At 39.4% G+C, this 57,671-nt stretch carries 59 protein-coding genes and 4 pseudogenes (2 of these 63 cut by a window edge); 48 read left to right on the plus strand and 15 right to left on the minus strand.

The features are described from left to right. Together ACWPWY_RS01405 and ACWPWY_RS01410 are read right to left on the minus strand one after the other, a co-directional pair. A protein-coding gene (locus tag ACWPWY_RS01405) for a DEAD/DEAH box helicase (protein WP_454190053.1) crosses the window boundary here: on the minus strand, positions 1-2,284 show its 5' portion. 695 nt of this gene lie to the left of the window's left edge; the window shows 2,284 of its 2,979 coding nt (coding positions 1-2,284); it begins with the start codon at positions 2,282-2,284; the stop codon falls past the left edge of the window. Then, positions 2,281-4,023, minus strand: coding sequence for an SWIM zinc finger family protein (locus tag ACWPWY_RS01410; RefSeq protein WP_454190054.1), 1,743 nt, complete (start codon positions 4,021-4,023; stop codon positions 2,281-2,283). The genes ACWPWY_RS01405 and ACWPWY_RS01410 overlap by 4 nt, the downstream gene beginning before the upstream one ends. Before the next feature lie 381 nt (positions 4,024-4,404). Between ACWPWY_RS01410 and ACWPWY_RS01415 the strand changes: the two genes are divergently transcribed. Continuing rightward, on the plus strand, positions 4,405-4,974 hold the full coding sequence (locus ACWPWY_RS01415; protein ID WP_454190055.1) for an NUDIX domain-containing protein: 570 nt from the start codon (positions 4,405-4,407) through the stop codon (positions 4,972-4,974). Between the two features lie 157 nt (positions 4,975-5,131). Here the strand turns inward: ACWPWY_RS01415 and ACWPWY_RS01420 are convergent, their stop codons facing one another. Next, entirely contained in the window at positions 5,132-5,314 is a 183-nt protein-coding gene (locus ACWPWY_RS01420) for a hypothetical protein (protein WP_454190056.1), read from the minus strand. 450 nt (positions 5,315-5,764) lie between these two features. Beyond that, positions 5,765-6,283: a peptide-methionine (S)-S-oxide reductase MsrA gene (gene msrA / locus ACWPWY_RS01425; protein ID WP_454190057.1), complete on the minus strand. Its 519-nt coding sequence runs from the start codon at positions 6,281-6,283 to the stop codon at positions 5,765-5,767. A gap of 868 nt (positions 6,284-7,151) precedes the next feature. Here msrA and ACWPWY_RS01430 point away from each other — a divergent pair. The 11 genes and pseudogenes from ACWPWY_RS01430 (at position 7,152) to ACWPWY_RS01480 (ending at position 15,548) form a co-directional block, all read left to right on the plus strand. Further along, the gene (locus tag ACWPWY_RS01430) at positions 7,152-7,439 is read left to right on the plus strand and encodes a tyrosine-type recombinase/integrase (protein ID WP_454190058.1); all 288 of its coding nucleotides are present in this window, start codon (positions 7,152-7,154) and stop codon (positions 7,437-7,439) included. Between the two features lie 252 nt (positions 7,440-7,691). Continuing rightward, positions 7,692-8,136: pseudogene (locus ACWPWY_RS01435) on the plus strand (DUF6978 family protein). Positions 8,137-8,257: 121 nt separating this feature from the next. Continuing rightward, positions 8,258-8,460 (plus strand): annotated as a pseudogene (locus ACWPWY_RS01440) (DUF1828 domain-containing protein); the annotation flags it as partial. 33 nt (positions 8,461-8,493) lie between these two features. After that, positions 8,494-8,922 (plus strand): DUF1829 domain-containing protein, encoded by a 429-nt coding sequence (locus ACWPWY_RS01445; protein ID WP_454192763.1) that lies wholly within the window; start codon positions 8,494-8,496, stop codon positions 8,920-8,922. Positions 8,923-9,212: 290 nt separating this feature from the next. Beyond that, on the plus strand, positions 9,213-9,683 hold the full coding sequence (locus tag ACWPWY_RS01450; protein ID WP_454190059.1) for an AAA family ATPase: 471 nt from the start codon (positions 9,213-9,215) through the stop codon (positions 9,681-9,683). Next, positions 9,659-10,534 (plus strand): AAA family ATPase, encoded by an 876-nt coding sequence (locus ACWPWY_RS01455; RefSeq protein ID WP_454190060.1) that lies wholly within the window; start codon positions 9,659-9,661, stop codon positions 10,532-10,534. The genes ACWPWY_RS01450 and ACWPWY_RS01455 overlap by 25 nt, the downstream gene beginning before the upstream one ends. 2 nt (positions 10,535-10,536) lie before the next feature. Then, complete coding sequence (locus tag ACWPWY_RS01460) at positions 10,537-10,851, plus strand: hypothetical protein (protein WP_454190061.1); 315 nt, start codon at positions 10,537-10,539, stop codon at positions 10,849-10,851. 998 nt (positions 10,852-11,849) lie between these two features. Next, positions 11,850-12,215: a hypothetical protein gene (locus ACWPWY_RS01465; protein ID WP_454190062.1), complete on the plus strand. Its 366-nt coding sequence runs from the start codon at positions 11,850-11,852 to the stop codon at positions 12,213-12,215. A gap of 1,187 nt (positions 12,216-13,402) precedes the next feature. Continuing rightward, positions 13,403-13,942 carry a hypothetical protein gene (locus ACWPWY_RS01470; protein WP_454190063.1) on the plus strand — a complete coding sequence of 180 codons (540 nt, stop codon included), beginning with the start codon at positions 13,403-13,405 and terminating at the stop codon, positions 13,940-13,942. Further along, positions 13,942-14,094 (plus strand): hypothetical protein, encoded by a 153-nt coding sequence (locus ACWPWY_RS01475; protein WP_454190064.1) that lies wholly within the window; start codon positions 13,942-13,944, stop codon positions 14,092-14,094. Before ACWPWY_RS01470 ends, ACWPWY_RS01475 begins: the two co-directional genes overlap by 1 nt. Positions 14,095-14,220: 126 nt before the next feature. Continuing rightward, a pseudogene (locus ACWPWY_RS01480) lies at positions 14,221-15,548 on the plus strand (IS3 family transposase). Between the two features lie 74 nt (positions 15,549-15,622). Here ACWPWY_RS01480 and ACWPWY_RS01485 read toward each other — a convergent pair. From ACWPWY_RS01485 to ACWPWY_RS01495, 3 genes and pseudogenes are all read right to left on the minus strand, one after another. Then, the gene (locus ACWPWY_RS01485; RefSeq protein WP_454190065.1) at positions 15,623-15,895 is read right to left on the minus strand and encodes a hypothetical protein; all 273 of its coding nucleotides are present in this window, start codon (positions 15,893-15,895) and stop codon (positions 15,623-15,625) included. 75 nt (positions 15,896-15,970) lie between these two features. Then, positions 15,971-16,954, minus strand: a pseudogene (locus ACWPWY_RS01490) (IS3 family transposase). Positions 16,955-17,048: 94 nt separating this feature from the next. Continuing rightward, positions 17,049-17,375, minus strand: coding sequence for a hypothetical protein (locus ACWPWY_RS01495; RefSeq protein ID WP_454190066.1), 327 nt, complete (start codon positions 17,373-17,375; stop codon positions 17,049-17,051). Between the two features lie 302 nt (positions 17,376-17,677). Between ACWPWY_RS01495 and ACWPWY_RS01500 the strand changes: the two genes are divergently transcribed. From ACWPWY_RS01500 to ACWPWY_RS01550, 11 genes are all read left to right on the plus strand, one after another. After that, the gene (locus tag ACWPWY_RS01500) at positions 17,678-18,931 is read left to right on the plus strand and encodes a carbohydrate-binding domain-containing protein (protein WP_454190067.1); all 1,254 of its coding nucleotides are present in this window, start codon (positions 17,678-17,680) and stop codon (positions 18,929-18,931) included. A 24-nt stretch (positions 18,932-18,955) separates the two neighbouring features. Continuing rightward, positions 18,956-19,771: an S-layer homology domain-containing protein gene (locus tag ACWPWY_RS01505; RefSeq protein WP_454190068.1), complete on the plus strand. Its 816-nt coding sequence runs from the start codon at positions 18,956-18,958 to the stop codon at positions 19,769-19,771. A 238-nt stretch (positions 19,772-20,009) separates the two neighbouring features. Then, positions 20,010-20,339, plus strand: a complete 330-nt coding sequence (locus ACWPWY_RS01510; RefSeq protein ID WP_454190069.1) for a DUF3024 domain-containing protein — start codon at positions 20,010-20,012, stop codon at positions 20,337-20,339. 196 nt (positions 20,340-20,535) lie between these two features. Next, positions 20,536-21,267, plus strand: a complete 732-nt coding sequence (locus ACWPWY_RS01515; protein WP_454190070.1) for a DUF695 domain-containing protein — start codon at positions 20,536-20,538, stop codon at positions 21,265-21,267. Between the two features lie 155 nt (positions 21,268-21,422). Continuing rightward, positions 21,423-22,358: a hypothetical protein gene (locus ACWPWY_RS01520; RefSeq protein ID WP_454190071.1), complete on the plus strand. Its 936-nt coding sequence runs from the start codon at positions 21,423-21,425 to the stop codon at positions 22,356-22,358. A 132-nt stretch (positions 22,359-22,490) separates the two neighbouring features. Continuing rightward, a complete protein-coding gene (locus tag ACWPWY_RS01525; protein WP_454190072.1) occupies positions 22,491-23,036 on the plus strand; it encodes an ATP-binding protein in 546 nt (181 codons plus the stop codon). A 165-nt stretch (positions 23,037-23,201) separates the two neighbouring features. Beyond that, a complete protein-coding gene (locus ACWPWY_RS01530; protein WP_191797393.1) occupies positions 23,202-23,363 on the plus strand; it encodes a hypothetical protein in 162 nt (53 codons plus the stop codon). Positions 23,364-23,804: 441 nt separating this feature from the next. After that, on the plus strand, positions 23,805-24,179 hold the full coding sequence (locus ACWPWY_RS01535) for a DUF6508 domain-containing protein (RefSeq protein WP_454190073.1): 375 nt from the start codon (positions 23,805-23,807) through the stop codon (positions 24,177-24,179). A 47-nt stretch (positions 24,180-24,226) separates the two neighbouring features. Beyond that, the gene (locus ACWPWY_RS01540; RefSeq protein WP_454190074.1) at positions 24,227-24,829 is read left to right on the plus strand and encodes a hypothetical protein; all 603 of its coding nucleotides are present in this window, start codon (positions 24,227-24,229) and stop codon (positions 24,827-24,829) included. Between the two features lie 50 nt (positions 24,830-24,879). Further along, positions 24,880-26,253 carry a UDP-N-acetylmuramoyl-tripeptide--D-alanyl-D-alanine ligase gene (locus tag ACWPWY_RS01545; RefSeq protein WP_454190075.1) on the plus strand — a complete coding sequence of 458 codons (1,374 nt, stop codon included), beginning with the start codon at positions 24,880-24,882 and terminating at the stop codon, positions 26,251-26,253. A gap of 209 nt (positions 26,254-26,462) precedes the next feature. Next, positions 26,463-27,095, plus strand: a complete 633-nt coding sequence (locus tag ACWPWY_RS01550) for a hypothetical protein (RefSeq protein ID WP_454190076.1) — start codon at positions 26,463-26,465, stop codon at positions 27,093-27,095. A 221-nt stretch (positions 27,096-27,316) separates the two neighbouring features. Here the strand turns inward: ACWPWY_RS01550 and ACWPWY_RS01555 are convergent, their stop codons facing one another. The 4 genes from ACWPWY_RS01555 to ACWPWY_RS01570 form a co-directional block, all read right to left on the minus strand. Beyond that, positions 27,317-27,763: a GNAT family N-acetyltransferase gene (locus ACWPWY_RS01555; RefSeq protein ID WP_454190077.1), complete on the minus strand. Its 447-nt coding sequence runs from the start codon at positions 27,761-27,763 to the stop codon at positions 27,317-27,319. Positions 27,764-27,967: 204 nt separating this feature from the next. Next, positions 27,968-28,744 (minus strand): helix-turn-helix domain-containing protein, encoded by a 777-nt coding sequence (locus tag ACWPWY_RS01560; RefSeq protein WP_454190078.1) that lies wholly within the window; start codon positions 28,742-28,744, stop codon positions 27,968-27,970. Between the two features lie 18 nt (positions 28,745-28,762). Next, positions 28,763-29,338 carry a LysE family translocator gene (locus ACWPWY_RS01565; RefSeq protein ID WP_454190079.1) on the minus strand — a complete coding sequence of 192 codons (576 nt, stop codon included), beginning with the start codon at positions 29,336-29,338 and terminating at the stop codon, positions 28,763-28,765. A 178-nt stretch (positions 29,339-29,516) separates the two neighbouring features. Beyond that, positions 29,517-30,131 carry an acetate uptake transporter gene (locus ACWPWY_RS01570; RefSeq protein WP_191797411.1) on the minus strand — a complete coding sequence of 205 codons (615 nt, stop codon included), beginning with the start codon at positions 30,129-30,131 and terminating at the stop codon, positions 29,517-29,519. Between the two features lie 290 nt (positions 30,132-30,421). Between ACWPWY_RS01570 and ACWPWY_RS01575 the strand changes: the two genes are divergently transcribed. Then, positions 30,422-30,853, plus strand: coding sequence for an NUDIX domain-containing protein (locus tag ACWPWY_RS01575; RefSeq protein WP_454190080.1), 432 nt, complete (start codon positions 30,422-30,424; stop codon positions 30,851-30,853). Between the two features lie 35 nt (positions 30,854-30,888). Beyond that, positions 30,889-31,185: a hypothetical protein gene (locus ACWPWY_RS01580; protein ID WP_454190081.1), complete on the plus strand. Its 297-nt coding sequence runs from the start codon at positions 30,889-30,891 to the stop codon at positions 31,183-31,185. A gap of 128 nt (positions 31,186-31,313) precedes the next feature. Here the strand turns inward: ACWPWY_RS01580 and ACWPWY_RS01585 are convergent, their stop codons facing one another. Then, positions 31,314-31,928, minus strand: a complete 615-nt coding sequence (locus ACWPWY_RS01585) for a hypothetical protein (protein WP_454190082.1) — start codon at positions 31,926-31,928, stop codon at positions 31,314-31,316. Positions 31,929-32,511: 583 nt separating this feature from the next. Between ACWPWY_RS01585 and ACWPWY_RS01590 the strand changes: the two genes are divergently transcribed. The 23 genes from ACWPWY_RS01590 to ACWPWY_RS01700 all read left to right on the plus strand — a co-directional run bounded on the left by ACWPWY_RS01590 (position 32,512) and on the right by ACWPWY_RS01700 (position 55,528). Then, entirely contained in the window at positions 32,512-33,183 is a 672-nt protein-coding gene (locus ACWPWY_RS01590) for an HAD family hydrolase (protein ID WP_454192764.1), read from the plus strand. 82 nt (positions 33,184-33,265) lie between these two features. Further along, positions 33,266-34,150, plus strand: a complete 885-nt coding sequence (locus ACWPWY_RS01595) for a class I SAM-dependent methyltransferase (protein WP_454190083.1) — start codon at positions 33,266-33,268, stop codon at positions 34,148-34,150. 253 nt (positions 34,151-34,403) lie between these two features. After that, positions 34,404-34,946: a DUF6241 domain-containing protein gene (locus tag ACWPWY_RS01600; protein ID WP_454190084.1), complete on the plus strand. Its 543-nt coding sequence runs from the start codon at positions 34,404-34,406 to the stop codon at positions 34,944-34,946. Between the two features lie 324 nt (positions 34,947-35,270). Further along, positions 35,271-35,870, plus strand: a complete 600-nt coding sequence (locus ACWPWY_RS01605) for a histidine phosphatase family protein (protein WP_454190085.1) — start codon at positions 35,271-35,273, stop codon at positions 35,868-35,870. Between the two features lie 695 nt (positions 35,871-36,565). Continuing rightward, positions 36,566-37,006 carry a DUF4111 domain-containing protein gene (locus ACWPWY_RS01610; RefSeq protein ID WP_454190086.1) on the plus strand — a complete coding sequence of 147 codons (441 nt, stop codon included), beginning with the start codon at positions 36,566-36,568 and terminating at the stop codon, positions 37,004-37,006. A 35-nt stretch (positions 37,007-37,041) separates the two neighbouring features. Then, positions 37,042-37,593 carry a hypothetical protein gene (locus tag ACWPWY_RS01615; protein WP_454190087.1) on the plus strand — a complete coding sequence of 184 codons (552 nt, stop codon included), beginning with the start codon at positions 37,042-37,044 and terminating at the stop codon, positions 37,591-37,593. Between the two features lie 212 nt (positions 37,594-37,805). Beyond that, a complete protein-coding gene (locus ACWPWY_RS01620) occupies positions 37,806-39,056 on the plus strand; it encodes a histidine kinase (protein ID WP_454190088.1) in 1,251 nt (416 codons plus the stop codon). Between the two features lie 23 nt (positions 39,057-39,079). Continuing rightward, positions 39,080-39,733 (plus strand): response regulator, encoded by a 654-nt coding sequence (locus ACWPWY_RS01625; protein ID WP_454190089.1) that lies wholly within the window; start codon positions 39,080-39,082, stop codon positions 39,731-39,733. Continuing rightward, a complete protein-coding gene (locus tag ACWPWY_RS01630; RefSeq protein WP_454190090.1) occupies positions 39,726-40,625 on the plus strand; it encodes a hypothetical protein in 900 nt (299 codons plus the stop codon). The genes ACWPWY_RS01625 and ACWPWY_RS01630 overlap by 8 nt, the downstream gene beginning before the upstream one ends. 128 nt (positions 40,626-40,753) lie before the next feature. After that, complete coding sequence (locus ACWPWY_RS01635; RefSeq protein WP_332083373.1) at positions 40,754-42,295, plus strand: nitrate/nitrite transporter; 1,542 nt, start codon at positions 40,754-40,756, stop codon at positions 42,293-42,295. Between the two features lie 258 nt (positions 42,296-42,553). Beyond that, entirely contained in the window at positions 42,554-43,135 is a 582-nt protein-coding gene (gene mobB / locus ACWPWY_RS01640) for a molybdopterin-guanine dinucleotide biosynthesis protein B (RefSeq protein ID WP_332083374.1), read from the plus strand. A gap of 128 nt (positions 43,136-43,263) precedes the next feature. Continuing rightward, entirely contained in the window at positions 43,264-46,944 is a 3,681-nt protein-coding gene (locus ACWPWY_RS01645) for a nitrate reductase subunit alpha (RefSeq protein WP_454190091.1), read from the plus strand. Further along, on the plus strand, positions 46,934-48,406 hold the full coding sequence (gene narH / locus ACWPWY_RS01650; protein WP_332083376.1) for a nitrate reductase subunit beta: 1,473 nt from the start codon (positions 46,934-46,936) through the stop codon (positions 48,404-48,406). The genes ACWPWY_RS01645 and narH overlap by 11 nt, the downstream gene beginning before the upstream one ends. Positions 48,407-48,445: 39 nt before the next feature. Beyond that, positions 48,446-49,108: a nitrate reductase molybdenum cofactor assembly chaperone gene (narJ, locus tag ACWPWY_RS01655; protein ID WP_191797449.1), complete on the plus strand. Its 663-nt coding sequence runs from the start codon at positions 48,446-48,448 to the stop codon at positions 49,106-49,108. Beyond that, on the plus strand, positions 49,105-49,785 hold the full coding sequence (narI, locus tag ACWPWY_RS01660) for a respiratory nitrate reductase subunit gamma (RefSeq protein ID WP_332083377.1): 681 nt from the start codon (positions 49,105-49,107) through the stop codon (positions 49,783-49,785). The genes narJ and narI overlap by 4 nt, the downstream gene beginning before the upstream one ends. Before the next feature lie 124 nt (positions 49,786-49,909). Beyond that, a complete protein-coding gene (locus ACWPWY_RS01665) occupies positions 49,910-50,941 on the plus strand; it encodes a ThiF family adenylyltransferase (protein WP_332083378.1) in 1,032 nt (343 codons plus the stop codon). A 26-nt stretch (positions 50,942-50,967) separates the two neighbouring features. Beyond that, positions 50,968-51,198 carry a molybdopterin converting factor subunit 1 gene (gene moaD, locus ACWPWY_RS01670; RefSeq protein ID WP_191797455.1) on the plus strand — a complete coding sequence of 77 codons (231 nt, stop codon included), beginning with the start codon at positions 50,968-50,970 and terminating at the stop codon, positions 51,196-51,198. Between the two features lie 11 nt (positions 51,199-51,209). Beyond that, positions 51,210-51,695: a cyclic pyranopterin monophosphate synthase MoaC gene (moaC, locus tag ACWPWY_RS01675; RefSeq protein WP_332083379.1), complete on the plus strand. Its 486-nt coding sequence runs from the start codon at positions 51,210-51,212 to the stop codon at positions 51,693-51,695. Between the two features lie 27 nt (positions 51,696-51,722). Further along, complete coding sequence (locus tag ACWPWY_RS01680) at positions 51,723-52,214, plus strand: molybdenum cofactor biosynthesis protein MoaE (RefSeq protein ID WP_332083380.1); 492 nt, start codon at positions 51,723-51,725, stop codon at positions 52,212-52,214. Between the two features lie 51 nt (positions 52,215-52,265). Continuing rightward, positions 52,266-53,276 carry a GTP 3',8-cyclase MoaA gene (gene moaA, locus ACWPWY_RS01685; protein ID WP_332083381.1) on the plus strand — a complete coding sequence of 337 codons (1,011 nt, stop codon included), beginning with the start codon at positions 52,266-52,268 and terminating at the stop codon, positions 53,274-53,276. A gap of 11 nt (positions 53,277-53,287) precedes the next feature. After that, positions 53,288-54,097, plus strand: a complete 810-nt coding sequence (modA, locus tag ACWPWY_RS01690) for a molybdate ABC transporter substrate-binding protein (protein ID WP_332083382.1) — start codon at positions 53,288-53,290, stop codon at positions 54,095-54,097. A gap of 2 nt (positions 54,098-54,099) precedes the next feature. Then, complete coding sequence (gene modB, locus ACWPWY_RS01695) at positions 54,100-54,768, plus strand: molybdate ABC transporter permease subunit (protein WP_332083383.1); 669 nt, start codon at positions 54,100-54,102, stop codon at positions 54,766-54,768. Between the two features lie 28 nt (positions 54,769-54,796). After that, the gene (locus ACWPWY_RS01700; RefSeq protein WP_454190092.1) at positions 54,797-55,528 is read left to right on the plus strand and encodes a YwiC-like family protein; all 732 of its coding nucleotides are present in this window, start codon (positions 54,797-54,799) and stop codon (positions 55,526-55,528) included. A 74-nt stretch (positions 55,529-55,602) separates the two neighbouring features. On the opposite strand, the gene ACWPWY_RS01705 is transcribed toward ACWPWY_RS01700, so the two are convergent. The 3 genes from ACWPWY_RS01705 to nirB all read right to left on the minus strand — a co-directional run. Continuing rightward, positions 55,603-56,385 carry a formate/nitrite transporter family protein gene (locus tag ACWPWY_RS01705; protein ID WP_454190093.1) on the minus strand — a complete coding sequence of 261 codons (783 nt, stop codon included), beginning with the start codon at positions 56,383-56,385 and terminating at the stop codon, positions 55,603-55,605. A 66-nt stretch (positions 56,386-56,451) separates the two neighbouring features. Beyond that, positions 56,452-56,778, minus strand: coding sequence for a nitrite reductase small subunit NirD (gene nirD, locus ACWPWY_RS01710; protein ID WP_454190094.1), 327 nt, complete (start codon positions 56,776-56,778; stop codon positions 56,452-56,454). 29 nt (positions 56,779-56,807) lie between these two features. Beyond that, on the minus strand, positions 56,808-57,671 hold the 3' end of the coding sequence (gene nirB, locus ACWPWY_RS01715) for a nitrite reductase large subunit NirB (protein WP_454190095.1). Its footprint extends 1,566 nt past the window's final position; the window shows 864 of its 2,430 coding nt (coding positions 1,567-2,430); the start codon falls outside the window, past its right edge — the gene reads right to left on this strand; it ends in the stop codon at positions 56,808-56,810.

Here is a 57,671-nt window from a genome sequence, read left to right on the forward strand (position 1 = left end):
TCCCCTCCAGCTCTTTCATTTTGTTCATTAAGTCGTTAACAGCTTGGTCATAGAGAGCGCTCTGCTCGGCAGTCAGTTTAATATAGGTTTTCATCTCATTCTTATCCGGTAGATCAAGCTGAATCGCAGGATCCTTCTTCTTCCGGCGGAGCATAAACGGCTTGACGAGCTTTTGTAGTTGGATTGTCTTTTGTTCATCTTGGTCTTTCTCAATCGGCTGAATGAACCGAGCACTAAATGCTCGCGCTGTTCCCAGATAACCTGGGTTTATAAAATCATAGAGAGACCATAGCTCTGAGAGCCGATTTTCTATAGGCGTTCCCGTAAGCGCGATCCGATGTTTCGCTTGGAAGCTGCGGACAGCCGTGGATTGTTTCGTTTGTGCGTTTTTGATATTTTGAGCTTCGTCCAAACAGAGCGATTCCCACGTAACTGTACTCAGTAATTCTTGATCAAGCGTTGCTGTGGCAAAGGAGGTGATAATGACGTCCGCTTGCCTGAGAAGTGCTTGAAAATCATCCCCGCTCGCTCGATTACTTCCATAATGAAGCTTAACCCGAAGGGACGGGGCGAACCGACTTATTTCCTTCTGCCAGTTGCCGAGTACCGAAGTAGGACATATCAAAAGGGAAGGATTTACCGGATCTGCAGCTGCGTTTGTCTCTTTTAGATGCAATAAATAGGTGATAAACTGCAGCGTTTTACCCAGACCCATGTCATCTGCCAGACAAGCCCCTAGACCATAATTACGCAAGAAGACAAGCCACGAAAAACCATCATATTGATACGTTCGCAGTTCCGCCTGAAGATTATTTGGAACGCTGAGCTTCGGCCACTCGGATTGTCGCCCTAATTGGTTGATAAGCCTTGTCAGATGTTCATTGAGCTCGACACCAATCTGAATGCGCTCATTGTCCTCATCATCCTCTTGATCTGCTTTTTTCGGGGCACGTCCGCTATAGGAAACTTGACTATTCTCGAGTAGATGCAGATGTAATATATCTTGAAAAGATAACCCCTGGGAGCTGTCTACCCCTGCCATCGCTTGGGAAATCTGTGCTAAGAGAGCCGGGTCAAGTGGAATCCATTGTCCTCGAAACTGCACTAATCGCTCATTGCGAGCCACAAGTTCAGCAAACTCCGCTTCGGTGAACTGAGCATCCCCAATGGCAATACGCCAATCAAATTGAATGATGGAATTTAGCCCGAAAAATGACTTCCCTTTGCCTGCTTGTCCTTCGCTATCCCCTTCCTCTGCTCGAACCTTGGCCCGAAGTTTAGGACGTCTGCGACTAGCCGCTTCCCACCAAGCGGGAAGGAGTACCTGCCAGCCTGCTTCTAATAAACGACGGCTGTCTACCGTTAGGAATTTCCAAGCGGCCTCATCAGACAGCGGTTTACTAAGGACATCTCCGCTATGTTCGGCCCATTGCTCCTTAGGCAGACTTGCACGTAAATGTTCCAGCCATCCAGATGAGCGTTCGGTAATGTGACTTGACCAAGAATCCGGCCACCCGCCAGATACATGTCCATCTTCAGCAAGGCGCACAGGAATAAGAATCACGGGATCGATTTTATCTTGTAATACAAGCTTAAGTCGCCATGTAGGTTCATCATCGTCTGGTTCGAGTAACTGTAATAAGAGACGGAAGGGAGCAGCATCTGCTCTCCAGCCAATCGAAACGAGCCAGGCTTGTTCATTTATACCAGCTACCGCACGATCTTTGGTGAAGAGTAATGGATACTCCGTGCGTAGATCGGAAGCAGTAACTTCGGTTCCATAATAGCGATAAAACACGGCAGACGAGAAAGCGGCGTTTAATCCGGCATAATCGCTTGGATGATTGTCTTTTAATTGCTTTAATGCAGCGGTTGCTGCTGTAGTTAATGTTTTTGTGTCCCAGGTCCAGGCGAGTTTACCTTGCCGGAAGGCAGTAAAGCTAGGAATATATTGTCTTTCTTCAATACATACATTCAAAATGGAGGCAAACTCAATCCACTGGGAAGCTTCTTCATCCCACTGCCATTCGATATGCTGCAGCAGCTTGCGCTCGGCCAAGAAGGGGAGAACATACTCTGCGGGGAGAATAATAAGTTCTACCTCTTCAATCTGTTTGATTTCGAGCTCCGTACCATACATCGATGGCTCGTGCCAGGCAAATAGGCGATGCTTCAATTCCATTCCGGATACGTATCTGTTTGCTGCGGTCAAACCGTAAATCAGAGCATCTCCATAGGTGCTGAGACTGATATAGACGGTGATCGTTTCTGTGTATTGACTCATGGTATCAGTTTCCCCTTTCGAAGCTCCTCTTGCAGTGCACGCAGACGACTATGTCGGTTAGCAAAAGTAGTAATAAACTCTTCCCAGCGCGTTTCTTGTTTCATTTTTAGATACAGCTTGGATAATCGTTTTAATAGTTTCACGGCTGCTTTATAGCCATCTCTATTTTTAAGCAGAATATATCTTTCAACGGCCTGATGATAGAAGGGCAATAGCAGTTCGGGTGCATTTTTTTCTATCGGTTTTAAGACGGTAACACGGAAATCCAGAGGCTCTGTACCACTGCTTAGCTGAAAATCCATCCACTGCTGCCATTTGCTATGAGTGAGCAGGGTTTCTTCATATATCTTCCTTGAAAAAGGAAGCATGCGGACAAGGCTGTCCCACAAATGCTGTTCAGAATCGGAACTTGAGGAATGCTGAATAACCTGTTCCCACAGGTTCACATACGCCTCAATATGCTGCTCCCTAGGTCTGCTAAGCATCATCGGACCGATGGCGAGGAGCCAGTCTTGCAGCCGTGACCACTGCTCTTTTTCAGATAGAATCTGCAGAAAGAGAAAGAAGCGCTCAGGAGGAATAACTCCTTTGTCATTAGCTTGCCGAAGCAGGTCCAAAGCAGGTTCATCCTGATCTAAAAAGAAGTAGATTTGGCTTTGAGCTAACAACCAGGGCAGCTTGGCAAGCGAGGTTTTAAGCACATTTTCCGCCGATCTTAACTGATCTAGTTCCTCTTCGTACATTGACTTGTCCTTAAGGTTAGGATGAATCCAGTGCAACCAGAGCAGATCATAAGCTGCGGAAAAATAACGGAGATTGTTTGATTCCACCAGCATACGGCTCCGTAAGTAGTCAGAAGTTTCTGACACACGAGACCAAAGCTCCAGTTCATCCCCGATCATAAGCGGCTCAGTCAATATTCGTGATATTTCTTTCTGTACATCATCCGCAGCAACCTGTGTGTGAAAGCCGATGAACACATTTCGGTGCATTTTTGAGTTTTGCAGGGGCCTTACCAGTTTATCAAGCACAAACACTTGCGCATGAAGCTTATACAGCTGGTCCAAGACAGGTGAAAGCTCAGGTTGCTGTTTATGGATGGAAGCTAGAGCTTCCTGTGCATATTGAACGTTCGGGCTGTCAGTTCCTACGGAGGAGGTGCACAGCTTGAAAAAAGCATGCCAATCTTGGATGGGCATGGAAGGTAACTTATTTGCTAGCTCCTGCAATTGTAACTGTGCAGCGGTGTTTCTTTTGCGAAGACTATTCTTTGGTTCTACATCTAGTGCTACATTTAGTTCTGCATTTTGTTCTGTAGTTGGTCCTGCACCTGAAGGTTGTTGGTTAGTTGTTTTAGCAGGACTCGTAAGATGAGTAGATCTATCTTGCTGCGTAAGCGTCGCTGCTGAATGGCTATTTACAATCGCATGAACAGATCGTCCATATTGATTCACGTAAGCAAGAAGTACGGCAACCATATGTTTACAATAGGATGGAACGGAACAGGTACAATGACTCTCGGATAAAGTATCTAGATTGAGTGTAACTTGGTAGCGCTCCTCGTCCTTGCCTTCAACAAAGCCTTCTATATGTTCGGGATTGGATATTTTCATAAGATGGGCAAGCCCTTGTTTATACTGTTCAAATCCACGTTTTATCGTAATATCATTGAAGCTTTCCCGAATCCTTTGAACGAGCGTTTGCCACTCTGTTTCATCAAGCATATATTTTAAGTTCATTATTCTTCTCCTATGGGAGTGTAGTGTTTATCTATTATAATCAAATTCGTATATTTGAGAAATTTCCTCTAATGAAAAATGGGGCTGATATTTAGGATAACGGTATGTGTTCGTAAGGGCAACTTTGATAGAGGTCTGGAAGAACAACTCATGAGAGTGAATGAGCGCATCGTCTAGAATAATAGTCTTGGGATGAAATAGATAAATGAAGTTAGCGAGGTTAATGCCAAAGCCCATGCTAAAGCCTAAGTGAGCAGCGAGTGAGCAGCGGACTCAGTAAACAATTCCCTATGAGTGCGGATCACCATCTCTAAACCGTATAGAGCTAGATAATGACATATAATAGGGAAGAGATCATAGGAATTAGGGGGGGCATAAAGGATGCACACACATAACCATTTACAGTACCAAGATGAGTTACAGCAGCTTGCCACACTATCAGACGTAATATGTTGGGGAACGGTTACGGCGAGATTTTGCCTAGATGGAGTTCCGAATGAAGAGCTAATCAGTAACATTAGCATAATTCCTGTTGTGGGAGATCAGTATGTAGTCATGCAGCTGGAAGATGGCAGGTGGGAACTGATTGGCGGAACACTCGAGCCGAAAGAGGCGTACATGGATGGACTACGAAGAGAATTAATGGAGGAGATCGGCGCAGAACTCATCAGCTACCATCCATTTGGTCATTTTCAGTGTACATCAACGTTGGAGGCTCCTTATCGCGCACATATTCCGCACCCGCATTTTGTAAGACTGCTCGGATATGGAGAGGTGAAGTTAGTAAGCAAACCGCTCAATCCAGCGGATGGGGAACAAGTATCCTTGGTAGAACTTGTTGATATTGAAGAGGCCGTACGCAGGTTTGAGGAGATAGGGAGATATGATATTGCAGAGATGTACCAGCTGGCACATCGGGTTAGAATGAGCTATGAGAGTATGGGAGAATAAGAGAATAGAACAGATGCATAGAGATACATAGAGAGAGAGTAAGTCATCTGCCTGGCTTTTTAGAGGGAACGTGGGAGTTCACTGATTAGGCAGGGAGAGATTCGATCACCGATTAGAAGGAATCAATTTGAAAGCGACCAAAAGCAGGTAGCTGTCGTTAATGCATACGCCAGTAGTAGATCCCCACGATCACGGCGAGAACAATGGCAGCAACCATGAATGACATTAGCAGATTGCTTCCTACCGAGTAATGCTTGGAAATTTCTTGTTCTTTTTCTTCCCCTTTTCTCTTGGCAACCTCTTCGTCATTTGGAGTCAAATGGTGATTAGGAAAAGGCATAAGACTCACTCCTTATTTCGAATATATAGTATCGTCTCATCAAACTTCTTATCCTTGTAATGAACCAATGGTATCATACATCAGATGGATTATTAACCAATTACTCTCATTTATAAACAGGGGGAATTGTCGCTGATTCTAGTATGTAATATGAAAGGTAGCTGCTCCAAGTAAATCCCCAAATGCTGGTTGCAAGCCAGCCGGGTACCATTTCATATTTATTCGGGTGTGAGGATATATCTTACAAGATGGGAAAGCATCCATAATAGAGAGAATGTACTCACAACAAAAGAGAAAGTACTCATAACAAGAGAGCCTTATTTCTCGGGCTGCTCTCTGTCTCAAAAACAGGAAGCAGTCCCCTCCGAATGGAGTGTGAAAAAGGCTCTTTTCATTATATATTACAAGTGTATTAAAACATTTCTTTAATTGAGGATTTTACTATGAATATTAATTCTCCCAATGTTCTGAGATATATTCATCCCGACCTGATTTCTCGCGATCTTCTTTATAGTGCTTCTGATTCTTCTTATGATAGTCTTGATGATAATCCTCAGCAGGATAGAACGTTTCGGCAGGTAAAATCTCCGTTACAATCGGCTTATCAAATCGTCCGCTGTCTGCTACTTCCTTTTTCGATTGAAGGGCAAGTTCCTGCTGCCGCTCGTTATGATAAAAAATGGCGGTTCTGTACTGACTGCCCCGGTCGTGAAATTGACCGTCTGGATCGGTTGGATCGATCTGCGGCCAGTAGAGTTCGAGTAGTTTTTCATAAGGAAAAAGTTCTGGATCAAACGTGATTTGTACAACCTCGTAGTGTCCGGTGGTTCCTTTTTTCACTTCTTCATAGGTCGGATTCGTTACCGATCCTCCCATGTATCCTGATACAATGCCATGAATGCCCGGCAGCTCCTCAAAGGGAGTGACCATACACCAGAAGCATCCTCCTGCAAAAGTAGCTTTTTCCATAGGTTCTACCTCTTTCGATATGTCGTAGTTGGTTTAGCTTAAAGATGATAGAGTTCAGTATACCAAAAACGTGAGTTGGTACAAAGTGTAATGAATTATAGAGATTCAAATCTCCTATTTTGCATTATAAGTAATTTATTGACTTTAAAATGAGTATGAATAAGTTTCCTTGGAAAGTTAATTGAGGATTAATATACCTGTAGAACAGTAGTTGACCATTGTAATTTACCTGACTCTTGTATTTTCATAGGGAGTGATCAAATTGTATTCCAATAAACATAAAGTATTTTATGGCGTCTCTATAGGTGTGGGGGTCTTATTAGTTTTGATAGGGTTACTGTTATGGATTCCTCGATCAACAAGATCTGACACCCCAGATGCTTACTATTATAATATCTATTGTTTGCGTATCCTTTTACCTATGGTTGGTGTTCTCCTAATGTTTATTGGTTCATCGGTAAATGCTTCGTATAACACGCTTAAAAAGGAAATAGATATTCTTCAAGAAAAATATAGAGCATTGGAAAGAAAGTTATAAAATTAGCACTCATTCGATATATCTTACACTTTGTGATTGAGTACAGTTTCTGGCTTAGGACATTTGTAAACACCATTAAGAAGTCGCTATTTAGCGGCTTTTTTGTTTTGAATTTTTAAGCTAACTTGGAGGTTCTCATGATGTTTATCTGGTTTACGCTTCAGGACTTTTGGTTAGCGAGGTGGTGAGGTTAAGACTGACTGATATTGGTATAGACGGAGGAACGATCTTGATTAGGCAAGGCAAAGGACAGACAGATTTACACTTCTCTAATTTGCTGCATGTGAGCTTGTACAAAATTATGTAAAGAATGAGAGTCCAGGGAACTGGTTGTTTCCCGGACAGATCACAGGGAAGCACCTTACAGAAAGATCCCTACAGAAAGTGTTTGCACAGAATTTATTAGAATCTGGGATACGAAAGGAAGTTGGCATTCATGTACTGAGGCACTCCTTCGCTACACACTTACTAGAGGGAGGGACGGATCTCAGGTACATTCAAGAATTGCTTGGGCATACTCATTCCTCTACGACAGAAAGATATAAGCATGTAAGCAGGAAGAATCTAAAGAAGATTCAAAGTCCGCTTGATCGAATGAAGGAGAATTGTGGAGAATAATCAATTACAATATATTGAATATTAGTTATAATTTAATAGATATTGAGGTTCGTGAATACATGATGAATTTGATGATATACGTAGTACAGAAATATAGGTTAGAGGAAGATATTTACGACGTCAGAGATAAAGAAGTTAGCTGAAATATCTGAATTTATTAGTTGACATATATCTATGTTGCACTACAATTTACACATATACTGAATTTACTAGACAAAATACCTCAGCCGATGAGTTAATAGGAGATTAATCATGCTTTCTCAAGATGAGATTGATTATCTTTTAGGATTAATTAAAATTTTAACAGATTCTAAAGGAATAAAAATACCTAGCCCTGGGGAAAGTTTAGAACTTCAATTACAAGGAAAAGATGATAAAGAAAAGTTTATTATTGATGTGAATCGTAAGGGAACGATTAATGTCAAGAAGTGTACTTTTCAAACAAGACATCAAAAATCTATTGTATTGTTAGTTAGATATATCAGGAAGTCCACATAGAAACCCAAATGGTGAAGTGATCCATTGTCCACACTTACATATTTTTAAAGAAGGTTACGGTACAAGTTGGGCATATCCACTCGATGATAAGATTTTTTCCAACGTAGATAACTTAGCACAGGCATTAAAGGACTTTCTTTTGTATAATCATGTAGAAGAGCCACACCCTGCCATAATGCAAATACAAACACTTATTTAATAGAAAGGAGGGGACTTGTATGCAACTTAAGGATCAATTAAAGGATTCTTATCTTGGTTGGCTTAAGGAGAATATCTCTTTCAAGGATATTGACAATGCAATTGAAATTACAACCCCTCTTATGGATAGGCATAATGATTACCTTCAACTATATGTAGTACCTAATGGAGATAAATTATGTATAACTGATGATGGATACATTATTAATGATTTATTATTATCAGGTTGTGATCTCCACACATCAAAAAAGAGAAAAGAAATGTTACAACCATTTTAAATAGCTACGGAGTAAAGCGATCAGATAAAGACGAGTTATATGTTGAAACAACAATTGATACATTCCCACAAAGAAAGCATATGCTTGTTCAAGCGATGTTAACCGTAAACGATATGTTTATGACAACAAGAATGAATGTACAGAGTATATTTTTAGAAGATGTCGAGGATTTCTTTATTAAACATGATATTAGATATACAGATAATGTGATTTTTACAGGTAAGAGTGGATTTACTCAGAAGTTCGATTTTGTTATTCCAAGATCAAGAAGTAAAGGCGAAAGACTGATTCAAACAATCAACAGCCCAATAAAATCGAAAGCAGAGAGTGTCCTTTTTTCTTGGGAAGACATTAAGAACAATAGAAAAGCAGATTCACAGTTGTTAACATTTATAAATGATACTGAGAAGAAAATCCCTGCTGAAGTTCTTGGTGCTTTTAATCAATATGAAATTAAGGTCATTTTATGGTCTAAGAAAGAACAATATCTTGATGAATTGATTGCGTAAGAGCCCTTTAGAGGGCTTATTTTTTTGATTAATCAGGATGTCAGATACATCAGCTAACACTATATATCTACGCGCGGGCTTCACCCTTGGTTCACAAGAAATAATAAGCAAAGAAGCGAATTCAGTTCACAACCCTGCGAGGCTAAGTCCGTCGGACCCGGCGATTTCGCACCTTAAGCCTCTCGGGTTCGTAGATACAAAAACGTTAGGTGGAATTAAGGAAAATAGTGAAGGAAATTCAATAAATATGTAGAATTATTTTAGTGATGAGTTTTGAGAGGAGAATAATTATGTTAACACGCATTAAGATAGTCAACTTATTTGGCTTTCATAATCACGATTTCGATGTAACTAACAATATGGAACGGAATGTAGTTATTTTACACGGACCTAATGGTTCAGGTAAAACAACCATTTTTAAAATGTTGCAATCTTTAAGCAAACAGCAATTTGAGATTTTTTTTAATACCCATTTGATAAGTTTTATGTTTATTTTGATGAATTTAGTTACCTTTGCGTTAATAAAGAAACTGAAAAAGTCATTATTTTCTCTAACGAGAATGGTGATAATTTTGAATATAAGAAGAAACCAGTCAGAATTGAAAGAGAACTTAATATTGAGAATAGACGGGAATATATTAATAGAATACTGCACAGTTATGGAGCTATACGGACTGGAGCAAGTAGATATGAGTATGAGGGTGAAACTTATCACTACTCAGAATTATGTAGTATATTGGGCGTTGATACTAAAAATATAAATGGTGTAAACTTAGAAAAGTTCCCAAAATGGCTAAGTAATATAATTAAGAAAATAGATGTTTTTTACATAGATGCCGAGAGGTTAATTAATAATAACAATATAAGAAAAGTTAGTGAATATAAAGAAAGACTTCAAAAAATAATCACTGAGTATGAATCTCAATATGCCGTTAGATCGAAGGAATTGGATGCTACCTTTCCTAGAAGAATTATTAATATTGGAAAAAACCCACATAATACCGCTAAAGTTGAAAAATCCGATATTGTACAAAGCTTGTTTGATTTATCAATAAAAAGGAATAGCATTTCTAAAAGAGGAGTATTGACTGAAAAATCAGCTGAACAAATACTAGGTGTCGATGAATTTAAAGTGGACGACATTATGGATAGCGAAATATTAAAACAATTCCTTTCTGTCTATATCGAAGATAACTTTAATAAATTTAAAGTTCTAGATGAACTTTTGCATAAAATAAATGTATTTGAAACAGTAATTAATGATTTTTTTGCAGATAAGCGATTAGAAATTCATAGAAGTACAGGTTATACTATTGTTTCGGAAGTTGGAAAGTTAAGGGGAGAAGAAGTTCCTCCATCAACTCTTTCTTCTCGAGAACAACATTTCTTAGTTTTATTTTTTGAATTAATCTTTAACTCAAATAGTAAGCAATTAGTACTAATTGATGAACCGGAAATATCCTTGCATATCTCATGGCAAATAAGTATGGTTGATAAATTGATTGAAATATCGAAACTAAATGACATTAGATTTATCTTAGCCACACATTCACCGTCGATAATTAGAAATCACCGTGATTGTGTAATTCCAATGGGTTACGAGGAAGATTAAACATGAATTCAAAGATAAAATCAATTAGAACTGATATAAATGACAATCTACTTAATGAAACTGAATTTGAGATACATTTAAAGACAAAGAGGAAAATACTGATACTTGAAGGATCTTCGGATTTGAACTTTTTTAAAATTCTCTTGGATAAGGCTAAAACTAATATAACACCATTTTGTATTAATGGTAACGATTCAAAGAGACAATTAATCGCTTTATTTACAAATTATCCAGAAATTCAAAATAACCCTCTTTTTTTAGGCGTTATAGATAAAGATCAGAAGACACTACTCTTACAATTTGGAGTAACCTTGTAGTTACTGATTTTGCTGATTTAGACTGTTATTATATTTATTTTAGCGGATTTGAGAATTTTGTCAGGGAATATCTAAACGTAAGTGAAGTAGGAAATTTAATTGACAATAAAATTCCCTCTAGACATTTAACTGAGTTTATTAATCAACTACACGAATCATTAAAGTTACTTACGGCAATTAGACATATAAATGCTGACTTTAGAGTACCGCTTGGTAAAATATTTAAAAAATCTCCTGTTAATGAGAGGAAGGAGCGTTATAAAAAATTCAAGAAGATTATTGGTGACAACCACAGAATAAATTTAGAGAAGTTAATAAGTTATTTGCGATCGTGTGGTTATTGTGAAGGGATTAATTTCGATGAATTAATTAAGAAAATTACTCAACTTAATTTAAACCCACGACTTCATTTTTTATACTAATGGTCATGATTTAATATCGTATATTACATATTTACATAATTTAAAGAATGGAACAAAGAATGATGTAGAAGTAGAAGAAGCACTACGGTTAACAATTCATACGAATATGTTTCTTGAATTCTCAAGCACAAAACTAATTGCAGAATGGGCTTTCTCCTCAGAAAGTGAAGTTAACGAACTAGTTGTTGCTGGAAATGAATAATAAATATACTGGGGAATTTCCCCCCCGGTATATTTATTATTTTTTTTACCTCAAAGGTGTCATCAACTCCGCCTAACACTGTATTCACGCATCGAGCCATCCGGATTTCGGTTCGGGCTGAAGGGATGTTGAGGAAGTGATGGCGGCCCAGACAACTCTGCACTGGCTAAGTCCGTCGGACCCGCGCTTGCGCGCTTAAGCCAGTGAGGGTTCGTGAATACAAAGATGTTACACGAAAGACCGAGAATAATTTTGTAGTAATCCATGGCAGTTAAGATCGAAGATAATCATAGTTTTAGGAGGTGTTATTTAATGTTAAGTGATATTTTTTTGAGATTGTAGAAGCGAGTGATGAGAGGTACAAATGCTACGCTTTGAAAAATACCATACAAATATTTAAGCAACTAATAAAGGATGAAGATTTAAAAGATGTTCGAGAAAATATATCCACTAATACTCAGCTAGATTCGATTGCTAGTAAGGTAGAGTCATATATAAAATGGTTTACTGAGTGTGAAACTGTTCTTCGGAACTATTATGAAAACGAACTTCGTGAACAGATACATAATTATTGGTTTGATGAAATTGAAGTATATAGCGTAGATATAACATTTAATAGTAAAGAAGATTACGGAGCAACAATAGCTTGCGGAGACAATGTGTTACAAGATCATATATTGATTATTGATTTTGATAGAGAAAAAATCGAAGCGATCAACTTAAAATGGATAAGATATTGATTTTACTGGTGTTGCTCTGAAGCTCGGTCCATCGTGTAACAAAGTATTCACGCTTCGGCCATTCGGTCCTCGGTCCTGCAGAGGTTTTGACAGGGAAGTGGTGGCGCCGGACATATCCGACTTGGTCGGATGTCGTGAATACAAGAACGTTAGTTGAAAGTTCTAGGAAGTGAGGACATAAATGAAAAAAATGAAAAAGTTAAAAAAAGATGATGGAATAAATAGGTCTTTCAGTTCCTGCATTCATTTTTTGTGCTACATTTGCTGTATTGTCTTTCCTTGCAGTATTGAATTTAACATCATTGCCAATGAAAATATTAATAATGATGCTTTGTATTCTATTCATTATTTGTTCAATATTATTCTTAGCAATAACATACTATCGAAATAATATTTTTTTTAATGTGATATTAATAGCTCTCATACATCCAATTATATGGCTGTTTTCTCTTCTCATCAATTTGTTCTACATTGTGCTTGTCCCGCTTGCAATACTTGTTTTAATGATGGTTATTGTGGTCACATTCTATTTCGTCATTGGATTATCTCTCTTGAAGGTGGGGATTGATGGTAATAATAAAGCTATACTATATATTTCTACACTGATCGCAATCTTGTTATACTATTATTTTGCGGATAAACTCTATAAGTTATTTTCTACCCTTTACTATACGATGGTTTCAAATGAATATTCAAAAAATAAAAAAAGGTTATTTGAAAAGATATTTGACTTAGAATCAAACAGGAAAATTTTATATTTACTATTATTATTTATTTATATAATCATTAAATTTTCATACTTTTCTGAATTTGAATTTTTGTTACAGTTTGAGTTCGTTAATGAATCCTTATTGACTTTTGTGATTTATGACACATTAGTCGGTGGGAACAACAAAATTCTTAATGTATTTAAAAAAAGAAGTAATGAGAAGTGAAATTTAAATATACGGCGATGTGTAGCATTTCGAGGAAGTTAGAACCTTCAACTAACATAATATTCACGCGCGGACATTCGTCCTGGGTCCGGCATTCGCCAGACATCAGCATACGCTGAGTCGTGAATACAGGAACGTTATATGTAAGAATCTGAAGTGCTAAATTTTATAATTTAAAGAAGGATTGATCTTTATATAAAGAATGAAATATAGTAATGTGGGTTATTATGGGAAATTTGTGGAGGGTAAGACATGGAGATAAAAGATTATTTATCTGTTTCTGTTAGCAGTATTGCATTAGTTTCGTTAGTATCAGTAATAGTAACTTTAACACAAAAAAAATATGAAAACGAACGTACTATAAGAAATCAACTTACAGATACAATTTCAAAGTTAATTGCTTTAAATATAGAAAATCAAAAAAATAGAGAGGTAGATAACCAATCTAATAGAATATCACTCAATAGAATCTTTAATTCACAAAGAAGATATTTGGTCGAACAGTCAATTTATTTGATGGATAAAATAAAAGGGTTAGTTACAGATGTAGAGTATAATATTATTGCAATTGCATTAGTCAATACAGGTGATATTAATAATGCAGACGTATATTATTCTAAATGCGTTGATGCATCTCCAAACGATATCTATAAACTTTATAATACTAGAGGATATGCCAGATTTTTATTTGATAATGTAAATCATGATGCAGGTAGAAAGAAATATAAAGAAGCTTTAGAAATTAATTTATTAGATAATGATAGAAATAGATATGATAGAGGAGATACTTAATGTGGGCTGGTATTGAATATGAACATAACTATAAGGAAGAATCCAAGCGTTTATTTGATAGAGCTGAAATTACTTTCAAAAGTATTGGTAAGCAATCATATAAAGACAAGGGTCTTGCTCATCTGTACGATATAAAACAAAAGCTATTTTAAGAAGATTGAACTGAACCCCGAATGGTAGACACTTAAAAAAAGTGACTCCATTCGGTTTTTTTCTATTTTCTTTCTAGAAAAGTCCCGTTATACTAACATTACAATTTTTAGAACGGAGTATTTTTCATGAGTAAGATTATCTTTAATGAACACCAACAAAGACAATTAGAGGCCAATCCAAATGTTAGAATCGTGACAGATCGGACGATTCAATATACCCCCGACTTCAAACTACTAGCGGTTAAACAAAACCAAGCTGGCAAAGGACCGGCAGAAATTTTCACAGAAGCTGGATTTGATTTGAAGGTGGTTGGCCTAAGTAAAGCACGAAGTGCCTTAGATCGTTGGCGTAGAACCTTTCAAACCTACGGAGAAAATGGTTTTTTTGAAGAACGTCGAGGAAAAGGCAGTAAAGGACGTCCTAAGAAAGAAAATGCCTCCGCAGAAAGGAAATTAGCTCAAGCAGAAGCGCGTATTCGATTGCTAGAGGCGGAGTTGTCTTTACTAAAAAAGCTAGACGAGTTAGAAAGGCAGGCGAAGAAGAATCGTCGTTAACAGCTCGAGAGAAATACCAAGCCATCAATGAAACGATTCGACTCTATCAATTAAAAAACATGGTCCGTTACTTATGTGAAGTAGCTAAAGTAAGTCCTAGTGGCTATTACAAGTGGCTTCAAAACGGAGAAAAACGAGCCATGAGTGAAGAATCAGATTATCAAGATTATCTCTTTCTAAAAGAAATTTATGATCAAGCCAATGGGAAAATTGGTTATCGTGGTTTGTATATGAAAGTTGCTGAAAAGGCCGGTCAGCCCATGAATCATAAAAATCTTACGTTTAATGCGCAAGTTTCAGTTCTTTGCCAAAGTACGAAGAGCAAATCCTTATCGTACGCTAGCCAAAGCTACAGAAGCTCACCGCCAGGTACCAAACCACTTAAAACGTCAGTTCAACCAAGAGGAACCTGGGAAAACATTCGTAACCGACATTACTTACTTGCAAATTCAGGGTGGTAAAACGGCTGATTTGTCTTGTGTAAAAGATGTGGCGACACGGGAATTGTCGCTTATGAACTTTCAACGAGTTTACGGATGGAAATTGTCTATCGAATGTTAAGCAAATTAGAAGACTTTATCGGGAATCGACTACATCCAGAAGCCATGATTCACTCCGATCAAGGTTTTCATTACACCCATCCAGAGTACCAGTCTCGTGTAAAGAGGATGGGACTCCTACAATCTATGTCACGAAGAGGAAACTGCCTAGATAACGCACCGATGGAGTCTTTCTTTGGGCACATGAAAGACGAAATACCTTATAAACAAGCGACCGGTATAGTAGAACTAAGACGAATGGTTGATGATTACATGGACCACTATAAAAATACAAGAAAGCAATGGACATTAAAAAAGATGACTCCGGCAGCATACCGAAGTCATCACATCGCCGCTTAAATAGCGGCGCATCCTTTTTTTAAACTGTTTACTTAATAGGGTTCAGTTCATTTATTCTGTGCAGTTCCCTTTATTTATTGTTGTTCGTTCAAGCTATATTTCTTTAATACCGAATTACGGAATGTATTATACTCTGAAAGTTCCGAGATTGATAAAGTTTGCAAAGGGGCATTCGGTTCCCCGCCAGTCAACTTGATTTTGCCTAAGTTATCATTGACTACAGAGTAATCATCAAAACTATTCTTCATCAGAAAAATCACACTCGGCTCATCTTTCTTGAGCTCTATATAATTACCCACTGTAAACTTCTCTCCTTCATGAAGACTAACAGGTTCAATAATAGTCAACTCTTTCTGGTCTTCTGGAAATAAAATGTACCCTTTGTAAAGGATTTTGAAAAAAAACTAGGCAACTTGTTGAAGCTACTGTCTGTACTTTACAGGCGCCAGCTTTTTTAGATTCCATTGTCCGCGATAATGATTGTAATACGTCATGTAATTCTTAATTTCTCGCTTTACTTCTTCTAGTGAACGAAGGGGAAACTTCATACGCTAAAATTTTATTCGTCTCTGCGTCTTTAATCGTCGACAAATACGCACGTTTATTGCCTTTGTACATTAAATATGTAATATCAGTTAATAACACCTTTCCAGCTTCGCCTGGCTTGAAGCGATGTTCTTTTGTCGCTTTTGCCATTCTACGAGCTGGATTGGCTTTCCGAATAGGACAGATGATTTCGAATTTTTCATAATACGGCGGATAACGTTTCAAATTGTACGTAATCTTGAATTGATTTTCTAATGTCATTTTGATTTGACGTGCGCCTTTTTTCTTCCACGAAAATAATACGCCTTTAAAATGATTTCTTTTACAATCTCATCTGCTTTAGTCTTAGCTACACGCTTTTGTTTTGATTTTTCAGTAAAGTAATTGTAGTATCCCGAACATGATACTCCCATAATATCGCATCGATAGCTAATCATGCGTTTCAGTTTGTACTTTTGGATCGTACGATGAATGAGTTCAAACTTTACCTGTACTGCTTCCTCTCGTAACAATTTATTCTTTGCTTCTAGTCGTTCATTTTTTTGTTCTAATGTTAATTCACGTTCCAATGGGCGACCTGAGTTCGTTTTACGAGTATCCTGTAAGCCTTCTACACCTGCTTTACGATATGAAGCACGCCAACGTTTCCCAGCAGAACGAATACGTTTCATACCAATACATTCAACATCTAAGCCCGCTTCTTCAAAAATTTCACGGGGAAGATTCCCCTGTTCATTTTGTGCGATGAAATGGCGCTTAAATACATCTGTATATGTAATTCCTTTCTCACTAACAGCCATTACGTTTCGATTCTGTTTTAACAGTTCTTGTTCTTTCTTCGTCAGTAATCTTTTCGTCATAATTTTTCCGCTCCAACTTCTGTTTTTTTCATTATAAACAACAATACCCTATAAGATGGGCTTTTTTCAAAGTGTCCATCTTATAGGGTACATTTTAAAAGTCAGTTGGCTTTTTTATTATTTTATCGATTTTAATAGTTGTTCTAGTAGAGAAATCCTGCAGGTAATTGTCTGCATAAACCTCTACGTTATGTTCTCGATCCGAAAAGTCTTCCGTCGCATAACCTACTACGATCAGTTCGACATACTCGTCTAACTTATCAATATCTTGCAATTTGAGAGAATTAGTAGATAAGTGCGTAATCTGTTTGTACGGATCAGCAGCACTTTCTTGATTATTAGAATAGACAATAGCCGTCGTTGCAATAAGCGTTACTGATAATAAAGCTATCACAATATATTTAAATCTTTTCTTCAACATAACCCCGCCTTTTAGTTAGGAGATCCTCCCTTTGTTCAGCAAAAAGGAATCAGTTTAAAAATATACTAATTTTGGTAAATGAACAAATGTTACTCCTATTTATTTTGTTTTCGAAGCCGGATAGAGCATTATGAATAACAAAAACATCTTACTTTTTATTAAGTTTTTATTAAGAACTATTTAATGTTTATCTACTAAACTAATCAATGTTACTTACGGCAGACTTTTATTCTCGCCAAAAAGTATACATAATAGGTGGTCGGTTTTTACTGGCTGCGGAAACAACGGTAGATGAAACTGATGTGGTTGATATTGTCCTCAGCGACAATAGTATTACCGTAGACGGTGCGGCTGCATCCAAGGATTCGAAAGCACCTGTTTACGTCGGTGGAGAGATTATTTATTACCATGACCAAGATACGTATGAAAGTGGAAATCCCTATGGGGAAGGAACTGAAGATGAAAAGCATTCCGAGGAGGAAGCTGCACTTCACACTGCTGTAACGATTACGAAAGAGGGCACTTACCGAATTTCCGGTAAGCTGTCATATGGACAGATTGTGGTTGACCTCGGTGAAGATCGCCGCACAGACCCTACTGCGGTTGTAAACTTGATTCTTGACGGTGCAGATATCAACTGTACCATTGCTCCAGCTGTCATTTTCTACAATGTATATGAGAGTGATCAGGCTTGGGTTGCTTACGATAACGGAGAAACTGAAGAATACACAGCTTCTGCCACTCAGGATACAACGGATGCGGGTGCGAATGTAATTCTGGCTGACGGCTCTGTTAACAATATTAGCGGTTCTCATGTTGCTCGTATTTACAAAGACAATGATCAGAAGAAGAAAAAATATAAGTATGACGGCGCATTCTACTCCGTCCAGTCAATGAATGTGAACGGTGAGAAGCTGGGCACAGGCGTGTTAAACTTAACTGCCGACAACGAAGGTATGGATACAGAGATGCATCTAACCATCAATGGCGGTAAGATCAACATTCAGTCTCAGGACGATGGTATCAATACGAATGAAGATGGTGTCTCTGTTACTACGATCAACGGCGGAAGTCTGCATGTTGTGGCAGGTTTGGGATCTGAAGGTGATGGTATCGATTCTAACGGATATCTAGTCATTAACGGCGGAACAGTTATTTCTCTAGCTAAGCCTCAATCAGACTCGGGTCTAGATGCCGACAAAGGTAGCTATATTAATGGCGGTTATGTAGTTGCGACTGGTTCCACTATGGACTGGGCTGAAAGTGACTCTGAGCAAGTGACAATGAACCTTCAGTTTGCTTCTTCTCAAAATGCCGAGGAAGCGATTATTGTTACTGACTTAGAAGGAAAAGTCGTATTTGCTTATGACCCTGAAAAGGACGAGTCCTCAGGTGAAAACTACCGAGGATATCAGGGTGCTGTGATCAGTAGTCCTGAATTTCAAGTAGGTCAGTCTTACAACATTTATGTTGGCGGTGATGTGAACGGTAAAGAAGTAGACGGTCTGTACGATGTTTCCACGGTAACAGGCTTCTCTGCAGAGGCGACGAAGTAGCAATACACGGGTACCGATGTGGGTATGGGAGGACCAGGTGGTGAACGACCTGAAATTCCGGACGATAGTCAAAGACCTGCACTTCCTGAGGATGGTCAAAGACCTGAACTACCTGATGGTGAAGCGCCTGGTAATGGCGAAATGCCAGATGGTGAAAGACCTGAAATTCCTGATGATAGTCAAAGACCTGCACTGCCGCCTGATGGCGAAATGCCAGGAGCAAACGGCGAGAGTTCCACAGGTCAGGCATCGACTGTATTTTACATGACGGATAAAGTGAATGCTTTCTCTGGTGTTTCTGATTTTAAAGCTAGTTCTATGTTTACTGATGTCGCTGCGGATGCATGGTATGCTGACGATATCACTAATGTAGTAAATAAGGGCTTGATGAACGGGATGTCGAGTACTACTTTTGGTCCTAATATGAACCTGACTCGCGGAATGATGGCTACGATCTTGTATCGTATGGCTGGTTCTCCTGACGTTACAGGAGATGCTGCATTCTCCGACGTGTCTAGCGATAAGTACTATGCTAAAGCTGTTGCTTGGGCTGCTAAACAGGGAATTGTGGAAGGATACAAAGACGGTACATTCAGACCTAATGACAATATGACCCGCGGAATGATGGTTACTGTTCTTTACCGCATGGCCGGTTCACCGGATATCACGGCGGATTCTGGCTTCCCAGATGTAACAAGCACGAAATACTATGCTGCTGCTACAGCTTGGGCGGTTAAGCAAGGGATTGTGAACGGTTATCCGGACGGTACCTTCAAGCCAGACACGAATATCACACGGGCTCAAACAGCGGCTATTTTGAGTCGTAACACTGCAAACTAATAAATAGTTAAAAATAGAATTATCAAGGGCGAGGGAGCGATTTGCTTCCTCGCCTTTTCTTTTTGAGAATGTAAGATGGCGCGATTTTTCGGAGAGGCGACATATCCAACCTGCTAAGATTGACGACCCGGCAACTTTGTTGCCTTAAGCCTCTTGGGCTCGTAAATACAAGAACGTTATGAGACATCATCGTGATATAATCAAAGCAAAACGGATTAAGGCAGGAGAAACAGAATACATGGATGATTTTACGAAAAAACGGATTCAGAAGATCATGGACAAGTACACTGAAAATGCAGTACCAGAACATGTGAAAAACCAGATTAAAATCAGTTATAAGATCAGAGGAAAACATGTGACATTAATTGAAGAAAGACAAGGCTACAAAAGTGATCAATGGGTGCAGATGCCTATAGCTCAGTTTAGATTAGATGAACAGGAATGGAAAATATACTGGCAAGACAGTAAAGGGAAATGGCATTTTATAGATGACATAGAACCAAATGAAGATTTTGAAACACAGTTAAAGATCGTAGATGAAGGGCATAACGGATTGTTTTGGGGTTAACTTGAAGAGGTAAATGACATCCCATAACATACTATTCAAACATCGGCTTCTTGCGGAGTCTTGGTCTGCTTGATGAATTTACTGAGGGGTTTAGCAGACACATTCCAATCCTAACTATCGCTAGTCGAAAGTTAGGGTTGGGACAACGTGAATACAAGAACGTTAGGCGAAATTTTCTAAGGAGGTATAGATTTGTATGTCTGATCATTGGGACATCTATTTTTGTGAGATTGAAGATAAATTTTCATCAATTGTGTTGGATATGGATATCTGGAAGGAGATTGATAAATCTGAGTATCCGTATCCAAAGGTTTTAAGAATACCAATCAAAAACCCGGGAGAAAGCGGCACTCCTATTAATGAAGAGGCTGATTTAATCAATGCCCTAGAAGACAAAATTAATAATGAGATTATAGATGTTGGGTTTAATGTTGGCAGGATAACTACCGATGGTTTACGAGATGTAGTTTATTATTTTTCTAAACAGTATGAGCTAGAAAAAGTAGCAGAAAAGTATTTCCTTGAACATGGTTATGAGATTGAGGTTCATAATATGGAAGAAGAAAATCCTTGGGATTTTTATTTTGATTTCCTTTACCCCAACAAATATCAAATACAACATATGGGGAATAGGAATGTTGTCGAACAGTTACGAGAGTCAGGGGATAAATTAGAAGAACCGAGAAGGGTAGATCACTGGATTTACTTCCAATCCACTGAAGATAAAGATCGCTTTGAAGCTAAGGTTAAACTTCTCAGTTTCAATATCAGTTCCAATCCTTCTAATGACGAAGAAATTTATTCTCAGATATATCGTCATGATGATGTCGACTTCCATTCAATAAATGAAGTTACGGACAGCCTTATTGATTTAGCAGAAGAATGTAATGGTGATTACGATGGATGGGAATCCATAGTTATTAAGTAGATGATAAGAAGAGGATTTTGGCATGTAGTAGATTCAGTGACAACTTCCTGGGGGAATTCGTGAATACCTGAACGTTATCGGAAATCCTCACATAGCAAAACAAAGAGAGAGGTTGTCACTAATGTTTCAATATAAGATAACAGCGATATAAAAAAATGATAATTAGCAATGGTACTGTTTTGCAGACATTCGATGTAAGTAAATTTAGTCAAATTGATGGGCTTGCTTTAGATGAAGATGAAATAAAAGTTGCTGTTTCAGGAATATTGCTTAATGGGGAAAGTGTCCTAGAGATCATAGGGCTTGGTAACTCCGAGGATGGTAATACGATAATTGAAGGAATAAATGGAACAGATCTTGTCTGGTTGAGCCATGACCATTTATTAATAAATACGGGGAAGTATATCTCTCGGATTACTATTTCGACAAGTCAAATTGAGCCTATCCATAAATTTAGTAGAGTTTCTTACGCACCAATTCATTTATCCATAAGTCCCTCGAAAGAAAAATTAGCATATTTGCGGTGGAAGTCTGATTCACAACGAATTTGTCTTTATAATAGGACAACAAATGAATCTGAACATTTCAAAGTATCCTGTAGATCATACTGTTGGCTTGATGATCGAACTATTTTGTACAGCAACTTGAATGGAATAAAGCTGCTTGATGTTGAAAACGGTAAAATTTCAATCTTTTTGAAAGATGCTAAATCTCTTTTGAGATTCCCTGAGTTTAAATATCGGTGTAGTGAATTATCAACAATAATAGAGGGTAGTAAGGAATACTACAGTGTAAAGGATGTAGAAAAGCCGTTATATTTAAATCAAAGGATATTCTTTAAAGTGATTGCTAGTAATGAACAACGTGAGTGTTATAGTGCAATCTTATCTACTGATTTCGAGAAGAAAGATATACAGCAGCATCATTTTCAAAAAGGTATATATCATGAAAATTATTATGCTGATTCTTCGAATTCTATATTCTTATATTCGAAGGAAGCAAACGATCGTGATTTTCGTCTTTTGCCATCTCCTGGTGTACCGACTGGGGCTCTTGTATTCTATAATCAAGATTGGGATTGGGATGAATAAAGACTTACATAAATGTTTTATTGAACGTCATGAATTTCTTAATGAGATTTATGACGTTTTTTTATTTTGAGGGAAGGTTTATTTATGCTTCAAAGACGACAAAAAAACATAATAGAAATGGGAGAGAAACTTATGGATCGCTTGGTAGTCATGACGGTTGGAAAAACGCATAGCGGCAAAACCACCTTTGCCAACGAGTTGGAATCTGTACTACAACAATCTATTGTCATTGATCAGGATAATCATGCTGAATTTATTAATACGCATTATAAGAAACTTCGTCCTACAGAGGGTCCAAACACTTTAAAATTCTCTGTAACTAATACCATTGTGAACTATGCTATAGAGCAAAGCAATCTCCACATCATCTTAAGTAACTCCAATTTGAATAAATCCGGGAGAGTAAACCTACTCCAATATTTTCATGAGAAAGGATTTAAAAGTATGATTGTTTACTTTGATTTACCTTCAGATCTACTAAAAGATCGAGTTATACAAACCCAAAGAAGCAAAGCTATCTTTAGAAGTGCGTCAAGTTTTTTGGAAGTATTGGAGAGACAAGAAAAGTCGCCAGGAATACAACCCAGTAAAGATGAAGCAAATTATATATTTGTCATTAAGGACCCCGATCATATAGCAGAGGTTATTCAACAAATCATAGCAATCAATCTGAAATGAAACCTCCAACCATCGATTTTGATAGTTGATGCGAGGAGATAATGATCATAACCAAGTCCATAAAGGTCCCTGTATTCTTGGTATGTGAACCTCATTACTTACATACAGTTATTGTAGTTGATCTAGAAATTGCAATCCCATTATTAGAGGGGAGGAATTACACGCGTGGAAACGTTTGGTAGAGGGTGTCTCTGGCTTATTATTGGTGTCATCGGATTGATGCTTCTTGCGTTAATCACACAAAGCACGATCAACATTCCATGGTTTATCTTTATCCCCATTGTGATACTCGTCTTCTGGATTGCCTCAAAGAAGAGCAAAAAATGAAGGTGCGGTGCAAACATAACTTGTATTTACATGACATCGTATGGCAATATTTCCGAACAAGTGGATTGATACAGATACGTAAAATCATGATAAGTAAATAAGCAATTCACAAAAAGGAGTTCTAGAAATTCTCTAGAACTCCTTTTATATGCTGCTTGTTACTTTTGAGGGTTACCATTTGACTGGTTGATCACTAAAGCCACAATAGAAAACACAATAAAAGTTGAATAAATGAAAGTTGCTAAATAAACACTCCCACCTTTGGAAACCCAAGCGATGACAGCGATGATTAAACCTAAGATATTAAATATGAGCAAACGTACAATGAAGTTGTTAACCATTATCGCAATTACATAGTTAACGATACTCATCGCAAGATTAAATGCATATCCTCGTTAGTGAATCAAATTTTATTTATAGAATGGAGCAGGTAGTTCGAAAATGGATGTATTACAAATGAAGAGATTAACAAACTATCTTGAATTCTTTCAGAATGACCGTAGTGTCTTTTTTACTGAGAGCAAGGGTTGGAGGATAGAAAGCCCAGAAGTAAGTCAATTTAGAGAAGAACTATATGATACCGAATTTCTACTCGTTTTTGATTGGGTTCAGTGGATTACTGAAAATGATGAATTTAAAAATGTGAATAATAATGTAAAAGATAAAATTAGGAATGCAGATTTAGAAACCCTCAGGAAATTAATGACTAGTTATATTCGAGGGGATCGGTTTAATGAAGGTCTTTTTATTGATGTGATACTAAAAGGACATGTTACTGATATTTTATTAAGACTTCAAGAACTGATTAATGAGTAATGCAGAGAATAAATGCTGTGCAATCTAAGTTTATGGAGGCTAAATCCGTGAGATTAATTGGTCAAGTTCAAGAAGATTTAGTAATTGCGGAGTTTCTGTTTGGAGAGTTTTACTCTGATAGATTTAGGAGTGGAATAGTAGAAGCACTTGGTGATTATGATTCAGACTCGATTACTAAACCTAACTTGGAAAATCAAAATGATAACCAATTAAGAAGAGATATTCTAGGTCAGACAAGGGGATTTGGCCGCAATACCGATTTGTTTGAAAATTTTCCAGGAGAAGTTACATGGTATAAAGCCGTTTTTCAGAAGCAAGATCTAAGTGAAGCGATGTATATCAATTATAGTTATTGGAATGAATTATCAAGTGGTACGAGACTTCCTATTCACGCTTCAAAGAATATTATCGAAAATGTTGAAGTATTTGGATTAAGTAATCAAGGATTTTATGATATTTCTGTAGCAATCAAGAATGGAAAAGTGTTCCCAAAGCTAATATTTGTTGCGATGAATGCTACTTCGAAAGTAGTTGTACTTGAAGGTCATGCGAGATTAACAGCTTATTATATGGATCGTAAATATATACCTGATGAAATGGAAGTGTTCATTGGGTACTCTGACAAGTTTAGTGAATGGGATTTATATTAAAAACTTAAATATGTGGATGAAAGTATAACATTTCATTGAGGGGGGATTAAATGATAAAGCGTTCATTAAGTGATATTTGTGAAATGGTAAAAGGCCATGGATTAAATCAAGCATACAATTCAAATCCGATCTCAGGAGTTTCTATAGATACCAGAACGCTTAGTGCAGGGAATTTGTTCATACCAATTATGCGAATAGATAATGGACACAAATATGTTCAGGAAGCCTTTGATAAGGGTGCAGCTGCTTCACTTTGGCAAATGGATCAGCCTAATCCTCCAAAAGGAGTTCCTATTATTTTTGTTGAGAACACGTTAAAGGCTCTGCAAAGTCTGGCAAGAACATATAGAAATCAATTAAATAGTAAGATTATTGGTGTAACAGGAAGTAACGGCAAAACAACCACAAAAGACATGATATTTTCTATCGTATCTACCACATATAAAACACAGAAAACGTTAGGAAATTATAATGGAGAGTATGGTTTACCTTTAACCCTGCTTGAACTAGAAGAAGATACAGAGGTCGCTATTTTGGAAATGGGAATGAGTAACCCAGGAGAGATTAAGTTGTTATCAGAAATTGCTCGTCCCGATATTGCTATAATCACGATGATTGGCGTCTCTCATATTTCAACAATGGGTTCAAAAGAAGCGATTTCTAAAGCTAAACTAGAAATTCTTACAGGATTAAATCAAGAAGGGACGTTCATTTACAATGGGGATGAGCCATTATTAAGTGACGAGCTAACAAAAATGAAAATACCAGAATCATTAAAAATCATTCGTTTTGGAGAATCCGCAGATAACCATTATTATCCGGTTAAAGAAGAACAATCAGATGAGGGTGTTCATTTTATATTAAATGATCGTGAGGAATATGTTATACCCATGCTCGGTAAACATAATGTTTTTAACGCGATCGCTTCTATAGCAGCAGCTAAGGAATTGAAAATATCATTAAAAAATATAAAATCAGGTCTCCAAAAAATAGTTATCACAGAAATGAGAATGCAACAAATAAAAACGAAACTAGGATACACCATTATTAATGACGCATGGAATGCAAGTCCTGTTTCTATGAAAGCAGCGTTACAAACGATGACTGAACTGACTGGATATAAAAGAAAGATTGTAGTGCTGGGAGATATGCTTGAGCTTGGAGTTAATGAAATCGAATACCACAAAGAAATTGGTCAGGTAATCAAATATGGTTTAGTCGATTACGTTTTTACAATAGGAACTTTGAGCGAACATATCTCTAACCAGCTCTATGAAAGTTACCCATCTACACATGTAAAACATTTTATAAGTTCGCAAGAACTTGCCGATCACATAGATAATGTAATAGAAGAAAACGATGTTATTTTATTTAAAGGTTCCAGAGAGATGAAATTAGAAGAAGTCGTTAAAAAACTTGCTTAGATTATTGATTATTTATCGAAAAGGCTCCAAAACAGTATATAACAAATTATTAACGCTTCGGGACTGAAGCCCTTGGTTGTCAGATATATAATCATTTGGAGAAAAATCAGACGATAAACGACCCAACCTAAGATAAGAGCATTATCTTAGGTTGGGTCGTTTCGTGAATGCCAGAAGGTTATATGATATTCTCTGGTAGAGGTGTATATATGAAAAAGAAACGGATTTTAGATATAAGATTATTTGAAGAGCTAGAGCATGCTAATTCACTTTCTGAATATGCCGGGAAATTATATGAAATTGAACAAGAAGCTCATTTGATATGTGCTAGATATGCAAGAAAGCTTAGAGAAGAGGGGTTCATCACAGGCGATTTCGATCATGTATATATTGTTATGACTCCATCACTTGAAGAACAAAAGATATGGGAGTCAGAGCAGAGAATCGAAAAATGGATGAAATATTATTATATAGGAGTTTCTACAGCCTTCTTTAACTGCAAAACAGACCAGGAGAAAGAGGAATACATTCTAGAAATCATCTCAAAAGTATTGAGAAGAATTGCGATGAATGCAGAACAAGCAAGATTAGTTAGTGATGTACAAAATATACTGTTTAGATCAGGCAGTGAGATAGAAATCACTCATTTATATAAGGAAACAAGTAAATACAGTGTGAAAGTTGTATACCAAATTAGGCCTTTACATAAGAAATCAAAAGCAATCATTGAATATCATGATCTGATTCATCATGTGAGAAGGAAATCTGTATTTTTAGAATTGAATTTTTACGAAGATATATACTTCTTAGTATCTTCAGTAACGTTGAAAATGGAGTTTTGAGTATAAAACCGAGGGTTTCACAAAGTGCGAGTTATCATATTAAATCATATAGAACTCCATTTTTAATTAGTATTAATGAAATCCCAATAGTAGAATAGATAGATCAAGAGGAAGGACTTCAACAAATTTAATTAAAAATATCAAATTGCGGGCTAATAGGGTTGAAAACAGCAACCAAAAAATCCGGTTGCTGTTGATTTCATTTCTTTTGTAGAGAACGTTTAATTAAGCTGTAGGAAACGAATGATCTCACCGTCAATTATGTCTTCGCTAGCCCTTTGAAACCCTAAGGATTCATAAAGGTTCCCAGCGATAAAGTTATCGGGTCTGTGTCCGATCATTAATTTTTCACAGCCGTTTTGCTCCATAAGATCAATTAACTTTTTCATTGCTGCTTTGGCATAACCATTGCCTTGATGATTCTCATCAATCATAAGTGCAGGTATCCAGTGGTTACCATCCTCGTCAGGGCTTTTACAAAAGACAATAAATCCGACTAGTAACGCCTCCGAATATATCGCACGCAGCTCAAAATCATCAACATATTTAGATTCTGCAATCCAGTAAACAATAGGAGCAGGAAAAACACGAATTTGTTCTTGCTTTACATGTAACTTGGTACAATCGTACCAGTTGTCACTTGATACTGGTTTTAATTCAATAACCACATAAATTCCTCCAGAGTTTTTAAATCACAGAGGAATTCCTCTGTGACTATAAACGTATTTTCTCCGTAACAACCACCACAGTAAGGATATTCTTCATACCACATCACTCCTTTCGATAATGGAAAATATATTCATTATTATATCTATAAATTATTTTCTCTGGTTGGTACAAAACGGTTATATAAAAGAAGTCTTGAATCTGCCTTAATTTAGATGTGTCATATATTCAAATGCTGTTGTTCCATATACCCTTTTAAAGTGTTTATTTAGATGGGTTAAATCAACAAAACCGCAGGCAGCTACTGCCGAATAAATATCTTTATTTTTTTCAATTAACTGTTTTGCACATTCGATTTTGTAGTTAAGAAAGTATTGGTATGGTGAAATGCCAGTATGAGCCTTAAATATTCGGATAAACTGAAACTTTGATAAATCGAGCTCTTTGCAAATCTCATCAAGCTTAAGTACTTGTTCTAAGTTAGCATGAAGCATATCCTTTGCTTTTCGAATTAGCGTGTTATCTTTTTTGTCGTTTGTAGAGAGATTGGTTTGAATAAGATTATCCGTGAGGGATAAGAGCAATTCACTGCACAACGCTTCATCTTTTTCACTCAAAATGGCTTGAGAAAGATGTAATATTCGTTGTTCAAGTCTGTGATCATATATAATAGGAGTTGAAAAGCGTACGATATCCTTTTTCTCCATTACCTCTAAAAGCAATTGAGGTTCAATGTACAGCATGACATAATCAAGCCCTGACTTATCATGTGCCATTCCGTCATGTGCCTGTTCTGGATTAAACAACATAATTCCATTTTGATAAGATAATTGTAGACTTCCATCCAAGTTATAATGCTGAATGCCACGCAGTGTTACTCCTATAGCGTACTCCTTGTGGGCGTGCTTTTTATACTTAAATTCACTCATACTTGCTGATAATGCCGTAACGCCTGCCGATCTTTTATATATAAATTTGTCCATTATAAACACCTCTCTATATTACATCCAGATCATGACGGCAGCATAAGCTAAAAATAAAGCCATCATCACATTAACAGTCTTATTATACTTCTGTAATAACTCCTTAAAGATTGCACCAAAAAGAACCCAGGTTGTAAAAGCTGAAAATCCAATCATAGTTATCGTTATAATACTGATCGTCAAAGCAGGGATCGCGTTATAGTACGGCATAATAAAGCTTGGAATTACAGTGAGTGTAAAGAGTATTGTCTTTGGATTTAAGAACTGCATAAGGAAGCCTGATAGGAAGGTAGTCGTTTGGTTTACTGTTGGGTTGGATGTATCCGTTTTGTAAATTTGATAAGCGAGATAGAACATATAAATGCTCCCGATGATCTGCATTACAATTAATATTTTCGGAATGATCGTTATCATAATCGTATTTAGCAGTGCAGAAATAACAAGTAATAAACCAAAGCCAATCGTTGCACCATACGTATATTTTATCGCCTTTTTTGCCCCGAAATTATGTACGATAGACAATATGACGATATTCGTAGGCCCTGGGGTAAAAGTAGCAATCATACAGTAAATCAAAAAAGATGTAATATCCATGAGAATGCTCCCTTCAAGATCTTCTCATATCCTACATCTAATGTGAAATGCCATATAGTATATTATTGCAGAAAGTAAGCTTCCTTCCGTTTGGGAGTAGAGGTGGCAAAAAGCCCTGATGAGATCAATAGATTGATCTATCAGGGCTTTTGTATTATCTAGTTACCTAGACAGCTAGTTATTTAAAAATGCCGAATGGCGCACCAATCGGAAGGAAACGGCGTCCAAAATGTGCGTTAAGAACAGATGCGCCACAACCATATAGGGATACAATAGCAATACCCATTTCTGCATAGGCTGCAATGGTATGGAATACATGAGGTGCAACTCCAAATGCGTCGAGCGTTAATCCTAAGAAAAGAAAATCAATCAACACAAATATAATGAACAGTACTTTATTGGTTTCCATAGCACCGATCGTCATGAATAGTGTGAATATCAAATAACCTAGAAAGGCGAAGCCAAGCTGTTTCCCATCTATGTCAGCGGCCAAAATCGGACCAAATGCGCCCATCTTCATTAACCAGCTGCTCGCTACTCCGAGCCAGAAGAAGCCGTACGCACCGAATGCCGTCATCCCAAACGTATTATTATGCTTTGCGTCTTGAACAGCTGCGAAGATCTGGGCGATTGCACCAAGGAAAATAGCCCAAGGAATCACGTAACTGAGTCCTGTTGTCAGACCAAGCTTCTGTGAAGAAGCGACAAGCGTTACGATTGCTAAGCCAAATAGGCCAATTCCGCTTGGATCTGCTGTAACGATTTGTACTGATTGTTTTGCATGTGATGTCATAGTTGCCTCCAGTAAATATACATGTGAAATAGGCCAAACAGTGGGATCACCATTCTGATTAGCCTTGGAAATCATATCACAGTCATTGAAAAAGTGTAAGTGAAAATTTTTGATATACAATTCATTATTAAATAGTAGTGTATGAGATTACTACAATCTAACGTGTTGCTTGCTCAAATAGCTATCGTTCCAAGGATGAAATATGTATAATTATGGAATAATACCCGGTGCCAAATGCTCTAGCCTAGTATAAAAGCTATCTATATTAAACTACTTATTTGGGGGGACTTATGCCTAGAACACATGATGCGTCAGGAATAGCAATTATTGATGAACAGAACCGGATTTTATTAGTCCATCAAACTTATAAGAAGAAACACTGGTCGTTGCCGGGTGGAATAGTCGAAGACAATGAATCGGTTTGGGACGCTGCGAGAAGAGAACTTAAGGAAGAAATTAATATAGAAGCGGGAGAGATCGAACTATCAGGTATGTATTATATGTCTCATCGAAATGGTTATATATATGTTTTTAGAACAAGAGAGTATTTTGGTGAATGTAAGGTAGATGGGAAAGAAATAAATGAGTATGGATTTTTTGATATCGATAATCTCCCTAGACCGATTACTAATTTTACATTGGAAAGAATAAGAGACGCAATTAACAATACGAAACCTGTATTTAAAGACCAAAACATCATAGACTATATAACACTTACATAGATTGAGGGTAGAATATAATAATCAGGAGAAAGGTGATGAATATGAAAATAAGACATTATCTAATTATGGCGATGTTATTTAGCATCATATCTCTTCTAACGGGATGTGTGCCTGGGGATGGAGCGAATAATGCTCAAGATCTTGCGGGATTTTTTAGTGGAGTATGGCATGGATGGATCGCTCCGATCTCATTAATACTCGGTTTATTCAGCGATAACATCAGATTATATGAAATCTATAACACAGGTTGGTGGTATGATTTTGGCTTTTACATCGCTGTCATAAGTGGTTTCGGAGGAATTTCGCTTTTCCGTCGTAAAAAAGGAAACTAGAATGAGGTTAACTTTGCGTAAGAGGGGTTTATAGAAAGCGAATCAGGCAATCATCCCACACTGGCTGAGTTTAATGACTTTTTCGATGTCGTTTACTATAGCCAGTGAGGGTTATGTAGGTTCATCAACTAGAATGAATCCTCTTCAACATTGCCTAACTCCCTTATAATCTTGTAAATTTCTTCAGTTCCAAAACGATCGTCGCCAAAAGGTAATACCAGTGATCCTAAAGTTATATAAAAGAATTGTTCCTCCGTTTCAACGATATTCGTAAAACTAATAGTAGCAGGAATCGGCCTGCCTTCTTTATCTTTTATTTTTGTTTCAAAACTACCGGTTAAAAGGTTTTGACCATTTTTTAGTTCAACATGTGAAATCAATGAGCTATCTATCGTGAAATTATATTTTGTTCCTTTAATAAGGAGCTCACCAGTGCCACCCTCGCCAACAAGATAATCTCCATCGGGCTTAATTTCTTGATCAATAGATATTGTGCTGTTAGTACTACTTAAATCATCGAAATCATCAAAGCCGAAATTTTTAGCTGTTTTTAAATTGTTCGGACCATCGAAAAGGGGCGGTATTTTTTCGGGATTGTAATTTTCTTTTAAATGTAGTGTGTATGGACTCGTTCCATCAAAGGTAACGGGCTTAGAAGTTTCATTTCCTATGAGTAAGCTTACGCTAATAACAATCGCTAAACCAAGGACTCCTCCTATGGTTAACAAAACTTTTCTGTTCATAAAATAAATACACGCCTTTTCTTTTTTTATTGAAAAGATCGCATTCTAGAATGCACTATAGTTAAAAATGTGATTATAAATAAAGATCAAGAAAATAACGAATAAGAATAGGTGAGCACTCAAAAGGTATCGTTTGATTTTCTTGAATATTTTTATTTCTTGAATTAGTTTAAGCATCCCAATGGTTAGAAGATTGACTATTAAAAAAGTGATTACGATTCCTACAGCAGAAGTAGTAAAAAGAGATAACTGATCATTGAAAGTGATGTCTCCCGGAGGCTGCGAACTGGCATCAACCCTAAACACATCAGTAATAAAATTAGATATCTTCACTGCGATCCAAGTAATAGCTGAACTAACAATAAAATGTATAAAGAATACTAGATACATAATTCACATCGCTTTTCTTTTATTAGAGTATAAGTAATATATTTCATTTCCAATATTTAAGCAATATTAATAATATAAACAATCTAATAATCTCTTATAACAGAGTTTTCATGCATAGGGAAGTTCTAGATAAATCCTAAACCCAATCTTTGAAAACTATATCAAGTGGTACAAGGGAGCGGAGTAAGCATTGATGATATTCTTTGATTTAGACGAAACGTTATTTGATTTTAAGGCAGCGGAATATCTCGCTGTGAACGATTTTTTTACGCAATGTGTTGAACAGTCTAATCAACATGCGGATGTCTTTTATCAATTGTGGTGTGAAGTTGGCAAGACACATTTTGATCGATTCTTACGCGGCGAGCTTACCTTTGAACAGCAGAAAATAGAAAGAGTTCTAGAGATTTTTCATAGATCAGGAGTACAAATAAATGATGTTCATGCTCAGAAGTACTTCCAGATTTATTTGAATCGTTTTGAAGAGAACTGGAAGGCGTTTGATGATGTTATACCTACACTAACAGCGCTGAGTAACCATCGTCTAGGGATTATTACTAATGGGGATTCCGCTCAGCAAAGACAAAAACTAGAGAAGATCGGGATCATGGATTATTTTCAGGTTATCGTGGCAGCAGGAGATATCGGCATATCCAAACCGAATACAGAAATCTTTGAGTATGCCTGTCACCTTGCTGAGGAGAACCCTGCAGATTGTTATTACGTGGGGGACAATATGGATTCGGATATCATACCATGTGAGAAGATTAAGATGAGAGGCATCTGGCTTAATAGAAAAAATGAAAATAAAAGTCATACTCGAAGTATTAAACGTCTGAATGAGTTACAAAGTCAATTTACATAGGAGAGCCAAATCATGAATAATGTTTGGAATAAAATAATTTATAAAATTTGGTCCCCAATCTATGATAACTAGGAGGGCTTATATGTCTGAATATTACTGGGACAACCAAATCGAATATCTAAGAAATACTAGAGGGTTATATTACAATGACGATTACTTAAAATTTTTAGTGGAAAGCGTTTGGAAGATAAACAAACCTGTGAATATCGTAGATTATGGATGTGGATTCGGATATTTAGGGCTAAAACTTCTTCCGTTACTACCGGACGGATCTACATACACTGGTATTGATCAGGGGAAAGAATTGATTAATCAAGCCAAAGAAATATTCTCGAAGCTTCCTTATGATACGGAATTTATCGTGCTTGATATCGATGATGCTGAATTGGAACCAAAGTATGATATAGCCATCAGTCACGCATTTTTGTTACATATGACAGATCCAAAAAGAATTCTACAAAAGATGGTTGACAGCGTTCAGGATCATGGAATGGTTATTTGTTTTGAACCGCACTGGATTGGTAATATGGCAAATTGTTACCTAGATGGAACCGAGCAAAGTAATGTAGTTCGTTTAGGTGTTCTACAGAAATTATATGAGAGAGATCATAAACGTACGGGTAAGAACGGCAATATAGGTGTCCAATTACCGATCATGCTAAGTCAGTTGGGCCTCAGGGACGTAGGCTGCCGGGTTAGCGATAAGGTTAACTTTCTTGATCAAAATATGGACCCTGAACGTAAAAATACGCTGTATCGTTCCTTGAGAGAAGAAGGTTTGGGACAAGAGCCTCGTCCGGTCTCAGAAGTGATCAACCATTTAATATCTAGAGAATTAAGCGAAATGGAAGCCAAAGAACAGTATGAAGCGGAGAAAACCTTTTTTGAAAAATTTAGTCTTGAGTCTTGGTTGACCTATGCACCGAATATGAAAATTTCCTATGGGACTGTACATAGAAATTCGTAAGATAGCTGAATAAGTATGGATTAGATAGCCTTCATAGGCTTTGGATTCCCTGGGAAACCGGGGCTTTTTTTTGTTTTCATGAAACATTCTTTAGTTGAAAACGTCTGTATTAATGTCGTTGGAAAATCATTTAAATTATAGGAGGAATTACGAAATAAGGAATTAACGTCAATTTATTTTAACGATCCATAGCTACTGTAGGTGAGACATAGACTTTGATTTGGACAAAAGCGAGCAATGGAGGGGATTTTAAATGTCTACCAAGAAAAAGATTATTATTTCCATAATTTCTGTATTCATGCTAACAGCTACCCTAGCTGTTTATTATATTGTTAATTACAATACGGTCCAATCCATAAAAGAAGATGTCGGCGCGGTCAAAAAGACATTGAAACCCGGCGAGTCATTAAGCGTGATTGGAGAAATAAAAACGACCGACACAGATGAAGAAATTGATTTAGCAATGGCTCTTGCATTAAAAGATGATGTATATGTTATGAAATCCAGCGTGGTTCGGGTGATGCATGATATGACACATCAGAAAGTAGTTGCTTCGGATAAATGGAACTCGATTCAAATGACCCCTGAACGGATCGAACAGATTATTAAAGTCATCGAAACCAAAGGAACCGGTTGGGATTTGTACGACAACATGCTCAAGATCGCGAAGAAATGGCAAGCAGGAGATTTTTCGGAGATTGATAAAGATCATAATTATTTTTGGAAATTAGAGAATGGCAATATTGGTAAAGCGAAAGGGATCATGACGCCAGAAGAGGAAGTCGCTTTTTTATAGAAAATTTTGGGGTGAAAAAACCGAATAAAAACAAAACCGTAACTGACATGATGTATAACAAAGTTAAGTTGTATTCCTATCTGGAATGATTTTATATTAGTTATAATAAGAACCTTGAATTTCAAGGTTCTTATTTAAAAAAATGGAATTTCCTTCTCTGTAATAACTCCTTATAGAAAATGAGGATCCACTCCACCGCATTAACTTCGTATAACAAGAGGTTTTTGAAATTACATAATTAAAGATTCATCAATCCAGTTTATACTACCGGAAGATACATATAGAAGAAGAATCGAAAAATCACAAATTTTGATTGAAAGAGGGATGATATTGACCATCATCGGACTGATAAGGCACGGAATTACAGATTGGAATAATGAATATAGAGCACAGGGCCTAGCAGATATACCTCTAAATGCGGTAGGACAAAGGCAGGCTGAATTACTAGCACAAAGATTGAAGAACGAGGACTGGGATTATATTTATTCGAGTGACTTATCTAGAGCCCTTGAAACAGCGGAAATCATCGGGAGAATTAAAAATATCGATGTGAAGATTGATGAGCGATTAAGAGAAATGAACTGCGGACTGATCGAGGGAACAACGGAACAAGATCGAGTGAATAAGTGGGGATACGGCTGGTCCAAATTAGATCTTGGGATGGAATCGAATGATGACATTATTTCAAGAGGTGTGGAATGTTTTATGGATCTTTCAGAAAGGCATCCTGACAAAAAAGTATTGATCGTTAGTCACGGAGCACTGATCGGTCTATCATTAAAAAAATTCATTCCGCACTTTGATACATCAGAACATTTACACAACACATCGATGACCATTCTAAATAAAGCGGAGCCTCGTTGGGATTGCAGATTATATAACTGTATTACTCACCTGGATACGGAGAGGTGTGAATCTAATTAATATAAGATGCGTAGTAGCTATCGCAATAGTTCTCATGTTTATTACAGGCTGTACGAAGTCCGAACCGAAGGAATCGAGTACCTCTATCGAGCTAGAATGCAACACTCCAATATCAGAAGTGAAATGTGAGAACCAATCTTTTAATGATGAGGAATCGATTAGGATTTTTGAAGAGGCAATAAATACGGCAACGGAGATATCTGGAAATCTGAATTACAGTGCAGAATACAGTATGACTATTTCATATTCAAACAATGTAACTAAAAATTATTATCTATCTTTGAGATCAGATCGAACAATGAAGGGATTATTGGTGGACCAAGGGAATACAAGTCAGGGATATGAAATATCAGTGGATCATGCCAACAAATTAAGGGATTTAATATCTAAACGCTAAATAATGATCCTGCTATCGGAACTAATATGACACATGTAGTTCCATGGACAAATAATGACAGAGGGGAACTAAATCATGAATATGTATGGTTGGGATAATTGTCCACAAGAGGTACGTGATCAGGTATACAAGCTTAATTCATCTCTCATTCACTATTTAGGATCAAAAATAATAGGAACGTATATTCATGGCTCACTATCACTTCATAGTTTCAATCCCAAAAGCAGCGATATTGATATAATTGTTCTCGTATGAATTACATAGCAGTGAATATTGGAGAAGTAAATATGAAGAACGAGTGGCTGAAGAAGATAAAGAATTCTGGGCAGAGACACCGACAGATTCGGATTTAGCATGTCACCTTACATTAGTAAGGAAGAAAGGGATATGTATTTATGGGAAGCCCATCTATGAAGTTTTTCCTGAAGTACCTGAAGCGGACTTTCGTTCTTCAATATGTAGTGGGATAGATTACGCTGCATCTGTTTTAAGGTCCAACCCGATTTATGGAATTCTTACACTTTGCAGAGTGCTGTCATATTCAGAGACAAACGAAATATTCTCAAAACGAGAGGCTGGCTTATGGGCACTCCCAAAGATACCGGATCATCTAACGTACATTGTAATACATGCAGTCGAAGTGTATGAAGGTACAAGAAATGAGATGATTGATATCAATGAAGATCACTTGGAGGAATATAGTACACTCATGAGGAACCATATTGACTCTGCTTTATGATGTCGGCCGGAAAAAGAGGAATAAGGAGAATGGGATTGAAGAAAAAAATACGCTTATCCATCCTTATTATTGGTATATCTTTGGTCACCTTCATCGTGATATCCATATACCCTAAGACCATTGACTTACATGCCCAAGGATTAAAGTATAGACTAGGTGCGGAACATATCGGAGATGAGAAGTCTGTAGCCATAGATATGAATGGTACCGTATATACAAGCCTTACAGGAAATAAAAGATTCGTTGGAACGATCTCAATTGAAGGCGAAGAAATACCTGTTCCGGAGAATCAAAGACAACTAGAGATTCGCCTCGGTAAAGACCTTAGTGGAATTATGCTCTATCCATATATGGAAGATGAAAAAATCCATCATTTCTTGTATGCAACCATCTTTGTGAATCGTTCCTTTCGTGAGGCAACATTTACGGTGATCGATTATTTGGATTTAGTAGAAGGTAATCAAGGGGGGAATTGGAGTGGAGACGATGGACTTATGATCTCCGTTCCCGCTTCAGATCGAGCAGAGGCACTCCGTATATCGAATAACCTAATGAAAGATGACCTGGACGGTTACATTTTACAGTAACCATTATAAAATAAAATATGGGTACGAAAGGAATCTTATCTACTGTAGATGAGGTTCTTTTTTATTCTATAATAGGGCAGCTTTATTGATTGTCTGCTTTTGTTACATTTATACCTTCCTATAATGTGATATTAGTCACAATTGTGATAGGATTCTGAGTGTTAGAATTTGAAGTAAGCAACAAAGAAACAAAGAAGGGGTGATTGTCTTTGATGTCTACACCGGCTCAGAAGACGAGAGCTTTTATGAAATTCATGGTGAAAAACGGCATTCTCACGTTGAGTATGACGTTAATTATAGTCCTTACTATTCGTGCCATTGAGCAGGAAGTAGAACGAAGGTGGGTAGAAGATCTGCCTATTTTTTTATTTGTGCTCGTCATTACGACGTTATTCTTCTTCATGATCTATTGGCAAAGCCATAAGCTGCGTTCTGAACAGGAATTGTTCACGAATGTATTTCAGCATAGTCCTGATGGAATTCTGGTAACGGACAGTGAACTGAATATCATCCGCATGAATCCGACAGCGAAAGAACTTCTTAAAATGGATCAGGATCCTGTCACGGTTAATTTTTGTAATCATTGTTCCAATTATGCGGGACTGAATAAGCTATGTTCCTATCATAAATGCTTTATCACAGAACCGGGAACACAATATGTGGAAGTTCAATTAACGACGACAAAAGGAATAACGAGATCCATGAATGCGAGTGTGTCGCATTATAAAGATCCGATGTATGGACCACTGAATATCATTCGGTTTCAGGAAGTGGAAAAAGAAAGGCAAAAAGAACAAAACAAAATTGCGAAGATGATCACTCACTCTATCTTGTCAGCACAAGAAAATGAGCGGAAACGAATCTCCCGTGAGCTGCATGATGGGATTGGTCAGTCCCTGTATAGCATTCTCATTCAGACAGAAGTGATGAAATCTTTATTAGAAGATGAGAAAAAGTCTGTGGTCGATGAGCCATTAGATGCTCTGCAGGAGTCAATTCGAGACACGATTGAAGATATACGCGATTTATCCGTCGAGCTTAGACCTTCTGCACTTGATGATATGGGACTTGTGGCTGCACTCCGTAATTATGTCCGGCTGTATGGTCAGAATTTTGGAATTCAAGTGTTGCTCACCATTGAAGGGGATAGTGAGTTGTTACCATCAGCTCATGAAATTGCATTTTACCGAATTGTACAAGAAGCTCTTACGAATGCAGCTAAATATTCGCGTACAGAAGTAGTCGAAGTAAAGCTGAAAGTTGAACCGAGACTAGCGGAGCTGCTAATCCGCGATTACGGCGTCGGATTTACGGTGACATCTGAACTTCGTCAAGGGGTTGGTCTTTACAGTATGGAAGAACGAGTGAATATTCTCCAAGGTGAATTTGATATTAAATCGAGTCCAAGTGAAGGAACTGTAATTGAAGTGAAAGTGCCCATTGACGAATCGATACCCTTTTAAGAAGAGAGGATTATAGAATATATATGGATATAAAAGTACTTATAGTGGATGACCATGCGGTAGTTCGTAGTGGGATTCGGGCTGTGTTGGATACAAAGCCTGGAATTACAGTGGTAGGTGAAGCGTCGGATGGAAGGTCATGTATAAAAAAAGCGCTTGAGCTAAAACCTGATATTGTGCTCATGGATCTAAGTATGCCGAATGGACGAGATGGACTGTATACGACAAGTGAGCTTTTGCATTCGATGCCTGAGGTAAAGGTGATCATTCTAACTATGCATAACGATGAACAGTATTTGTTCAGGGCACTGAAGTCAGGAGCATCCGGATATGTATTAAAATCGGCTCCCATTACAGAACTCGTAACTGCGATCAAGCAAGTGCAGCAAGGGATGGTCTATTTACAACCGGCGGATACGAAAAAAGTGATACAAGCTTATCTGCACGGAAATGCAGAGGATGCTGTAGACCGATTTGAAACGTTAACAGAGCGAGAAAAAGAAATATTTACGCTAGTCGCCAAAGGATATACCAATAAAGAAGTCGCGGAACTCCTTACAATCAGTGTGAAAACGGTGGAGAATCATAAAGGAAACATCATGGAAAAACTGAAACTAAGTAATCGTCGTGAGTTGATGGAATTCGCCTTTAAAAGGGGGTTGCTCGAATTTGACTGAACCTTCTAGCCACCATGTAACGATCCAAAAACAAATACAAACGGAATTAGAGCAGCTTAAATCGGATTTGAAACTGGACTTTATCGCAGTAGCACTTGCTGATGAGAATTATCGAGATATTCATTGGAAAATGGCGCTCGGGGCGAACACAGAACGCTATAAAAAAATTATGGTTCGTATGGGAAAAGGGATGGCTGGAAAAGCGCTGAAGTCAAAAGCCCCTTATATCGTCACCTATTTTCCAGAAGAAGTTCAGGATGAAATGCTGGAATACCCGATTTTCCTTATTGAGTCAATACGTTCGGGTATGGGGGTCTCTGTGGACTCATCACGGCCTGAACAAAAGTTATCCTATGGAGTATTACTGGTAGGTCAACGAGAAGAACGGGTATTCAGCCCACAAGAAATCGAACGAGTAGAACAAAGTGCAGCAGCGCTTGCTGCTCTCTATGATCATACCGCCGCGTTTATCTCCTTAGCCGAGCCAGAAGAAGCAGAACAAGTAGTAGATCTGACAGGACCACTGCTACAGCAACTACGAAAATTGCATAAAGAAGGGGTTCAGTGTGAACTGCTGGATCAGCGGCTTACACGTCTTTCAAGTCATCGTCAGCAAGAAATTGCAAAAGTCTTAGATCTTCTGGTACATGATTATTTCAGCGGATTATCTAGTGCCAAAATCACGCTGGAGCAGGATGCCATAGGGTATACACTTGTCGTGTATGAAGGGAAGGGAGCCTGCTCTCATACCCATGAGTCTTTTCATGCCTTGAGAGAACTTCTAAAATCACTGAAGTCGGATCTTGAAGTATCCGTAGCACAGGATCGTCAGTCCGTACGATTCGCCATTCCTACCCGCCAACTAATGGATGAGATTCACTGGGAAGTATAGGCTAACTTAAATAGGTACATGAAGGGGGATTTCCTAGAGAACAATTGAGGGAATTCCCCAATTCTTTTTCGTCCTCCCAATAAGGATAATGAAATCATAGTAGTTAGAGTCTATGAGGAGGATAGGTCATGAAACCACCTAAAGCAATACTTCCCTTACAAACCTTAAGTTTGGTCTTAGGTTTTGCGGTTTGGGGTATTTTATCATCATTAATTGTATTTATTAAGGACGGAATTCCATTAACGGCGGGACAATTGTCTCTCGTTACCGCAGTACCTGTCGTACTTGGTTCGATCTTGCGAATCCCATTTGGTTTTTGGACCAACAAATACGGTGCTCGCAATATGTTCTTGGTCAGCTTCCTTGTATTGCTGATCCCGGTATTTTACATTAGCCGAGCAGATAGTTTCATTGATTTAATTATTGGAGGTTTGTTCCTGGGGATCTCGGGTGCAACATTCTCCGTCGGTGTTACTTCACTGCCTAAATACTATCCAAAAGAAAAACATGGTCTTGTTAACGGAATTTATGGACTTGGTAACTTAGGGTCCGCACTTAGTACGTTCTTCGCACCGGTGCTTGCAGAGCAATTTGGATGGCGTACTACGGTGCAAATTTATATGATTTTACTTGCTGTCTTTATTCTTGCGAACTTCTTCCTTGGTGATCGAAAAGAATCTAAAATGAATACTTCCTTGAAAGACCAAGTTAAAGGTGTATATAAGAATGAAAAGCTATGGTTATTATGCTTCTTCTACTTTATTACCTTTGGTGCTTTCGTTGCCTTCACTGTATTCTTGCCGAATCATCTCGTGAATAATTTTGGAATCAGTAAGGTGGATGCTGGACTGCGCGCAGCTGGATTCATTACACTCGCAACATTTATGCGTACAACAGGAGGATGGCTTGGTGACAAATTCAATCCATTCAAAATCTTATTGTTCGTATTCGCCGGTTTAACCATTGGCGGTGTTGTTCTTGCGTTCTCTCCAGGAATTTCGATCTTTACAGTAGGATGCTTGCTCATTGGACTATGTGCAGGGATTGGTAACGGTACGATTTTCAAATTAGTTCCGCTTTATTTTGCAAAACAATCAGGGATTGCAAATGGTCTGATTTCAGCCCTAGGGGGACTGGGTGGTTTCTTCCCGCCGCTAATGCTCTCCTCCCTGTTTGCAATTACAGGTCACTACGCGATCGGATTCATGGCCTTGGCGATGGTTTCCTTGTGCAGTATCCTTCTCGTACTGTATATGTACTGGCAAGATCGTATGAAACTTGCTGAGAAAATCGTAAACACTACGTCGCAAGCTGTACTTGTGACGAACTCAAAAGGAATCATTCAGACAATTAACCCGGCCTTTACAGAGATTACGGGTTACACTGCTGAAGAATCGATCGGAAAAACACCTGGATTTTTGAAATCAGGTAAACATGAAGGTCCATTTTATGATGTGATGTGGAAGCAGCTGGGAGAGAAGCATTCCTGGTCAGGCAACATTTGGAACAAGAAAAAGAACGGAAATCTATATCTGCAGTATTTAACGATTAACGGCATTCAAAATGATGTCGGAGAAATCAATTATTATGTAGGTGTATTTAGTGAAGTGGATCCAAATGAAGTTCAGAATGCTTCGCTTAAAGTAGATCGAAATACAAAGCAAAAATAAAGGGATACAAGCATGAACCGCCGTAAATAGTGAATACCTTTATGTACAGGCGCCGTTCATGCAAAAATATTCTGTAGGACATTGGCTGTGGAGCTTAGGCGCTTCACAGCCATTTCCGCATTACAGCCGTTCTCTGGTATGGGGGAGTTCCCTATGTCCTTGTTTGGAGTATGAACTCATGAGCTAACAGAAAGGATATCTGCCAGAACATGATGATATGATGATGTAAGACGTAATCAAGAATAGGGAGGTGCTGCTGTGTTATCAGGAATAAAACAAGAAGAGGTGCGAAGCATAGGCAGCCTGCCTGTACTGCAGGTGATCGGTTATAAGAATAGCGGCAAAACTACCTTATGCTGCAAGCTAATTGCAGCGCTAACGGAAAAAGGAGTTCGTGTTGGTTCAGCTAAGCGTGATGCACATACATTTGAGCTAGACGACGCGGGAACGGATAGTTCCAAACATCTAGCCAGCGGAGCGATAGAAACCGTACTTACATCGAAGACAGCGACTCGCATGATGCGAGAATCGGAGACATCTTTAGATCAAATTGCGGAGCAAATGAAGGGAAGAGTCGACCTTTTGCTTGCGGAAGGCTTCAAAACAGCTCCTTATCCAAAAATCGCACTGCTTCGTGATCAAAACGATATGGAAGATTTGCTGAGACAAGCTTCTAATATCAAGCTATTCCTTAGCTGGCAGGCTTCGCTGGCCTTAGAAGGAATTCAGTGGCAGCGAGAAAACGGCTACGCAGAGATTCCGATCATTTTCATGAATAACGAAACGACTGTCCTTCAGCACTCTATTTCCCTCGCATTATCTCTTTTATCACAGAAATGAGTCCACCCTCGCATTCAGTACATGAACATCGGGGAATCCCTACCTTGGAATGGGGGAGTTCCCCCCTCTTATTCACCCTAACCTTGCGTATACAATAGAAGTATCAAAATGCGCAAGGAGCTGGAAAGATGAATAAAAGCAATCCTCTATTACAAAGATTAAAATTTTTCCGTAAGCGCGAAAAGAACTCGGAAGGATGGAGTGAAGTTACTGTTGCCGACCGTTCTTCTGAAGAAATGTATCGCAATCGTTGGCAGCATGACAAAGTTGTACGTTCAACCCATGGCGTCAACTGTACAGGTTCTTGCAGCTGGAAAATTTTTGTTAAAGACGGCATTGTTACTTGGGAAACACAACAAACTGATTATCCTACGACTGGGCCGGATATGCCGGAATTTGAACCTCGCGGTTGTCCGCGTGGAGCAAGCTTTTCCTGGTATCTCTATAGTCCACTGCGTGTGAAATATCCATACATTCGCGGTAAATTGCTTGAACTATGGAGAGAAGCGAAACGTGAGCATCAAGATCCTGTGAAAGCATGGAACTCGATTGTTGCAGATAAGGACAAAAAATTAACATATAAATCAGCACGGGGTAAAGGTGGAATGGTCCGCGCAACCTGGGATGAAGTATCCGAGATCATTTCTGCTTCCATGCTGCACACGATAAAGCAAAACGGACCAGACCGCATCATTGGATTTTCTCCAATCCCTGCGATGTCCATGGTAAGTTATGCAGCAGGATCTCGTTTCCTTTCTCTTGTGGGATCTCCGCTGCTTAGTTTCTATGACTGGTATGCGGATCTGCCTCCGGCATCACCGCAAATTTGGGGTGATCAAACGGATGTTCCAGAAAGTAGTGACTGGTACAATTCCAGCTACTTGCTAGTATGGGGTTCAAACCTGCCTATGACGAGAACACCGGATGCTCACTTCATGACAGAAGCACGGTACCGAGGAACGAAAGTGGTATCCATTAGTCCGGACTACGCGGAATTTGTAAGATTTGCAGATAAGTGGCTCCCAGCAAAACAAGGAACGGACGGAGCACTAGCGATGGCGATGGGCCACGTTATTTTAAATGAGTTCTATGTGAAACAAAGCACACCTTATTTCAATGAATATTCTAAAAAATATACAGATTTCCCATTCCTCGTCTTGTTGGATGAGAAAGAGGGCGCCTTTACGGCAAATCGCTTCCTCACTGCCAAAGATCTTGGTGTGGACACAAATAATGCGGAGTGGAAAACCGTACTGATCGATGAGAATTCAGGCGAGCTTCGAATCCCGAACGGAACCATCGGTTCACGCTGGGGAGAAGAAGGAAAATGGAACCTCGAAATGGTGGATACCCTTACTGGAGAAGAAATTTCTCCACAGCTTGGACTCGGTACATCAGCTGACGGTCAACTGACCATTAAGTTCCCTTACTTTGACGATGAAGGGAATACCGTCGTTACTCGTAACATTCCATACCGTACCATCACGACTCCAAATGGGGAAACGTACCGGGTAACTAGTGTATTTGATCTTATGCTTGCCCACTACGGTGTTGATGCCGTAAACGGAAGCAATTACGATGATGCGAACACAGTATATTCACCTGCATGGCAAGAACAGATTACAGGCGTAGATCGTGAATCTGTGATTCAAATTGCGCGTGAATTTGCTCAGAATGCAGTAGATAGTAAAGGTCGTTCCATGATTATCGTGGGTGCTGGTATTAACCACTGGTACAACTCCGATACCATCTACCGCAGTGTACTGAACCTTGTATTAATGACAGGCTGCCAAGGTGTGAATGGAGGCGGCTGGGCGCACTATGTTGGACAAGAAAAACTTCGTCCTGCAGAAGGCTGGGCTAATGTTGCGTTTGCACGTGACTGGACGATGCCGCCGCGCCAGCAAAATGGTACATCTTTCTTCTATTTTGCTACGAATCAGTGGAGATTTGAATCAAATCCAGTAGATGGACATACGTCTGCCTTGGTAGATGGAGCACGTTATTCTCACTATGCGGATTACAACGTCATGGCTGCTCGTCTAGGATGGCTGCCTTCGTATCCGCAATTTAATAGAAACTCGATTGAAGTTGCGAAAGAAGCATCCGAGCAAGGTCACCATACACCGGAAGGTGTAGCAAGTTATGTTGCACAGCAGCTGAAAGATCGTAAAATGCAGTTTGCAATTGAAGATCCAGATGCTGAAGTAAACCATCCAAAAGTAATGTTTGTATGGCGTGCGAACCTGATCTCAAGTTCTGGTAAAGGTCATGAGTACTTCCTGAAATATTTACTTGGTGCACACAACGGACTGCTGAATGATGATTCAGAGACGATTCGTCCGAAGGAAATCAAATGGCATGACAACGCAGCGGAAGGCAAACTCGACTTAATGGTAGACATCGATTTCCGTATGTCCGGAACAGCTGTTTATTCCGATATCGTACTTCCTGCAGCGACTTGGTATGAGAAGAGCGATCTATCTTCTACAGATATGCATCCGTTCATCCATCCATTTAATCCGGCTGTAGCGCCGCTATGGGAATCCAAGTCTGACTGGGAAACATTCAAGACGATTGCCAAAACATTCTCTGAAATGGCAGAAAGCCAGTTCACAGAACCGCAACGTGATCTTGTAGCTGTTCCGCTTCAGCATGATACACCAGATGAATTGTCTCAACCTTTCGGCCGAATTTTGGATTGGAGCAAAGGTGAGATCGACGCAATTCCTGGAAAAACAATGCCGAAATTTGTGGTAGTAGAACGGGATTATGCTTCTGTGTATAAGAAAATGACGGCACTTGGACCTAACATCAAAGATAAACCTTATGGTATTAAGGGGATTAACTGGTCTGCAGCAGAAGAATATGAACTGATGAAAAAAGTGAATGGCGTAGTGGACGAACCTGGTATTAGCGAAGGATGTCCGAAACTCGTAACAGACCGGCATATGGCGGAAGCCATCTTGTCCTTGTCCACGACAAGTAACGGTAAAATGGCGGTTAGAGCTTGGGAATCACTCGAGCAAAAAACAGCACTTAAACTGAAAGATCTGGCGGAAGACCGGATGGAAGAACGGTTTACTTTTAATGAAATTACAACACAGCCAAAAACCGTAATCACTTCACCTGCTTTCAGTGGTTCTGAACAACATGGTCGTCGTTATTCACCATTTACAACGAATGTAGAGCGCCTGATTCCTTACCGTACGCTTACAGGACGTCAGCATTACTTCCTCGATCATGAAATGTTGACGGAGTTTGGTGAAAACATGGCGATTTATAAACCAACGATGAAACATGCACCTTTCCATACCAATAAAAAACGTCCAGCGACGAAAGGGAAAGAAATTGTACTGAACTTCATGACACCGCATAGTAAATGGTCTATTCACAGTATGTATTTTGATTCTCTGCCGATGCTCACCTTGTTCCGAGGTGGACCAACAATTTGGATCAATAAGGACGATGCAGCAGACGCAGATATTAAAGATAACGACTGGATTGAGTGCTTCAACCAAAATGGTGCGGTCGTTGCTCGTGCCGTTGTCACGCACCGTATGCCTCGCGGAATGGCTTACATGCACCATGCGCAGGACCGCACAATTAACGTGCCTGCAACGGATGTGACGACGACACGCGGTGGTACACACAACAGTCCAACACGGATTCACGTGAAACCAACGCACATGATTGGCGGCTATGCCCAACTGAGCTACGGATTTAACTACTATGGCCCTACAGGAAACCAACGGGATCTGTATGTTGTGATCCGCAAACTTGAGGAGGTGAACTGGCTTGAAGATTAAAGCGCAAATCGGAATGGTCATGAACTTAGATAAATGTATTGGATGTCATACCTGCTCGGTCACTTGTAAGAACACATGGACAAACCGTAAAGGTGCCGAATACATGTGGTTTAACAATGTAGAGACAAAGCCAGGTATTGGATATCCAAAACAATGGGAGAACCAAGATAAATATAAAGGCGGTTGGGAACTGAAAAAAGACGGCAAGCTTGAACTTCGTTCAGGCAGCCGTGCGAATCGCCTGAAAAATATTTTCCATAACCCAGATCAACCAACAATCGATGATTACTACGAGCCATGGGACTATGATTATGAGAAACTTCAGCAGAGTCCTGAGCTTAAACACCAGCCAGTAGCACGTCCAAAATCGCAGATCACTGGTGAATATATGAACCTTGAGTGGGGACCAAACTGGGAAGATGATCTAGCCGGCGTACATGAGTCAGGCTATGAAGATCCGAATATGAAGGGGATTGAAGAATCCGTTCGTATGGAGTTTGAACAGGTATTTATGATGTACTTGCCGCGTATTTGTGAGCACTGCATTAACCCAGCCTGCGTATCCAGCTGTCCTTCCGGAGCGATGTACAAACGGGAAGAAGACGGAATCGTTCTGGTTGATCAGAATGCTTGCCGTTCCTGGAGATTCTGTGTATCAAGCTGTCCATATAAGAAAGTGTACTTCAACTGGCAAACAAACAAAGCGGAGAAATGTACACTTTGCTTCCCGCGGCTTGAGCAAGGATTGCCTACGATTTGCTCTGAAACTTGCGTAGGAAGAATTCGTTACCTGGGCGTTATGCTCTATGATGCGGATAAAGTGGAAGCAGCTGCATCCGTTACAAACGAGAAAGATCTTTATGAATCACAGCTTAATGTATTCCTGGATCCGAACGATCCTGAAGTCATTGCTGCAGCGAGAGCTGCGAATATTCCAGAAGACTGGATTGAGCATGCACAGCGTTCACCGATCTACAAAATGGTAGTCGACTGGAAGATTGCACTTCCGCTTCATCCAGAATACCGGACATTGCCAATGGTATGGTATGTACCGCCGCTCAGCCCAATTACGAACATGGTGGAAGGTAAAGGCGCATCTGCAACACCAGAAGATATTTTCCCGGCTATTGATGACATGCGTATTCCTGTTCAGTATCTGGCAAACTTATTGACTGCTGGAGATACAGATGTGGTTACCAACGTGCTGAAAAAGATGGCAGTTATGCGTTCACATATGCGTTCTCGTAACTTAAACAAAACACCTGATCTTGACATACTGAAACAATTCGGTATGACGGAAAAAGATACAGAAGAAATGTACCGTTTACTTGCAATTGCAAAATATGAAGATCGATTTGTCATTCCTTCCGCGCACCGAGAGGAGTTCGCAGATCTCTATTCCGAACAAGGAGGCTGCGGGTTCACGAATATGACGGGCGGACCTGGACCTTGTGGCGGTTGAGTCTTACGTTTCCATCGAATCGAAAAGGAGTGATCGGATATGAAAGAGATAACGCTGCGTTCAAGCTGGATGCTCTTCTCACAGCTATTGCAATACCCGGATGCAACATGGCAAGAAACGTCAGATGACATGTATGTTGATTGGTGCCATTTGATTCAGGAAGAGAACGAAGATGTGAGAGATACACTGCAAACTTTAGCTGGAGACTGTATTGCCTCCTTTGCTGGTATGGATGCAGAGGCAATTACATCCGCCTATGTTAAGACCTTTGATTTTAATAAGAAATCAAATTTGTATCTAACTTATGGACAACTGGGTGAAGATCGGGAACGTGGTCCTGCCTTGCTGCGTTTGAAGCAGCTTTATGAAGAAGAGGACATGATCATGGATACGGATGAATTACCTGATTTTCTGCCGCTGGTGCTTGAATATGTGGCTGTTGCACAAATGGACAGAGGCATAGGGCTTTTAGTCTCTTTCCGTAAAGCCCTCGAACAGCTGAAATCAGCACTAGATAAGCAAAATAGTCCTTATCGATATGTTATGGATGCCATACTGTGGATACTTGATGATTCGGGTATCACGGAAGGGTTAATCGAAATATCAGCTCCGGCTGCATGCGGAAGCATACCTTCTGCACAAGGCTGCGGTCCGATGTGGGCCGCCGCCGGATATGGACAAGTTAAGGAGGGAACCTCATGACTTGGGGAAGTCAATTTTTCTGGGTGATTTATCCCTATATCATACTCATCTTGTTTTTGGTGGGTCTTTATTATCGCTATCAAACAGATCAGTTTGGCTGGACAGCGAAATCGAGTGAGCTCTTAGAGAAAAAGAAGCTGCGCCTTGGAAGTAACTTGTTCCACATTGGAATTATCCTTGTCTTCTTTGGTCATGTAGGTGGTATTCTTATCCCTAAATCTTGGCTTTCAGCACTCGGAGTTTCAGATCATCTTTATCATTTAATGGCACTTTCGATTGGGACCATTGCAGGAATCATAACGCTGATCGGTTGTATTATTCTTGTTGTTCGCCGTCTATCTGACGTTCGTATTCGGAGAACCAGCAGCTTTGGAGATATGTTATCCATTATTCTCCTTACCCTCATTGTCGTTGTTGGCATGAGTGCTACTCTCTTCAATATGGCAGGCAGCGGAGAGTTTGATTACCGGGAGACCATTGGTCCATGGCTTAGAGGGGTGCTCATCTTTAGACCGGATGCTTCACTCATGAGCGAGGTGCCTCTCATTTTCCAAATTCATGTTGTTCTAGGACTATCGTTATTTGCCGTTTTCCCTTTTACAAGACTTGTGCATATGCTCAGTATGCCTATCAAATATTTGAGACGCAGCTATGTAGTGTATCGCAAACGGGGTTAATAGGGTTTTCTAAGTATTATATATAGATATCATATGATTCGGATGTATTGAAAAGGGCATGGTCCGCTTAGCGGAATCCATGCCGCTTTTTTCTAAACAGGGGATAGAGGAAGGAGGAGATCGTGTGAATCAGGGTCGCTATAGCAGACAGGAGAATTTTCAGCCGATTGGTTTACAGGGGCAGCAGCTTCTCTCTGATGCGCATGTACTCATCATCGGTGCCGGTGCGCTTGGTTCAGGGAATGCGGAAATACTTGCTCGATCAGGAGTAGGTACGATTTCGATCATTGATCGTGATGTGGTGGAATGGAGCAATCTGCAGCGTCAATCTTTATATGCGGAACAAGATGTAAGCGAGCAGCTTCCTAAAGCGATTGCAGCAGCGAATCGATTACAGCAGATTAACTCAGATATTCGTGTAAACCCGTATGTAATGGATTGTTCGGCACGGGACCTTCAGAACATTCTGGAGAATCACAACATTGATTTAATTCTGGATGCGACGGACCATTTTCCTATCCGCTATATGATTAATGATATATCCTATCGCTATCAAATCCCCTGGATTTATGGAGCTTGCTCCGGTAGTTTTGGTGCGGTGTATAACTTTATCCCTGGAAAGACACCTTGTCTTCATTGCTTACTGAAGCGCATGCCTTTTGGTTCTGCTTCTTGTGACATCGAGGGGATTATTGCACCTGCCGTACAAAGGGTGGTTTCTACGCAATCTGCCGAAGCACTCAAATGGCTGACCGGGAACAAAAGGTTGATGTCTGATCGTTTTATGGTATTTGATCTGTGGACGAATATGTCACAGGCAATCCGGATTCATGATGATGCAGGGCATCACACCTGTCAAACCTGTGGAGCCAAGCCGACTTATCCTTACCTGAGGTATGATACAGAGATAAAAACGGAGGTATTATGCGGCCGAACCTCTGTATGGGTCCGTTATCCGAGAGAAGAATTACTTGATTTAGAAGGTGTTGCTAAGCGTGCAATGGGGCAAGATACTGGCGTTAGAGTGACCCCACATCTTATTCAGATTGAAGAAGGGAATTTCAGGCTTGTTATTTTTCGAGATGGACGGGCACTCATTCATGGTACTTCGGATCCTGTAGAAGCTAAGAAATTGTATCAGCGATATGTGATGTGACTTTATGTTAAAGAAGGTGGTTCTTTATGAAAATATTATGTTTTGCGCATTTAAGTGAGCAATTAGGAACTCATGAATTGGACTTAGATCTGGGTTCGACCACAGTTGCTGACTTTCGATTAGAGATGAAAAGACGTTACCCCGAGTTATTACTTGATCATGTGATGATCGCAGTAAACGAACAATTCGCAGATGACCAAGATCAGATTGGTCCTAATGATACGGTGGCTTTGCTTCCGCCCGTTAGCGGCGGGTAAGGAGGATGACGATGAGTAATGAGAAACTAACCCATTTTAATGAACAAGGCCGGGCTCATATGGTTGATGTTACGGATAAAAAAGAAACGAAACGGATCGCTGTTGTGAGAAGTCAGATCCAAATGCAGCCGGAAACCTTAAGAAGAATTAAGGAAGGTTCTATGGAAAAGGGCGATGTCCTTGCTGTAGCTCAAATTGCCGGTATCATGGCAGCAAAAAAGACATCCGATATCATTCCCATGTGTCATCCCATCCCGCTGACAGGTATTGATATTACCTTTGAATTCGTGAGCGAAGAGATCCTATCTTTTGAAGTGACAGTGAAGACAACCGGCGTAACTGGTGTTGAGATGGAAGCTTTAACAGCAGCACAAACCGTAGGATTAACGATATATGATATGTGTAAAGCAATAGATAAAGGGATGATTCTCGGACCTACTTATCTAGCGCGCAAGCAAGGCGGAAAAAGCGGTGACTACTATCGTCAAAATACATGAGAATTACGGAAAGAAAGGAGGCCGAAAGTGGACAGTTCATTATTCGTGATCACCGATCAACCGATTGAAGCAGAAGAAGTGATTAGCAAAGTAAAACGCAGGGAAGCAGGAGCAATTACCCTGTTTTTAGGTACAGTACGGGAACTTACCTTTGGTAAACGTACCTTATTTCTGGAATATGAAGCTTATCCCTCTATGGCAGTTAAACAATTAGAACGTATTGGTGAGGAAGTACGCGAACGCTGGGCAGATACATGTGTAGCTATCACCCATCGTATAGGCAGGCTTGAAATTTCTGATGTTGCCGTTGCGATTGCGGTCTCTTCTCCCCACCGAAAAGCGGCTTATGAAGCGAATGAATATATCATTGAACGGATTAAACAGATTGTACCGATCTGGAAAAAAGAATACGGCGAAGATGGTTCAGAGTGGGTTGGAGATCAGCTAAACCAAGTCACTTATCCAGAAGGCCGTCCTTTACTTCATGATCTATCCAAAGAAGAAATGGATAATGCATAAGTAATATGGTAACAAACCACCCTATTTTATAAGAAAGGAGTTGATGAGCGGATGAAAGTACCTCGTCTCGTAGATTCGTTTGGCCGAAAACATGAATACTTACGAATATCAGTGACAGATCGCTGTAATTTGCGCTGTGTTTACTGTATGCCGGAAGAAGGAATGGAATTTGAACCTTCCGATAAGATACTTACTTATGATGAAATCGCTGACGTCGTGCGGGTTGTTGCAGGAATGGGAATATCCAAAATCAGACTGACAGGAGGAGAACCCCTTGTCCGAAAAGAACTGGAGAAACTAGTCGATATGATTTCCCATATTCCCGGGATTGAAGATATTGCTCTTACAACGAATGGGATTTTTCTCGGACCTCGTGCAGCGAAGTTAAAAGAAGCAGGCCTGACACGTGTGAATATAAGTTTGGACTCCTTACGCCCAGATCGGTTTAAAATGATTACACGCGGAGGCAACGTTCAAAAGGTGCTGGACAGCATTGATACCTGTCTCAAAGTGGGACTGACTCCCATCAAGCTGAATGTACTACTCATGAAGGGGATTAATGATGATGAAATCGCTGATTTTATTTCCCTGACGAAAGATCGGGATATCCATGTGCGTTTCATCGAATATATGCCCATCGGACACAGTGATGAACAGTGGAAAAGTCTCTACTTGCCACTCAGCACAGTGAAAGAAGTATGCACTCAACAGGAATGGGATTATGAAAGTGTAGACAATGTAAAGGGGAATGGACCCGCACAGAATTATCGACTGAAAGGTGCCGTCGGCAGTTTTGGTTTGATTCATCCGGTTAGTGAACATTTCTGTCAGTCTTGCAACCGTCTGCGTCTTACCGCTGATGGGTATATTAAGCCATGTCTAGCATGGACTGAACAGTTCCAAGTCCGAAATGTAATCGGGGATGACGAAGCACTGCGGCAAATGTTTCTAGAGGCGATTGGTACGAAGCCCGAACATCATGAAATGTACAAGTTCCTACAGGGTGGAAAAGAAACAACTCATACGCCTACCCACCGTAGAATGTCACAAATTGGTGGTTAGGAGGGGGAAGTATGGGGGTTTTTTCTAAGAAAAATATGAAATATGTCGTTCTTTTTTTCACAATTTTTCTGCTATTATTGGGATGTGGGAATCAACAGGCTGAGAAGCAGACAGATGGTAAAGAAATAGAGATTACGGTTTCTGCCGCAGCGAGTCTAACCGATGCTCTGCAAGAAATTCAAGATAACTATAGAGCGGAAAACTCCAATGTTACGATCTATTTTAACTTCGGTGGATCGGGAGCATTGCAGCAGCAGATTGAGCGTGGGGCCCCAGTTGATCTGTTTATTTCTGCATCCAAATCTTATATAGAAGCTCTTGTCCAGCAAGGAATGATTGCAGAGGACGAGCAGACTACCTTGCTCACGAATGAACTTACTGTGATTACCGCAGCGGATGACAAAACAACGATTCGAGATGTGAACGATTTGCTAAAAACGGAAGTTAGCAGTATCGCCATTGGGATTCCTGAAACCGTGCCAGCAGGTAAGTATGCGAAAGAAGCGCTTCAGCATGGAAACGTATGGGAAGATGTAGAGTCCAAGATGATTCAAGCGAAAGATGTGCGTCAGGTTCTGCAATATGTGGAGACGAAAAATGTAGAGGCAGGTTTTGTATACAAGACAGATGCTCTCTCTTCAGATAAAGTAAGAATTGCCTATACGGTGAATCCCTCATTCTATACTCCCATTGAATACCCTGTAGGCGTAATTCATTCTTCAGCAAATAAACAAGAGGTTATGGAATTCTACACTTATTTGCAATCGGAGGAAGCAATGTCTATTTTCAAAAAGTATGGTTTCTCGGCTCCTGGTGAGTAAACATGGATATAGACTTTGTGCAGCTATGGAGTCCGATACGCCTCTCATTACAAGTCGCTGCGATATCAAGTGTCCTTAGTACCTGCTCTGGTATTTTTTTCGCTTGGCGTATGTCTATTTCAAGATTCCCAGGGAAAGTGATCGTCGAGACGTTATTCATGCTTCCACTTGTATTACCTCCGACCGTGATCGGTTTTTTGCTGCTTGTATTTCTCGGTAGAAACAGCTGGGTTGGACAGGTTGTAGAAAGTATATTTTCTACTTCGATTATTTTTTCCTGGGGAGCTGCAGTTATTGCTTCCGTAGTCGTATCTTTTCCGCTTGTGTACCAGACGATGAAGAACGGGTTTGCTGCAATTGATACGAATCTTATGGATGCAGCACGGTCTAGTGGTGCAAGTGAATGGCAATTATTCCGTTATGTTACCTTACCTATAACTCTTCCTTCGGTAATGACCGCTTATATTCTTAGCTTCGCACGCAGTCTTGGGGAGTTCGGTGCAACCCTGATGATTGCCGGAAATATTCCGGGCAAGACACAAACGGTCCCAACGGCCATTTTTGTAGCAGTGGAATCTGGTAATATGACGATGGCCTGGCTCTGGACGATCTCTATCATTCTTATTTCGTTTCTGCTTCTGCTCCTGACGAGAATGAAAAAAACAGATTAAATAAACAGAGAGGGGGAGAATCATACCGATGAAGAAACAAAATAAAATGGTCATTCCTCATGAACATGGGGGATGGGCTATGATCAGTGTTCCGTTCTTATTTGGAGTGATGGCAGGGACACCCCGCTTTAGCCACATACTTTTATTTATAGCGTGGTTGTTCTTATACTTAGCTTCGTATCCTTTATTACAGGCGATAAAAAGAAAAAAACAGAGGACGCATTTATTAAAATACGCCGTCATTTATGGTGTAATTGCTATAGCAGCACTCCTATATCCTCTTATTGACAAACCTCAATTGTTTTATTTTGGAATCCCATTCCTGATCTTATTAAGTGTGAACATATGGCATGTCAAACAGAAGGCGGAAAGAGCTATTTTGAATGATTTCTGTGCCATTGTGATCTTTTCCTTAGGAGGAGCTGCATCTTACTTGTATGGCGGCGGCACTTGGGATGCAGAGATGCTGACTATTGTACTCTATAACTTAATTTACTTCATGGGAACAGCGCTTTTTGTGAAAACGATATTTCGGGAAAGAGGCAATTCAGCTTGGGAAAAAGCAGCGAAAATCTATCATATATTGATTCTGATCATTCCATTTATATTAGGGCAACCTTGGATGATCTTACCGTTTATTTTCCCACTCGTGCGTACGTATCTGTTCTCTGGAAAATCAATGAAGCCAATGAAAGCAGGAATTCTGGAGGTGATTGGAGCATTACAATTTATTATCATCTCGTGGTTGGTATACGTATAAAAAAAGCCCCTTTGTGAGTCACCTTAGGGCCGGGTCTACCGTGCCGAAGTGAATCACAAAGGGGTTATCTTTTGTTATTTTTTAGATTTTACCGGGCTCATAAACCAGTATGCCATACCTACAAAAACAGAACCGCCAATTATATTCCCAAGCGTAACAGGGATCATATTATGGAGCCATCCAGCAAATGTAATCGTCTCAGGATGCCCAGGGAGCATAAGAGCAATGGTCATAAGTGACATATTAGCCACACTGTGCTCGAATCCTACCGCGATAAACGCGTAGAGCATCCACCAGATCAGAATGAGTTTAGCTGTATCTTCTTTTGTTCGCATCGATGTCCATATAGCCAAACATACGAGCCAGTTACATAATATGCCGCGGAAAAATAATTCGGTAACGGGCATACTCATTTTGCCCGCAGCGGCGGTAAAGAGCAGATGATCCGGTCCTATTTTTCCAAACACGCCAGCACCATAGATTAGAAGACAAAGTACGACAGCGCCAAGTAAGTTGCCGAGGAAGACGAATGCCCAATTCTTAAATGTAAAAGCCCAAGAGGTTTGTTTCGATAAACTGCTTACCGTGAAGAGCATATTGTTACCTGTAAATAATTCAGAACCTGCAAAGATAACAAGTGTGAGAGCAATACCGAAGGACATCCCCATAACGAGCTGAACGGCTGGAGAGCCTGCGGCTTTGAATGAACCGCCTATCGTAAAAATGAGCATGATACCGATTCCGACATAAGCTCCTGCAAGCATAGCAGCAATGAAATAACGTAATAAACTTGTTTGCATAAGCTTCTTTTTCGCTTCTACTGACTGATTAATCTGTTCGATCGTTGATTGGAACATCGTCTTCCCCTGCCTTGTCTATGGTTACGAATAACGATTAGTTAATAGTGTTTATATCACCAAATTTTACCTCATCGTAACATATATTTTATTTTCTTCTACGAGAACAGGGAACGTGCGAACTTGACCTTCATCCGGTGCTTGAACACATCCATCCCGCATATCAATTTTCCAATCATACAAAGGGTCATATACATAATGTCCAGAGACGATCCCTTCGTTCAATGGTCCGCCTTTGGGATGAGGATTGCGATCCTCCAGTGCATAGATTTGTTCCGTAGTTTTAAATATAGCCAGATTGAGACCGTTAACCTCAACCGTTCTTCCTACACGTTCTAAAAAATCATCTGTTGTACCGATATAAACTGAGTTTTCGGTGATTGAATTAGGCATATATGAACACTCCTTTTGTGCAAAATAGATTAAGGTTTCGTAACGATAACTTTTTCAAATAAGGTTTCTTTCAGTTGTGGATCATTCAGTACTTTCTTCCATGGATCTTCGGTACGGCTAAGCGCAATATCCATCCGTTCAGCAAGCTGTTTCCGTTGTTCCACATCCGCTACCACATTACGTTGAATGAGATCTAGCCCTACACGTTCAACCCAGTCCGAAGTACGCTCCAAATATTTGGCTGTTTCTCTGTAGAATTGGAGTACAGCAGCACTGATTTCGATGAGTTCTTCATCCGTTTTTACTTTGCATAGCAGATCAGCCAGTCTTGCTTTGATACCGCCATTTCCGCCTACGTAAATTTCCCAACCGCCGTCATTACCGACGATACCAACGTCTTTCGTACAAGATTCTGCACAGTTACGTGGACAACCGTTTACTGCGAATTTTACTTTCGCAGGGAAGTCAACACGTTCAAATTTACGTTCAATCAGATCACCAATGTGCAGGGAATCCTGTGTACCAAAACGGCAATACGTAGAGCCGACACAAGTCTTAACGGTACGTAGGGATTTAGCATAAGCATAACCAGATGGCATATCTAGTTCTTCCCATACTTTAGGTAAGTCTTCTTTTTTCACACCCATCATGCCGATCCGTTGACCACCTGTCATTTTCACAAGAGGCAGATCGTATTTAATCGATACGTCAGCAATCTTTTTCAAATCTTGAGGTGTGGTCATACCGCCATACATCCGAGGAAGAACGGTATATGTTCCATCTTTCTGAATATTTGCGTTCATACGCTCATTAACAAAGCGGGAAGCAGGTTCATCTTGATAAGTGGTTGGCCACAGCATACCGAGATAGTAGTTGAGAGCAGGGCGGCACTT

It is taken from the genome of Paenibacillus sp. Marseille-Q7038, assembly GCF_965111595.1.

Bases quoted from the DNA above. Each gene is read 5' to 3' on its own strand.
- ACWPWY_RS01645 (WP_454190091.1), top strand. From the start codon at position 43,264: ATGAATAAAAGCAATCCTCTATTACAAAGATTAAAATTTTTCCGTAAG.
- moaD (WP_191797455.1), top strand. From the start codon at position 50,968: ATGAAAATATTATGTTTTGCGCATTTAAGTGAGCAATTAGGAACTCAT.
- msrA (WP_454190057.1), bottom strand. From the start codon at position 6,283: ATGGAAAAAGCTACTTTTGCAGGAGGATGCTTCTGGTGTATGGTCACT.
- ACWPWY_RS01475 (WP_454190064.1), top strand. From the start codon at position 13,942: ATGTGGGCTGGTATTGAATATGAACATAACTATAAGGAAGAATCCAAG.
- ACWPWY_RS01700 (WP_454190092.1), top strand. From the start codon at position 54,797: ATGAAGAAACAAAATAAAATGGTCATTCCTCATGAACATGGGGGATGG.
- ACWPWY_RS01525 (WP_454190072.1), top strand. From the start codon at position 22,491: ATGGATCGCTTGGTAGTCATGACGGTTGGAAAAACGCATAGCGGCAAA.
- ACWPWY_RS01515 (WP_454190070.1), top strand. From the start codon at position 20,536: ATGTCTGATCATTGGGACATCTATTTTTGTGAGATTGAAGATAAATTT.
- ACWPWY_RS01550 (WP_454190076.1), top strand. From the start codon at position 26,463: ATGAAAAAGAAACGGATTTTAGATATAAGATTATTTGAAGAGCTAGAG.
- ACWPWY_RS01510 (WP_454190069.1), top strand. From the start codon at position 20,010: ATGGATGATTTTACGAAAAAACGGATTCAGAAGATCATGGACAAGTAC.
- ACWPWY_RS01625 (WP_454190089.1), top strand. From the start codon at position 39,080: ATGGATATAAAAGTACTTATAGTGGATGACCATGCGGTAGTTCGTAGT.
- ACWPWY_RS01505 (WP_454190068.1), top strand. From the start codon at position 18,956: ATGGGAGGACCAGGTGGTGAACGACCTGAAATTCCGGACGATAGTCAA.
- ACWPWY_RS01605 (WP_454190085.1), top strand. From the start codon at position 35,271: ATGATATTGACCATCATCGGACTGATAAGGCACGGAATTACAGATTGG.
- ACWPWY_RS01450 (WP_454190059.1), top strand. From the start codon at position 9,213: ATGTTAACACGCATTAAGATAGTCAACTTATTTGGCTTTCATAATCAC.
- nirD (WP_454190094.1), bottom strand. From the start codon at position 56,778: ATGCCTAATTCAATCACCGAAAACTCAGTTTATATCGGTACAACAGAT.
- ACWPWY_RS01410 (WP_454190054.1), bottom strand. From the start codon at position 4,023: ATGAACTTAAAATATATGCTTGATGAAACAGAGTGGCAAACGCTCGTT.
- modB (WP_332083383.1), top strand. From the start codon at position 54,100: ATGGATATAGACTTTGTGCAGCTATGGAGTCCGATACGCCTCTCATTA.
- ACWPWY_RS01460 (WP_454190061.1), top strand. From the start codon at position 10,537: ATGAATTCAAAGATAAAATCAATTAGAACTGATATAAATGACAATCTA.
- ACWPWY_RS01585 (WP_454190082.1), bottom strand. From the start codon at position 31,928: ATGAACAGAAAAGTTTTGTTAACCATAGGAGGAGTCCTTGGTTTAGCG.
- ACWPWY_RS01590 (WP_454192764.1), top strand. From the start codon at position 32,512: ATGATATTCTTTGATTTAGACGAAACGTTATTTGATTTTAAGGCAGCG.
- ACWPWY_RS01535 (WP_454190073.1), top strand. From the start codon at position 23,805: ATGGATGTATTACAAATGAAGAGATTAACAAACTATCTTGAATTCTTT.
- moaA (WP_332083381.1), top strand. From the start codon at position 52,266: ATGAAAGTACCTCGTCTCGTAGATTCGTTTGGCCGAAAACATGAATAC.
- narJ (WP_191797449.1), top strand. From the start codon at position 48,446: ATGAAAGAGATAACGCTGCGTTCAAGCTGGATGCTCTTCTCACAGCTA.
- ACWPWY_RS01620 (WP_454190088.1), top strand. From the start codon at position 37,806: ATGTCTACACCGGCTCAGAAGACGAGAGCTTTTATGAAATTCATGGTG.
- ACWPWY_RS01635 (WP_332083373.1), top strand. From the start codon at position 40,754: ATGAAACCACCTAAAGCAATACTTCCCTTACAAACCTTAAGTTTGGTC.
- ACWPWY_RS01705 (WP_454190093.1), bottom strand. From the start codon at position 56,385: ATGTTCCAATCAACGATCGAACAGATTAATCAGTCAGTAGAAGCGAAA.
- ACWPWY_RS01470 (WP_454190063.1), top strand. From the start codon at position 13,403: ATGGAGATAAAAGATTATTTATCTGTTTCTGTTAGCAGTATTGCATTA.
- ACWPWY_RS01545 (WP_454190075.1), top strand. From the start codon at position 24,880: ATGATAAAGCGTTCATTAAGTGATATTTGTGAAATGGTAAAAGGCCAT.
- ACWPWY_RS01495 (WP_454190066.1), bottom strand. From the start codon at position 17,375: ATGTTGAAGAAAAGATTTAAATATATTGTGATAGCTTTATTATCAGTA.
- modA (WP_332083382.1), top strand. From the start codon at position 53,288: ATGGGGGTTTTTTCTAAGAAAAATATGAAATATGTCGTTCTTTTTTTC.
- ACWPWY_RS01580 (WP_454190081.1), top strand. From the start codon at position 30,889: ATGAATATGAAAATAAGACATTATCTAATTATGGCGATGTTATTTAGC.
- narI (WP_332083377.1), top strand. From the start codon at position 49,105: ATGACTTGGGGAAGTCAATTTTTCTGGGTGATTTATCCCTATATCATA.
- ACWPWY_RS01565 (WP_454190079.1), bottom strand. From the start codon at position 29,338: ATGGATATTACATCTTTTTTGATTTACTGTATGATTGCTACTTTTACC.
- ACWPWY_RS01595 (WP_454190083.1), top strand. From the start codon at position 33,266: ATGTCTGAATATTACTGGGACAACCAAATCGAATATCTAAGAAATACT.
- ACWPWY_RS01600 (WP_454190084.1), top strand. From the start codon at position 34,404: ATGTCTACCAAGAAAAAGATTATTATTTCCATAATTTCTGTATTCATG.
- moaC (WP_332083379.1), top strand. From the start codon at position 51,210: ATGAGTAATGAGAAACTAACCCATTTTAATGAACAAGGCCGGGCTCAT.
- ACWPWY_RS01445 (WP_454192763.1), top strand. From the start codon at position 8,494: ATGCTTGTTCAAGCGATGTTAACCGTAAACGATATGTTTATGACAACA.
- ACWPWY_RS01575 (WP_454190080.1), top strand. From the start codon at position 30,422: ATGCCTAGAACACATGATGCGTCAGGAATAGCAATTATTGATGAACAG.
- ACWPWY_RS01570 (WP_191797411.1), bottom strand. From the start codon at position 30,131: ATGACATCACATGCAAAACAATCAGTACAAATCGTTACAGCAGATCCA.
- ACWPWY_RS01520 (WP_454190071.1), top strand. From the start codon at position 21,423: ATGATAATTAGCAATGGTACTGTTTTGCAGACATTCGATGTAAGTAAA.
- ACWPWY_RS01415 (WP_454190055.1), top strand. From the start codon at position 4,405: ATGCACACACATAACCATTTACAGTACCAAGATGAGTTACAGCAGCTT.
- ACWPWY_RS01560 (WP_454190078.1), bottom strand. From the start codon at position 28,744: ATGGACAAATTTATATATAAAAGATCGGCAGGCGTTACGGCATTATCA.
- ACWPWY_RS01420 (WP_454190056.1), bottom strand. From the start codon at position 5,314: ATGCCTTTTCCTAATCACCATTTGACTCCAAATGACGAAGAGGTTGCC.